General features: G+C 66.1%; 52 protein-coding genes and 1 pseudogene (1 of these 53 running past the window's edge). 30 read left to right on the forward strand and 23 right to left on the reverse strand.

Annotated features, from left to right (window positions below; genetic code table 11):
* Positions 1-432: single-stranded DNA-binding protein (ssb, locus tag ACK5JE_RS06710; RefSeq protein ID WP_416800924.1), on the forward strand; the 432-nt coding region annotated here is incomplete at its 5' end.
* Positions 433-465: 33 nt separating this feature from the next.
* On the forward strand, positions 466-1,440 hold the full coding sequence (locus tag ACK5JE_RS06715) for a patatin-like phospholipase family protein (RefSeq protein ID WP_416801072.1): 975 nt from the start codon (positions 466-468) through the stop codon (positions 1,438-1,440).
* A gap of 64 nt (positions 1,441-1,504) precedes the next feature.
* Here ACK5JE_RS06715 and ACK5JE_RS06720 read toward each other — a convergent pair whose 3' ends face one another.
* The 6 genes from ACK5JE_RS06720 to ACK5JE_RS06745 form a co-directional block, all read right to left on the reverse strand.
* The gene (locus tag ACK5JE_RS06720; RefSeq protein ID WP_416800925.1) at positions 1,505-2,662 is read right to left on the reverse strand and encodes an ABC transporter substrate-binding protein; all 1,158 of its coding nucleotides are present in this window, start codon (positions 2,660-2,662) and stop codon (positions 1,505-1,507) included.
* Positions 2,659-3,108 (reverse strand): MaoC family dehydratase, encoded by a 450-nt coding sequence (locus ACK5JE_RS06725; RefSeq protein ID WP_416800926.1) that lies wholly within the window; start codon positions 3,106-3,108, stop codon positions 2,659-2,661. The genes ACK5JE_RS06720 and ACK5JE_RS06725 overlap by 4 nt, the downstream gene beginning before the upstream one ends.
* Positions 3,105-4,289, reverse strand: a complete 1,185-nt coding sequence (locus tag ACK5JE_RS06730; protein WP_416800927.1) for a CaiB/BaiF CoA transferase family protein — start codon at positions 4,287-4,289, stop codon at positions 3,105-3,107. Before ACK5JE_RS06730 ends, ACK5JE_RS06725 begins: the two co-directional genes overlap by 4 nt.
* A 23-nt stretch (positions 4,290-4,312) precedes the next feature.
* The gene (locus tag ACK5JE_RS06735; protein WP_416800928.1) at positions 4,313-5,596 is read right to left on the reverse strand and encodes a TRAP transporter large permease; all 1,284 of its coding nucleotides are present in this window, start codon (positions 5,594-5,596) and stop codon (positions 4,313-4,315) included.
* Positions 5,593-6,129 (reverse strand): TRAP transporter small permease, encoded by a 537-nt coding sequence (locus tag ACK5JE_RS06740; RefSeq protein WP_416800929.1) that lies wholly within the window; start codon positions 6,127-6,129, stop codon positions 5,593-5,595. The genes ACK5JE_RS06735 and ACK5JE_RS06740 overlap by 4 nt, the downstream gene beginning before the upstream one ends.
* Positions 6,130-6,246: 117 nt before the next feature.
* On the reverse strand, positions 6,247-7,233 hold the full coding sequence (locus tag ACK5JE_RS06745; RefSeq protein ID WP_416800930.1) for a C4-dicarboxylate TRAP transporter substrate-binding protein: 987 nt from the start codon (positions 7,231-7,233) through the stop codon (positions 6,247-6,249).
* A gap of 158 nt (positions 7,234-7,391) precedes the next feature.
* On the opposite strand from ACK5JE_RS06745, the gene ACK5JE_RS06750 reads away from it, so the two are divergent.
* Both ACK5JE_RS06750 and ACK5JE_RS06755 read left to right on the forward strand, forming a co-directional pair.
* The gene (locus tag ACK5JE_RS06750) at positions 7,392-8,183 is read left to right on the forward strand and encodes an IclR family transcriptional regulator (RefSeq protein WP_416800931.1); all 792 of its coding nucleotides are present in this window, start codon (positions 7,392-7,394) and stop codon (positions 8,181-8,183) included.
* A 48-nt stretch (positions 8,184-8,231) separates the two neighbouring features.
* On the forward strand, positions 8,232-9,353 hold the full coding sequence (locus ACK5JE_RS06755) for a hypothetical protein (protein WP_416800932.1): 1,122 nt from the start codon (positions 8,232-8,234) through the stop codon (positions 9,351-9,353).
* 43 nt (positions 9,354-9,396) lie between these two features.
* On the opposite strand, the gene ACK5JE_RS06760 is transcribed toward ACK5JE_RS06755, so the two are convergent.
* Both ACK5JE_RS06760 and ACK5JE_RS06765 read right to left on the reverse strand, forming a co-directional pair.
* A complete protein-coding gene (locus ACK5JE_RS06760; protein WP_416800933.1) occupies positions 9,397-9,930 on the reverse strand; it encodes a DUF1854 domain-containing protein in 534 nt (177 codons plus the stop codon).
* The gene (locus tag ACK5JE_RS06765; RefSeq protein WP_416800934.1) at positions 9,920-12,172 is read right to left on the reverse strand and encodes an ABC transporter ATP-binding protein; all 2,253 of its coding nucleotides are present in this window, start codon (positions 12,170-12,172) and stop codon (positions 9,920-9,922) included. Before ACK5JE_RS06765 ends, ACK5JE_RS06760 begins: the two co-directional genes overlap by 11 nt.
* Positions 12,173-12,406: 234 nt before the next feature.
* On the opposite strand from ACK5JE_RS06765, the pseudogene cphA (ACK5JE_RS06770) reads away from it, so the two are divergent.
* The 13 genes and pseudogenes from cphA (ACK5JE_RS06770) to ACK5JE_RS06830 form a co-directional block, all read left to right on the forward strand.
* Positions 12,407-14,572 (forward strand): annotated as a pseudogene (cphA, locus tag ACK5JE_RS06770) (cyanophycin synthetase); the annotation flags it as partial.
* Between the two features lie 102 nt (positions 14,573-14,674).
* Positions 14,675-17,302 carry a cyanophycin synthetase gene (cphA, locus tag ACK5JE_RS06775; protein ID WP_416800935.1) on the forward strand — a complete coding sequence of 876 codons (2,628 nt, stop codon included), beginning with the start codon at positions 14,675-14,677 and terminating at the stop codon, positions 17,300-17,302.
* A 270-nt stretch (positions 17,303-17,572) separates the two neighbouring features.
* On the forward strand, positions 17,573-18,322 hold the full coding sequence (locus tag ACK5JE_RS06780) for a peptidoglycan DD-metalloendopeptidase family protein (RefSeq protein ID WP_416801073.1): 750 nt from the start codon (positions 17,573-17,575) through the stop codon (positions 18,320-18,322).
* Positions 18,323-18,560: 238 nt separating this feature from the next.
* Positions 18,561-19,769, forward strand: coding sequence for a PLP-dependent aminotransferase family protein (locus ACK5JE_RS06785; RefSeq protein WP_416800936.1), 1,209 nt, complete (start codon positions 18,561-18,563; stop codon positions 19,767-19,769).
* 53 nt (positions 19,770-19,822) lie between these two features.
* Positions 19,823-20,719, forward strand: coding sequence for a 4-hydroxybenzoate octaprenyltransferase (ubiA, locus tag ACK5JE_RS06790; protein WP_416800937.1), 897 nt, complete (start codon positions 19,823-19,825; stop codon positions 20,717-20,719).
* Positions 20,720-20,944: 225 nt separating this feature from the next.
* Positions 20,945-22,558: a GMC family oxidoreductase gene (locus ACK5JE_RS06795; RefSeq protein WP_416801074.1), complete on the forward strand. Its 1,614-nt coding sequence runs from the start codon at positions 20,945-20,947 to the stop codon at positions 22,556-22,558.
* Positions 22,559-22,593: 35 nt separating this feature from the next.
* A complete protein-coding gene (locus tag ACK5JE_RS06800; RefSeq protein ID WP_416800938.1) occupies positions 22,594-23,889 on the forward strand; it encodes a putative Na+/H+ antiporter in 1,296 nt (431 codons plus the stop codon).
* Positions 23,890-23,938: 49 nt separating this feature from the next.
* On the forward strand, positions 23,939-24,307 hold the full coding sequence (locus ACK5JE_RS06805) for an FmdB family zinc ribbon protein (RefSeq protein ID WP_416800939.1): 369 nt from the start codon (positions 23,939-23,941) through the stop codon (positions 24,305-24,307).
* 12 nt (positions 24,308-24,319) lie between these two features.
* Entirely contained in the window at positions 24,320-24,970 is a 651-nt protein-coding gene (locus ACK5JE_RS06810) for a DUF502 domain-containing protein (protein WP_416800940.1), read from the forward strand.
* Positions 24,971-25,019: 49 nt separating this feature from the next.
* Positions 25,020-26,813 (forward strand): aspartate--tRNA ligase, encoded by a 1,794-nt coding sequence (aspS, locus tag ACK5JE_RS06815; RefSeq protein ID WP_416800941.1) that lies wholly within the window; start codon positions 25,020-25,022, stop codon positions 26,811-26,813.
* Positions 26,814-26,829: 16 nt separating this feature from the next.
* Positions 26,830-27,681, forward strand: a complete 852-nt coding sequence (locus ACK5JE_RS06820; protein WP_416800942.1) for an endonuclease/exonuclease/phosphatase family protein — start codon at positions 26,830-26,832, stop codon at positions 27,679-27,681.
* A gap of 110 nt (positions 27,682-27,791) precedes the next feature.
* Positions 27,792-28,697: an RNA polymerase sigma factor RpoH gene (rpoH, locus tag ACK5JE_RS06825; protein ID WP_416800943.1), complete on the forward strand. Its 906-nt coding sequence runs from the start codon at positions 27,792-27,794 to the stop codon at positions 28,695-28,697.
* Between the two features lie 275 nt (positions 28,698-28,972).
* Positions 28,973-31,681: a cation:proton antiporter gene (locus ACK5JE_RS06830; RefSeq protein WP_416800944.1), complete on the forward strand. Its 2,709-nt coding sequence runs from the start codon at positions 28,973-28,975 to the stop codon at positions 31,679-31,681.
* A 20-nt stretch (positions 31,682-31,701) separates the two neighbouring features.
* Here ACK5JE_RS06830 and ACK5JE_RS06835 read toward each other — a convergent pair whose 3' ends face one another.
* From ACK5JE_RS06835 to ACK5JE_RS06855, 5 genes are read right to left on the reverse strand one after another with little or no spacing between them, the layout of a single operon-like run.
* The gene (locus ACK5JE_RS06835; RefSeq protein ID WP_416800945.1) at positions 31,702-32,310 is read right to left on the reverse strand and encodes an SCO family protein; all 609 of its coding nucleotides are present in this window, start codon (positions 32,308-32,310) and stop codon (positions 31,702-31,704) included.
* Between the two features lie 55 nt (positions 32,311-32,365).
* A complete protein-coding gene (gene cyoE / locus ACK5JE_RS06840; protein ID WP_416800946.1) occupies positions 32,366-33,274 on the reverse strand; it encodes a heme o synthase in 909 nt (302 codons plus the stop codon).
* Between the two features lie 34 nt (positions 33,275-33,308).
* Positions 33,309-34,400: a COX15/CtaA family protein gene (locus ACK5JE_RS06845; RefSeq protein WP_416800947.1), complete on the reverse strand. Its 1,092-nt coding sequence runs from the start codon at positions 34,398-34,400 to the stop codon at positions 33,309-33,311.
* Entirely contained in the window at positions 34,400-35,011 is a 612-nt protein-coding gene (locus ACK5JE_RS06850; protein ID WP_416800948.1) for an SCO family protein, read from the reverse strand. Before ACK5JE_RS06850 ends, ACK5JE_RS06845 begins: the two co-directional genes overlap by 1 nt.
* Positions 35,008-35,787, reverse strand: coding sequence for an SURF1 family protein (locus ACK5JE_RS06855; RefSeq protein ID WP_416800949.1), 780 nt, complete (start codon positions 35,785-35,787; stop codon positions 35,008-35,010). Before ACK5JE_RS06855 ends, ACK5JE_RS06850 begins: the two co-directional genes overlap by 4 nt.
* A gap of 35 nt (positions 35,788-35,822) precedes the next feature.
* Between ACK5JE_RS06855 and ACK5JE_RS06860 the strand changes: the two genes are divergently transcribed.
* The gene (locus ACK5JE_RS06860) at positions 35,823-36,041 is read left to right on the forward strand and encodes a twin transmembrane helix small protein (RefSeq protein WP_416800950.1); all 219 of its coding nucleotides are present in this window, start codon (positions 35,823-35,825) and stop codon (positions 36,039-36,041) included.
* A gap of 144 nt (positions 36,042-36,185) precedes the next feature.
* Here the strand turns inward: ACK5JE_RS06860 and ACK5JE_RS06865 are convergent, their stop codons facing one another.
* From ACK5JE_RS06865 to coxB, 5 genes are all read right to left on the reverse strand, one after another.
* Entirely contained in the window at positions 36,186-37,061 is an 876-nt protein-coding gene (locus ACK5JE_RS06865) for a cytochrome c oxidase subunit 3 (protein ID WP_416800951.1), read from the reverse strand.
* A 28-nt stretch (positions 37,062-37,089) separates the two neighbouring features.
* A complete protein-coding gene (locus ACK5JE_RS06870; protein ID WP_416800952.1) occupies positions 37,090-37,287 on the reverse strand; it encodes a DUF2970 domain-containing protein in 198 nt (65 codons plus the stop codon).
* Entirely contained in the window at positions 37,284-37,400 is a 117-nt protein-coding gene (locus ACK5JE_RS06875; protein ID WP_325123879.1) for a cytochrome oxidase small assembly protein, read from the reverse strand. Before ACK5JE_RS06875 ends, ACK5JE_RS06870 begins: the two co-directional genes overlap by 4 nt.
* Before the next feature lie 10 nt (positions 37,401-37,410).
* Complete coding sequence (gene ctaD, locus ACK5JE_RS06880; protein WP_416800953.1) at positions 37,411-39,021, reverse strand: cytochrome c oxidase subunit I; 1,611 nt, start codon at positions 39,019-39,021, stop codon at positions 37,411-37,413.
* An 84-nt stretch (positions 39,022-39,105) separates the two neighbouring features.
* Positions 39,106-40,266: a cytochrome c oxidase subunit II gene (gene coxB, locus ACK5JE_RS06885; protein WP_416800954.1), complete on the reverse strand. Its 1,161-nt coding sequence runs from the start codon at positions 40,264-40,266 to the stop codon at positions 39,106-39,108.
* Positions 40,267-40,641: 375 nt separating this feature from the next.
* Between coxB and ACK5JE_RS06890 the strand changes: the two genes are divergently transcribed.
* The 4 genes from ACK5JE_RS06890 to ACK5JE_RS06905 all read left to right on the forward strand — a co-directional run bounded on the left by ACK5JE_RS06890 (position 40,642) and on the right by ACK5JE_RS06905 (position 44,712).
* Complete coding sequence (locus ACK5JE_RS06890) at positions 40,642-41,460, forward strand: DUF4743 domain-containing protein (protein ID WP_416800955.1); 819 nt, start codon at positions 40,642-40,644, stop codon at positions 41,458-41,460.
* 92 nt (positions 41,461-41,552) lie between these two features.
* Positions 41,553-42,149 (forward strand): PhaM family polyhydroxyalkanoate granule multifunctional regulatory protein, encoded by a 597-nt coding sequence (locus tag ACK5JE_RS06895; RefSeq protein ID WP_416800956.1) that lies wholly within the window; start codon positions 41,553-41,555, stop codon positions 42,147-42,149.
* 57 nt (positions 42,150-42,206) lie between these two features.
* Positions 42,207-43,574, forward strand: coding sequence for a bifunctional UDP-N-acetylglucosamine diphosphorylase/glucosamine-1-phosphate N-acetyltransferase GlmU (gene glmU / locus ACK5JE_RS06900; protein ID WP_416800957.1), 1,368 nt, complete (start codon positions 42,207-42,209; stop codon positions 43,572-43,574).
* 82 nt (positions 43,575-43,656) lie between these two features.
* Positions 43,657-44,712: a glycosyltransferase family 4 protein gene (locus ACK5JE_RS06905; protein WP_416800958.1), complete on the forward strand. Its 1,056-nt coding sequence runs from the start codon at positions 43,657-43,659 to the stop codon at positions 44,710-44,712.
* On the opposite strand, the gene ACK5JE_RS06910 is transcribed toward ACK5JE_RS06905, so the two are convergent.
* A complete protein-coding gene (locus tag ACK5JE_RS06910) occupies positions 44,698-45,219 on the reverse strand; it encodes a gamma carbonic anhydrase family protein (RefSeq protein ID WP_416800959.1) in 522 nt (173 codons plus the stop codon). The two genes, ACK5JE_RS06905 and ACK5JE_RS06910, sit on opposite strands and share 15 nt — an antisense overlap.
* A 130-nt stretch (positions 45,220-45,349) precedes the next feature.
* On the opposite strand from ACK5JE_RS06910, the gene waaC reads away from it, so the two are divergent.
* Complete coding sequence (waaC, locus tag ACK5JE_RS06915) at positions 45,350-46,354, forward strand: lipopolysaccharide heptosyltransferase I (protein ID WP_416800960.1); 1,005 nt, start codon at positions 45,350-45,352, stop codon at positions 46,352-46,354.
* 45 nt (positions 46,355-46,399) lie between these two features.
* Positions 46,400-47,746 carry a 3-deoxy-D-manno-octulosonic acid transferase gene (locus ACK5JE_RS06920; protein ID WP_416800961.1) on the forward strand — a complete coding sequence of 449 codons (1,347 nt, stop codon included), beginning with the start codon at positions 46,400-46,402 and terminating at the stop codon, positions 47,744-47,746.
* Positions 47,747-47,773: 27 nt separating this feature from the next.
* Here ACK5JE_RS06920 and galU read toward each other — a convergent pair whose 3' ends face one another.
* From galU to ACK5JE_RS06940, 4 genes are read right to left on the reverse strand one after another with little or no spacing between them, the layout of a single operon-like run.
* A complete protein-coding gene (galU, locus tag ACK5JE_RS06925; RefSeq protein WP_416800962.1) occupies positions 47,774-48,613 on the reverse strand; it encodes a UTP--glucose-1-phosphate uridylyltransferase GalU in 840 nt (279 codons plus the stop codon).
* Complete coding sequence (locus ACK5JE_RS06930; RefSeq protein WP_416800963.1) at positions 48,613-48,786, reverse strand: hypothetical protein; 174 nt, start codon at positions 48,784-48,786, stop codon at positions 48,613-48,615. The genes galU and ACK5JE_RS06930 overlap by 1 nt, the downstream gene beginning before the upstream one ends.
* Before the next feature lie 39 nt (positions 48,787-48,825).
* Positions 48,826-49,647, reverse strand: a complete 822-nt coding sequence (locus ACK5JE_RS06935) for a type III pantothenate kinase (RefSeq protein WP_416800964.1) — start codon at positions 49,645-49,647, stop codon at positions 48,826-48,828.
* A complete protein-coding gene (locus ACK5JE_RS06940) occupies positions 49,644-50,465 on the reverse strand; it encodes a biotin--[acetyl-CoA-carboxylase] ligase (RefSeq protein ID WP_416800965.1) in 822 nt (273 codons plus the stop codon). The genes ACK5JE_RS06935 and ACK5JE_RS06940 overlap by 4 nt, the downstream gene beginning before the upstream one ends.
* Positions 50,466-50,561: 96 nt before the next feature.
* Here ACK5JE_RS06940 and ACK5JE_RS06945 point away from each other — a divergent pair, with 96 nt between their 5' ends.
* From ACK5JE_RS06945 to ACK5JE_RS06970, 6 genes are all read left to right on the forward strand, one after another.
* Positions 50,562-51,206, forward strand: a complete 645-nt coding sequence (locus ACK5JE_RS06945; protein ID WP_416800966.1) for an alpha/beta hydrolase — start codon at positions 50,562-50,564, stop codon at positions 51,204-51,206.
* Positions 51,207-51,358: 152 nt separating this feature from the next.
* Entirely contained in the window at positions 51,359-52,597 is a 1,239-nt protein-coding gene (locus tag ACK5JE_RS06950) for a D-alanyl-D-alanine carboxypeptidase family protein (RefSeq protein ID WP_416800967.1), read from the forward strand.
* Positions 52,598-52,604: 7 nt separating this feature from the next.
* The gene (locus tag ACK5JE_RS06955) at positions 52,605-52,880 is read left to right on the forward strand and encodes a DUF493 family protein (protein ID WP_416800968.1); all 276 of its coding nucleotides are present in this window, start codon (positions 52,605-52,607) and stop codon (positions 52,878-52,880) included.
* Complete coding sequence (gene lipB / locus ACK5JE_RS06960) at positions 52,880-53,584, forward strand: lipoyl(octanoyl) transferase LipB (RefSeq protein ID WP_416800969.1); 705 nt, start codon at positions 52,880-52,882, stop codon at positions 53,582-53,584. Before ACK5JE_RS06955 ends, lipB begins: the two co-directional genes overlap by 1 nt.
* Positions 53,550-54,341: an enoyl-CoA hydratase gene (locus tag ACK5JE_RS06965; RefSeq protein WP_416800970.1), complete on the forward strand. Its 792-nt coding sequence runs from the start codon at positions 53,550-53,552 to the stop codon at positions 54,339-54,341. Before lipB ends, ACK5JE_RS06965 begins: the two co-directional genes overlap by 35 nt.
* 94 nt (positions 54,342-54,435) lie before the next feature.
* Positions 54,436-55,256, forward strand: partial view of a formylglycine-generating enzyme family protein gene (locus ACK5JE_RS06970; RefSeq protein ID WP_416800971.1) — the 5' portion only. It continues 34 nt past the right edge of the window; the window shows 821 of its 855 coding nt (coding positions 1-821); the start codon lies at positions 54,436-54,438; the stop codon falls past the right edge of the window.

The following is a 55,256-nucleotide window of genomic DNA, read 5'->3' on the forward strand; positions in this document are numbered from 1 at the left end:
CGCTACAGCCCGGACGGCGCCGCCATCTGCAACGTCTCCATCGCCACCACGTCCCAATGGAAGGACAAGGCCACCGGTGACCGCCGGGAGGAAACCGAGTGGCATCGCGTCGTGTTCTACAACCGCCTGGCCGAGATCGCCGGCGAGTACCTGAAAAAAGGCCGCTCGGTCTACGTCGAGGGACGCCTCAAGACCCGCAAATGGCAGGACAAGGAAACCGGCGCCGACCGCTACAGCACCGAGATCGTCGCCGACCAAATGCAGATGCTGGGCGGGCGTGACAGCGGCGGCGACGCGGGCGGCGATTCGGGCGGCTTCTCCCAGCCGCCGGCCCGCCGCGCGCCGCAGCAGCAACAGCAGCCCCGTCCAGCCGCGCCTGCGGCGGCCCCGGCCAGCAATCTGGCGGATATGGACGACGATATTCCGTTCTGACGCGGATCATGCCGGGCGCGGCCCGGCAAGGACATTTCCATGCATGCATCCCGGCCCCGGATCGGGCTGGCCCTGGGCAGTGGTTCGGCGCGCGGCTGGTCGCACATCGGCGTCATCCGCATCCTCGAAGAGGCCGGCATCGTGCCGGACATCGTCTGCGGCACCTCGATCGGCGCGCTGGTCGGCGCGGCCTATGCCGACGGACAACTGGAAAAATTCGAGGCCTGGGTCCGCGGCCTGACCTGGCAGGGCGTGGTGGGCCTGCTGGATTTCACCGTCAGCGGCGGCCTGATTCACGGCGAAAAACTGTTTTCCTTCCTGCGCTCGCACCTGAACGACCAGACGATCGGCGATCTGCCCAAAGCCTATGGGGCCGTCGCCACCGAGCTGGCCACAGGCCGGGAGATCTGGTTGCGCGAAGGCTCCGTGATCGATGCCGTGCGCGCTTCCGCCGCCTTGCCGGGATTGTTCAAGCCCGCCTTGCGCAATGAGGGCCTGCTGGTCGATGGCGCGCTGGTCAATCCGGTGCCTGTGTCGCTGTGTCGCGCCATGGGGGCGGACATCGTCATCGCCGTCGACCTGAATTCGGATCTGATCGGGCGGCATTTCTCGCTCGACGAGCCCCCCGAGGTGCCCCAGTCGGCGGCGCCCGGCGCCCTGGTCTCGGTGCTGAGCCGGCTGCCGCTGGGACCGTGGGCGAACAAGGGCGAAAAGCCCGAGGCGCCGGAGCCGCCGGACATGCCGTCGATCTTTGATGTCCTGGGCATGAGCCTGAACATCATGCAGGTGCGCATCACGCGCAGCCGCCTCGCGGGAGAGCCGGCGGATGTGCTGATCCGCCCCCGGCTGGCGGATTTTGCCTTGATGGACTATCACCGCGCCGCGCAGGCCATCGAGGAAGGCGAACAGGCGGCACGGCGGATGTTGCCGGAGCTGCGGGACATGATCGGCCTGTCCCGGGGGCGTGACAGGGACCGTGACCGGGACATGGACCGGGACGAGGTGTGAGCGGGTTTGCCCGCAGCGGCGTCCCCGGCGGGCCTGCCGCTGTCCGGGACGTCGCGTTCGGGCGTCAGGCCCGATGGGCCTGGGCCAGGCCCATCAGCGTGCGTCGGGCCGCGTCGACGGTGTCGTGCTGGCGCAGCGCCTGCGCCATGGCCAGACCGCCCTCCCGCTGAAAGGCCACGAACCCGGAGAAGCGCGGGCGAACCCAGCTTTGCTCCATGGAGGCGCGGACCGCAGAATAAAACCCGTTGAAGCGCTGGTCGTTGGCCGTGTTTTCCCATCCGCCCAGCGTGGCGGGCTGCCCGAAATGGGCGCCGACCAGGGTGGTCTGGACGGATTCGCTGATCATGTGGGCGATGAAGGCCAGCGCCAGCTCCGTGTGCGGGCTGTGGCGAGACAGGCCCAGGGCGGTGCCGCCGATGGTCGATCCCGCGGCATATGGCGCCTGGAGACCGGCAAAATCCGCGAAAGCCAGCGGCACGCGCTGGTCGGATTCGCCGTAAGTGGCATAGCCATAGACAGCGGGCGAATACACGATGTCATCCCGGGCGACCATGGCTTCATGCAGATCGATGCTGTTCCAGTGCGCGGCTTCCGGCGCGCACAGCGTCAGAAGTCGCGCCAGCGATTCGTAGGCCTGGGTGAAGCTCCCGGCGGGGATGTCCTGGATTCCATGGGCGTCGGCCACGATCGGCTGGCCGAGGTTGGCCATGTAGGAAAAGATCGACATGAGCGCATGGGGCGTCTCGATGGCCGTGCCCAGATACAGGCCTGCCTGGCGCGCCTTTTGGCCCAGGGCCAGCACGTGTGCGTGGGATTGCGGCACGGCGGCGCCGAGGCGGTCCAGCAGGTCCTGGCGGTAGATCGCGTTCTGGGTCGCGCCATCGATGGGCGCGCCCCAGACATGGCCTTCGTAGCGATAGCTCGCCAGGCTCGGGCCGATATAGCGCGGCCCGCTTTCGGGGCCCAGCAGATCGGGCAGGTGCGGATCGAGCGGCATGAAGCAGCCCGACTCGGCGATTCTGCCGGAAAAGGGATGGTCGTAGACGATCAGGTCGTGGCGCCTGGCGATGACCTCGATATCCTGATGCTCGAAGTCGCTCAACGGCCGGATGACCTGGTGGATTTCGCAGTCTTTGTGGATCTGGGTGAACGTCGCGATGGCGGCCGCCATGGGTTGCGTGGCGCGCCGGTTCTGCCAGTTCAGTACGGTGATGGTTTTCATGATTGTCGCGGTCTGCGGGTGACGATGTGGATGTGCTGGCAGATCAGCGCGAGCGAGTCGTCCTGCTTGAGCACCTCGATCTGCTCGATGACGAGTCCCTGATCCGGGCGCTTGTGATCACGTTTTTCGGCGATGGTGCTGCGCACCCGGATCGTGTCCCCGATGAAAACCGGATTGATGAAGCGCAGCCGGTCATAGCCGTAGGACATGCTGTGCGGGTTGATGACATCGGCCGCCATGCCGATGCCGACGCTGAACACCAGGGTGCCGTGAGCGATCCGCTGCTTGAACGGCTGTGTCGCGCACCAGGCCGCATCCATGTGATGGGGATAGAAATCGCCGGTCTGCCCCGCATGCAGCACGATGTCCGCTTCGGTGATCGTGCGTCCGGTGCTCATCCGGGTCTCGCCCGGTTCGTAGTCTTCGAAATAGCGTTCGGTCGTCATGAGTGAGGATGCTCCGTCAACAGTTCCTGCAGGATGCGGTCGGTGTCTTCACCCACCTTGGGCGCGCCTTTCGCGGATTTCAGGACGCGTCCATCGATCCGGATCGGGCAGCGTGTCGTGGTGACGCGGGCCCCGCTGGCGGTGGCGACGTCCTGGATCATGTCCAGCGCCTTGAAGCCCTCGTGCGCCACGAGGGTCGGCCAGTCCATGACTTCCGCGCACCAGATGTCGGCTGGCGTGAGGATGTCCAGCCAGACGCGGGTCGTGCGCGTGGACAGGGTGTCGCGCAGGATGGCCTTGATCTCGTCGCGCGATTCGAACCAGCTGTCAGGAGATGAATAGGGCTCGAGCGCCGGGATTTCCAGCAGCCGGGCCAGTTCGCCGATCGGATTCATGGCGAGGGCCAGGAAACCGTCCCGGGTCGGATAGATGCCGTAGGGCGCGCTCAGGTAGGCGCTGGCGCTGCAGACCCGGCCGCGGACGGGCGCCTCGCCGGATCCGTTCAGGAATGTCGTGAAGAACTCGAACTGCAGGTCCATGATCGATTCGAGCAGGCTGACGTCCACGCGCGACCCGGTGCCGCGCCCGCCCCGGCGGATCAATGCGGCCAGGATGCCTTGAGCCAGATGCGTGCCGGTGATCATGTCGGCGACTGCCACGCCGGCCGCGACGGGCGGGGCATCGGCATCGCCGTTGAGCCATGCCAGGCCGGACATGGCCTGCACCAGCAGATCCTGTCCCGGCTTGTCGCGCCAGGGGCCGGTATCGCCATACCCCGACACGGAGGCATAGACGATGCGGGGATTGATCTTGCGGATGTCCTCATAGCCCAGCCCCAGCCGTTCGATGATGCCGGGGCGGAAGTTCTGGATCATGACATCCGCGCTGGCGATCAGGCCGCGCACCCGTTCGAGGTCCTCCGGGTTCTTCAGGTCGGCCGCAAAGCTGGCCTTGTTGCGGTTGATCGTGTGAAAGAGTGTGCTGTCGCCGTCCACCTGGAGATCGCTCACGTAGAGCTGGCGACACAGGTCGCCGCTGCCCGGGCGCTCGATCTTGATGACGCGCGCGCCCAGATCGGCCAGTCGCAGGGAAGCGGAGGGGCCCGCCAGGAACTGGCTGAAGTCCAGCACCACCAGGCCGGCCAGGGGCAGATCGTCGTGATCGGAGTCGATGTTCATCATGTTTTCTGGAGCTCGTATCGGAATCAGTGCATGAGCAAGGTGGGCAGGAACAGCGAGGCTTGCGGCATCAGCGTCACGAGCGCCAGGACCAGGATCATGGCCAGCACGATGGGCAGGGATTCCCGGAAGGTCTCGGTTGACGGGATGCGCAGCACGCTGCTGGCGGTGAACGACAGCGTGCCCACCGGCGGCGAGACGCCGCCGATCGTCAGGTTCAGGACCATGATCACGCCGAAGTGGACGGGGTCGATGCCCAGGGCGGTCGTCACGGGCACGAGGATTGGCGTCAGCAAGATGATGGCTGCCGTGCCTTCGATGAACATGCCCACGATGAGCAGGAACACGTTGATGAGCAGCAGCAGGAGCAGAGGATCCTTGGTGACAGTCGTCAGCGTATTGGCGATCTGTGTCGGCACGCTTTCCCAGACCATGTAGTAGCCGAATGTCGTCGCGGCGCAGATGATCAGCATGACGATGCAGATGGCGGCCACGGCGTCACGGATGATCTCGGGGATGTGCGAGAAGCGCAGTTCCTTGTAGCAGACCGTGCCGACGAAGATGGCGTAGAGCACGCAGATGGCGCCGGCCTCCGTGGGTGTGAAGATGCCGTAGCGCAGGCCGACAACGATAAAGACCGGCACGGTCAGCGCCCAGACGGCATCCAGGAACGACCTGCCCAACTCAGGCAGGCTCACCATCTTTGTGCGCACCGCTTTGAATCCCCGCTTGCGGGCGATGAGGTAGATGGTGATCATGATGCCCGCGGCGATGAGGAATCCGGGCACGATGCCGGCGATGAAAAGCTCACCGACGGAGACGTTGGCCATGAAGGCGTAGACGATCAGGCCGATGCCGGGCGGGATCATGGCCACAATGGTCGATGAGCAGGCCACGACGGCGGCGGCGAATCCGCGGGGATAGCCTCGCTCGATCATGGAGGGGCCGAGCATCTTGGCGAGCATGGCTGCGTCGGCCGTGGCCGAGGCCGTCAGGCCGCCCATCATGGTGGCGAGGATCACGCTGACCTGCGCCAGACCGCCGACGAAATGGCCGACAAAGGCATCGGCCAGCGCCAGCAGGCGTCGCGTGATGCCCGCGGCGTTCATGATGCATCCCGCCAGCACGAAGAAGGGCAGGGCCAGCAGCGGGAAGGAGTCGGTGCTCGACACCATTTTCTGGGCGAAGATGTCGATCGGCAGATCGGCGCCCAGGTAGAAATAAAGCAGGCTGGGCGCGAGCAGCGACAGCGCCACGGGGACGCTCGCCGCCAGCAGCACGAGCATGAGAAGCATGGGCCAGAGGGTCATGATGCGGCTCCTTCGCCTGGCTGGTGTGCGTTGCGGGGCAGGCCGAAGATCATGAACTGCAGATGGCGCAGGGTCATGAGCGCAAAGCCGGTGGCCGCGCCGGCGTACACCACGGACTGGGGCAGGCGCAGCACGGTCGTGAGGGCGTCGTACGTCGTGATGGCAAAACGGGTCGAAATCACCGTCATCGCGATCAGGACCAGCAGTACGATCACCCGGGAGAGCTGCGACAGGATGGTGGCCAGTCGCGGGGGCAGCGCGTTGAGCAGGACGTCGATGATGATGTGCTCGGCGCGGCGAAAGCCGGCGGCCGAGCCCAGGAACACGGTCCAGGCGAAGGCGATGCTGGCGACCTCCCCGGTCCAGATCGAGGGTGTGTGCGAGACGTAGCGGGTCACGACACCCCAGGTGACCGAGGCGACGACAAAAACGAGGGCGACGGCCGTCAGGATTTCCTCGAAATACAGATCGGAAAGTCGGAGTCTCCCTGCGGATGGGAGCCCCGGAGGGCTGGCGGGACTTGGACTGTTCATGATGGTGGGCGTGAAATGAAGGTGTTGCGGCGGCCCGGGCATGACATGTGGCCCGGGCGGGAGCGGATCAGGCGTATCGGCCGGGCCGCGGCGGTCATGCTGTGGCATCCGGACAGGTCACTTCTTGAGAATGGCCTGGATCTGCGCGTAGGAACCGGGCGTCCACTCCGGGAATTCGTCGTAGATCTTGGCCGTGGCCGCGCGGTACGAGGCGATGTCCACATCGCTCACGACGGTGACGCCCTGTTTCTGGAGCTCGGCCAGGAGTTTCTTGTCGTTGACCAGCGTCATCTCCGTCATATGGTCACCGGCCTTGACCGCCTCTTCGACCAGGATCTGCTGCAGGTCGGGTTCCAGCGAGTAGAAGATCTTTTCGTTCATCGCCAGCCCCACGAAGGCCGTGAAGTGGCCGGTCAGCGTCAGCGTCTTGCGCTGCTCCTGGAGCTTTGCCCCCATGAGTGAGCCGAGGGGCGCTTCGACGACGTCGACGACGTTCTGGGCCAGTGCGCTGTAGACCTCCACCCAGGGCAGGGCCACGCCACGTGCGCCCAGGGCGCCAAAGGTCTTGACGCTGATGGGGTTGGGCTGGATGCGCATGGTCACGCCCTGCATCGATGCCGCGTCGGGGTGCGGTTTGTTGCCCAGCATGTGGCGCTTGCCGAAGAAGTAGTTGAATGCCAGCGGATGGAAGCCTTTGGCGTCCGCCTTCTTGACCAGTTGGGCGTACCAGTCACTGCTCAGGATTTTCTTGAAGTCGTACGGGTCGTCGATCAGGTAGGGGCCGTTGAGGATGCCGAAATCCGGGATGTAGTCCGACAGGTAGCCGGGATCCACCACCTGGATGATCGGAGCGCCTTGCCGGACCTGTTCGTAGGTCTCGCGGTTGGAGCCGAGCTGGCTGGACGGAAAGACGGTGATGTTCAGGCGGCCGTTGCTGCGTTTGTTGACGGCTTCGGCGAACTCGGTCACGGCGAGGTGAATGGGCTCGGTGGGCGCCAGTTCATGGGCGACGCGCAGCTTGACCGTCTTGGCCGAGGTCAGGGCGGGAGTGATCGAAAGCGTGATCGCGCAAGCGGCGATGGCGGCTTTGATGAGGGTACGCATGGTTTGTCTCCATTGGGTGGGCATGTTTTGAATTTCATATTGGTTATATAGATTCTGTATATGATATTAGAAGCTGTCAAGAACTTCTTGTCAGGTCAGGGCGGATGTGCTTCGATACGATTCCGTGACGGATGGCAAGGGTTTGAGAAATCGAGGACATGATGACGGGCGAAAAGGAAAAGAAAGAAAAGAGCCGCGTGCCGGCCTTGGGCAAGGGGCTGGACATCCTGGAAGCCCTGGCCAGCGAACAGCAGGGTCTGAATCAGAAGGAAGTGGCCGAGCGTGTCGGCCGGACGGTCAGCGAGGTGTTCCGCGTCCTGGGCGAACTCGAAAACCGGGGCTACATTGCGCGGGATCCTGAAACCGGCCTGTACACGCTGACACTGCGTCTGTTCGAGCTGGCTCATCTGCATCCGCCGACGCACCGGCTGATCAGCGTGGCCATGGGCAAGATGCAGCTCTTGTCCAATGACATCGGGGTGTCCTGCCATCTCGTGGTTCATCAGCGCGACACACTCATGGTCATTGCCCAGGCGCTGCCCGATAACGTGCTCATGGGCTGGAGCGTCAAGGTTGGCGCCGTTTTTCCGTTTGTGCATACTTATGCGTCGGCGCGCACGATCGCCGCGCATCAGCCGTCGGAATATGTGCCCGACAGGGTGGCCGAACTGACGCGCAACGAGCCGGCGGCCGTGGCGAAACGCCTGTCCGCCCGGCTGTCGACGATCCGCCGCCAGGGGTATGAGATTTCCCGCAGCACGGTGGCTCCGGGGGTGACTGACGTCAGTTGTCCGATCCTCAACCATCTCGGGATCGCGGTGGCCGCGCTGACGATTCCCACGATCGATACTCTGGTGTCGAACGACATGCTGGAAACCCGGATCGCACCCGGGGTCCGGGCCGTCGCGGCGGAAATTTCCCGCGGGATCGGTGGCCTGCCCTCGGCCTGACGCCGCCTCCCCGGACCCGTCCCCCCCATTCAAGCAAAGGCGACAGCCATGAATGCGATCACCGGTATCCGCATCCGTGCGCCCCGGGCAGAGGCGGGCGCCGCTGATCTGTCGGTCTGGCGGTCCGATGTCCGTTGGGCCGGGGCGGTCGAGGAAAGATGCGGGACCGATGCGCAAGGGGCCTACCTCGATCTGCGCCTGCGCGAGGACGCGGCGGCGCGATGGGCGCCAGCGGGCGATACGACAGCGCTGGCGGAGACGCTGGACCTGTCTCCGGACGTGCGGGACGCAGATCTGGAAAAAGAGATTTTCGTCGCCTTGCTGCTGTCCCCCGTGCACTTCGAGTTCCCCTGCGCGGCGGAACTGGCGGCGGCCGTGCGGGTGCGCCGCCGTATCGTTCGGATTGCCCGGCGCACGGTGCTGGCGTTCGACACGGAACAGGCCGAGCGTCCCGAATGCTGGTCGTGGAGCGAGGCAACCGGCTTCATCCTGAAGCCGGGCTATGCGTTGATTCCTTCACTCGAGCGTACGCTCTGGCCGGACCTTTCGGGCCGGCTCTTTTCCTTTTCCTGCTACCGGGCGACGGAATATGTGCTCTTGCTGGCGCTGGCCCGGGAACTGGCCGCGAGCCATCCGGCCGCGCTGGCGCTGCTGGAGCGCCAATGGCGGACGCAGGCGATCCTGTCGAGCGCCTTTCATGACACATTTCTGCGCGAATACGGATCGCTGCAGGCGCCGCTGCCGCCGCGCTGGTATGTGCCGGGCGACCGGCTGTGGTTCCGCAATCCCGACGCGGCATCGGCCGAAGTCGAAGGCTATGAAGGATCCTGGGTGTTTTACCTGGGTTCGGGGCAGTTCACGAATTTCTGGAAACCGGGCCAGCCCTATACGCTGGTGTCGAAGTGCGTGGAACTCTACCACTGGCGCGACGGCCTGCGTCAGGACGGGCCCCGGCGGTGGATGGATGAATCCATCGTCGAGGCCCGCGCGGCGGCCTCCCTGGCTGATCCGGTGGCGACATCCCGCATTCTGGCGCGCATGATGCGCCTGCGCGATCCTGGCGGCGTGTATGCCGAGGGCGGTTGTATCGATGCTTCGCGCGAAGCGCTGCGCTGCCTGTTGCCCGGGACCTGGGATCTGGGGCTGCGCGATCTGGCGGCGCCGGTCTGACCGTTCGCGGCGGCGCAGTGGCCCTGCGAGGGGGACGCTTTGTCTACAGGAAATGATCCAGGATGCGGCGGCTGGCCTTGTCCAGCGCCGCCATGTCGCGCACCAGATACTGCACGCCATGGGCGTCGGCGATCAGCAGGGACGTCGCCGACAGACGACGAATGTCTTCTTCGGCCTTCAGGGTCAGGCGGGTCGGGCCCCGGTCCGTCTCCACGTCCCAGTGGCTGGGGGTCGCCCAGGTCGAGGCGTGACGGATGCGCAGGATCTCCGGCCTGAACTCGCGCTGGGCCAGGTCTTCTTCCACCAGCCGCCGCGCGTCGGTCGGCAGCGCCCGCAGATGCTCGATCGACGCCAGCTCCTGGCCCTGGACGCCGACCAGGGCGATGTGCTCGTCGGGCGCAGTGATGGGAAAGCTGCGGATCGGCGTCACCGGAATATCGGGCTGCGGGGGATGGCTCAGAACCAGCCGGCCGAATGCGTTGCGGGACAATGACCAGCCGGGGAGGCCGGGCACCGGTCCGGCCACGTGCGAAGAGGGGGATGAGATGGCATCGGTCGGCCGCGTGTCAGGGCGCATGCAGAGCCTCGTCGGTGTCGTCATCGGCCTCAGGCCAGCGGACGGGAGGAGGCGCTGACTGGCCTTGCAACTGCGCCTGGTGGAGCCGGGCATAGGCGCCGTCGCGGGCCAGCAGCGCTTCGTGATGGCCGATCTCCACAATCCGTCCGCCCTCCATGACCACCAGGCGGTCGGCCTCGCGCAGCGTGCTGAGACGGTGCGCGATGGAAATCGTCGTGCGGCCGCGCACCAGATTGTCCAGCGCATTCTGGATTTCGTTTTCCGTAGTGGTGTCGACGGACGAAGTGGCCTCGTCCAGGATCAGGATGGGCGGGTCGATGAGCAGGGCGCGGGCGATGGAAATACGCTGGCGCTCTCCGCCGGACAGCGCCTGGCCGCGTTCACCGACCAGGGCGTCGTAGCCGTGCGGCAGGCGCAGGATGAATTCGTGGGCATGGGCGGCGCGGGCCGCAGCGACGATCTCCGCGCGGCAGGCGTCCGGGCGACCATAGGCGATGTTTTCGGCGATCGTGCCATAGAACAGAAAGGGCTCCTGCAACACCAGGCCAATGCGGCGGCGATAGTCGGCGATGGCGTAACGGCGGATGTCCGTGCCGTCCAGCCGGATGGCCCCGCTGGAGACGTCATAGAAGCGGCAGATCAGGTTGACCAGCGTACTTTTGCCCGAGCCGCTGTGGCCGACCAGCCCGATCATCTCGCCCGGCGCGATATCCAGGCTCAGATCGTGGATCACGGTGCGGCTGCCATAGCGGAAGCTGACGTGACTGAGCTCGATGCGGCCCTGGATCCGCTCGGTGCGATGCGGGGTGGCGGGTTCCGGCACGCTGGAGACGTGATCGAGGATATCGAAGATGCGCTTGGCGCCGGCCGCGGCCCGCTGCGTGGTCGAGACGATGCGGCTCATGGAGTCGAGGCGCACATAGAAGCGGCTGATGTAGGCCAGGAACGCCGTCAGCACGCCGACGGTGATCGAACCGCGGGCGACCAGCCAGATGCCGAAGACCCATACCACCAGCAGGCCCAGTTCGGTCAACAGCGTGATCGTGGGTGTGAACAGGGACCAGAGGGCATTGACCCGGTCGTTGATGGCCAGGTTGCGGTTGTTGGCTTCGCGAAAGCGCGCGACTTCGCGGCGTTCCTGCGCGAAGGCCTTGACCACGCGAATGCCGGGGATGGTGTCGGCCAGCACGTTGGTGATGTCCGACCAGACGCGGTCGGCCTTCTCGAAACCGTGGCGCAGGTGGTCGCGCACCCAGTGGATCATCCACAGGATCAGCGGCAGCGGCGCCAGGGTAGCCAGCGCCAGCAGCGGGTTGATGGCCAGCAGGATGGCCGCCGTCATCACGATCATCAGCACGTCGGTGACGAAGTCCAGCAGGTGCAACGACAGAAACAGGCAGATGCGGTCGGATTCGGAGCCGATGCGGGCGATCAGGTCGCCGGTGCGCTTGCCGCCGAAGTACTGCAGGGACAGTTGCTGCAGGTGCTGGTAGGTGGCGGTGCGCAGGTCGGCGCCGATGCGTTCGCTGACCCAGGCCAGGATGGCACTGCGTGCCCAGCCCAGCCCCCAGGCGAGCACCGAGGAGGCCAGCAGGCCGCCCAGGTAGAGCGCTACCAAAGGATAGTCGATCGGGACGCCGTTCTGGAAGGGAATCAGCACGTCGTCCATCAGCGGCATGGTCAGGTAGGGAGGGACCAGCGACGCCGCCGTGGCTGCCAGGGTCAGGATCAGGCCCGCAGCCAGTTGCCGGCCATACGGGCGGGCAAAGCGCCACAGGCGGAACAGCGAACTGGCATCCGGGGCCGTCGGCGGCGCATCGGCCGCCGGCGCGGCGGCGCTGGTCTCGGGCTGGGCCGGTTCTCTCAGGGCCCGCCAGGCGGCCATCAGACGCTGGGCCTCGGGTTGTCGTTCCAGGGTATAGCGCCAGCGAGCCAGGCGGGCGTGGTCATCGGTCAGTTCAAGACTGCCCACCCCGGCGTGGTCCTGCAGGCGTGCGTCCAGGTCGGGGCGCAGCGGCCACGAGCGGCTGGCCTGCGCGTCCGCGGCGCACGCCAGCCATCGGCGGTCGGTCAGGACGATCAGTCCGTCGCTGTAATGCAGGTGCGCGTTCAGATCGATGCGCAGCCAGCCCAGGACCCGCTCATCGGCGGCCAGTTGGGCGGCCAGGATGGCGCGCCACGGTTCGGGCAGGTCCGTCGGGCACAGGCCGGCTGGCGAGGAATCGGAGGAGAGACCTTGCATGAACGAGGAGGGCGAGGGTCGCGGATCGGGGCGCGGGGATCGGACGGATGGGAAGCCTGGAAATCCTGAGCAAGGCGGGCAAAACAGCCACTGTGGCGTTTGCGACACAATTCTCAACTCTTTTTTCGCATTGCGCAACATGGACAAGATTAATATGTGTGCCGATATTTCACAGCAGCCACGAGCACGGATGGCTGCGTTCGCCGTCCCCGGCATCCGACGCATGGTTCGATCATGAGCGAGAAGACGATTGAGTTTCTCAATATGGTGCATCTGAGGGGGCCGAACATCTGGACCTATCGGCCCGTCATCGAGGCGCTGGTGGATATCCATGACCTCGAGGACTGGCCCTCCAATCTGATTCCCGGTTTCTATGAGCGCCTGAGCGCATGGCTGCCGTCCCTGATCGAGCACCGTTGCAGCGTGGGTGAGCGGGGCGGATTTCTCAAGCGGGTGCGCGAAGGCACCTGGCCGGCGCACATCCTGGAGCATGTCACGCTGGAACTGCAGAGCCTGGCCGGCATGCCGGGCGGGCTGGGGCGCGCGCGGGAAACCCCGTTGCGAGGGGTCTACAAGGTCATCGTGCGCGCCTGGCATGAACCGCTGACACGAAAGGCGCTGCATGTCGCCCGCGACCTCGTGATGGCCGCCATCGAGGATCGCTCCTTCGATGTGGCTGGCGCGGTCCGGGAGCTGAAAGTACTGGCCGATGCGTTGAGCCTCGGTCCCAGCACCGCATGCATCGTGGATGCGGCCGACGACCGCGACATCCCGGCGATCCGCCTGAGCGATGCCAACCTGTTGCAACTGGGCTACGGCGTTCGCCAGCGACGAATCTGGACGGCGGAGACCAGCCGGACCAGCGCCATTGCGGAAAGCATCTCGCGCGACAAGGATCTGACCCGCCGGCTGTTGCAGGCCTGTGGGGTACCGGTGCCCGAGGGGCGCCTGGTGGACAGCATCGCCGAAGCCTGGGGTGTGGCTCAGGAACTGGGACTGCCGGTGGTGGTCAAGCCTTCGGACGGCAACCATGGGCGTGGTGTCTTCACTTGCCTGAGTACGCGCGAACAGATTGAGGCGGCCTATGCGGTGGCGGTCGATGAAGGCAGCGGAGTCATGGTCGAACGATTCATCCAGGGTGATGAGCACCGCCTGCTGGTGGTGGGCGGGCGCGTGGTGGCCGCCGCGCGTGGCGAGGCCGCGATGGTGGTGGGTGACGGAACAGCGACCGTGAGCCAGCTGATCGAGAGCCAGATCAATTCCGATCCGCGCCGTGGACGCGACGAGGATCATCCGTTGAATTTCATCCGCCTCGATTCGGCGGTCCGCCTGGAATTGAAGCGTCAGGGCCTGCACGGTGAGGCCGTCCCCGAACGTGGCCGTGCGGTGCTGATTCAGCGCAGCGGCAACGTGTCCATCGATGTCACCGACGCGGTGCATCCCGATGTGGCGGAGCAGGCGGTGCTGGCGGCGCGTGTGATCGGCCTGGATATCGCCGGGGTCGATCTGGTGGCGCGCGATATTTCACAGCCTCCGGGCGCGCAGCAGGCCGCCATCGTCGAGGTCAACGCGGGTCCCGGCCTGCTGATGCACCTGAAGCCCGCCGTGGGGACGCCCCGGCCAGTTGGTCAGGCAATCATCGACGACCTGTTTCCCGCCCCCGAGGACGGCCGCATCCCGGTCATCGGCATCAGCGGCAGCCGGCACACGGCACCGGTCGCCCATCTGGTCGCTCATCTGTTGCGTCTGGCCGGCCATGAGGTGGGCCTGGCCTCGTCCGAGGGGTTGTTCATGGGGACGGCGCGGGTGACATCGCAGGATTCCGCGCATTGGGAGGCGGCGCGCCGCGTGCTGCTGAACCGGATCGTCGAGTACGCCGTGATCGAGAACGGCGGTCGCGTCATTCTGGGCGAGGGGCTGGCGTATGACCGTTGTCAGGTCGGCGTGGTCACCGGCATCGATCCGGCTGTGACCTGGCCGGCGTTCTACATGGAGACGCCCGAACATCTGGCGCGTGTCTTCCGTACGCAGGTGGACGTCGTTCTGCCGGGCGGGGTGGGGGTACTGAACGCGGATGATCCGCTGACGGTGGAACTGGCGCCGCTGTGCGACGGGGCTGTACTGTTCTATGGCCGGGATCCGGAAGGGCTGGCCCTGCGTACGCATCTGGAAAGCGGTGGTCGCGCGGTCTCGGTTCATGGCGGAATGGCGGTGCTGGCCGAAGGCGGCCTCCAGATTCCCGTGATCGGCCTGGATGAGATCGGACATGCCATCGCCCTCGCGGGTCCTGGCGCGTCCGCCGAACCCGAGGGCCTTTCCGCCGTGCTGGCTGCGCTGGCCGCGGTCTGGGCACTGGGGCTGGATGTCGAGCACATGCGCATCGGCCTGCGCACCTGGAACACGCGCCCCCTGTCCGACGAGCCGCCCCTCGCGGCCTGACGATTTCTTCCTGGTCCGGCGGGAGGACTGCCGGATCCTCACCTCCCGAGGATATTGGTCATCATGGAAGTCTCCCGAGTCCGGGCCCTGCGCGGGCCGAATCTGTGGTCGCGTCAGACGGCGATCGAAGCCATCGTCGCCTGCTCCGAGAGTGAGCGCGCGATCGACGACATGGGGGCGTTCGAGACGCGTCTGCGCACGCGCTTTCCGGATATCGACCTGCCGCGCCCCTCAGGCCTGGAAGGGACTCACTCCCTGGCGCACATCCTGGCGATCACGGCCTTGCGGCTGCAGACGCAGGCGGGCAGTCCGGTGGCCTTCTGTCGGGCGGCGCGTACACTGGAACCGGGCATCTACCAAGTGGTGATCGAGTACGTCGAGGAGGCTGTCGGCCGTCTGGCGTTCGATCAGGCGTTGGCGTTGTGCCTGGCGACGCTGCGTGATGAGCCTTTCGATTCTGGGGTGGTGATTGCCGGGTTGAAATCGCTGTGTGAGGACGTGCGCCTGGGGCCCAGCACCGGCGCCATCGTCCAGGCAGCTGTTCGTCGGGGCATTCCGTACCGGCGATTGACCGAGGGCAGTCTGGTGCAGTTTGGCTGGGGACGTCGCCAGCGCCGCATCCAGGCGGCCGAGACCGACGCCAGTGGCGCCATCGCCGAGGCCATCGCCCAGGACAAGGCGCTGACCAAATCGTTGCTCGCTGCGGCCGGCGTCTCCGTTCCCGAGGGCCGTTGCGTGGCGGATGCCGAGGATGCCTGGGTGGCGGCCCAGGAGATCGGCGGGCCGGTGGTGATCAAACCGCTAGACGGCAATCAGGGCAAGGGTGTCGCGGTGAATGTGCTGGGCAGGGAGCCCGTGATGGCCGCCTACGCCGTGGCCCGTTCCCACGGTTCTGGAGTGCTGGTGGAGCGCTATTTTCCCGGCCATGATTTTCGCCTGCTGGTGGTGGGGGACCGGCTGGTCGCGGCGGCGCGGCGCGATCCGCCGCAGGTCGTGGGGGATGGCCAGCACAGCATCGCGGAGCTGGTCGAGCAGATCAATCAGGACCCGTTGCGTGGCGAGGGCCACGGCACGTCCCTGACACGCATCCGGCTCGACGAGATTGCGTTGAGCACCATGGCCGTCCAGGGTTGCGGCCCGGACTCGGTGCCGCAGCCCGGCGCCTGTGTGGTGTTGCGCAACAATGCCAACCTGAGCACGGGCGGGACGGCCACGGATGTGACCGATCATGTGCATCCGGATCTGGCGGCCAGCGCCGTCACGGCGGCGCGCATGGTGGGCCTGGATGTCTGTGGCATCGATCTGGTCAGTCGGGACGTCTACCGACCGTTGACGGCGCAGACCGGCTGTTTCGTCGAGGTCAACGCGGCGCCCGGCCTGCGCATGCACCTGAGTCCGTCCTTTGGCACGGGGCGCGATGTCGGCGCAGCCATCATCGACATGATGTATCCCCCCGGAGACACGGGCCGGGTGCCGGTGGCGGCGGTGACGGGCACCAATGGCAAGACCACGACCGTGCGGCTGCTTGCGCATCTGTGCGCCCAGTCGGGAGCTTGCGTGGGCATGACCAATTCCGATGGCGTCTATGTGGGCGCCCGGCGCATCGACACGGGCGACTGCAGCGGGCCGCGCAGTGCGCGCAACGTGCTGCTGCATCCGGACGTGGACATGGCGGTGTTCGAGACGGCGCGCGGCGGCATTCTGCGCGAGGGGCTGGGTTTCGACTGCTGCGATGTGGCCGTGGTGACCAACATCGGGATCGGCGACCACCTGGGGCTGAACTACATCAGCACCGTCGAGGATCTTGCGGTCGTCAAGCGCGTCATCGTCGAGAATGTCGCGCCGACGGGGATGGCCGTGCTCAATGCCCAGGATCCCATCGTTGCGCAGATGGCGTCCAGCTGCCCCGGGCAGGTCACTTTCTTCGCGCGCGACAGCCGCCATCCGGTGATCGAGACTCATCGGGCGCAGGGCGGCCGGGTGGTGTATGCGGATCAGGGGGATCTGGTGTTCGCGCGCACCGGCACCGAGACGCGGATCGAGCTGGCCGCCGTGCCGCTGACCCGCGCCGGGCGCATCGGTTTTCAGGTCGAGAACGCCATGGCGGCGGCAGCGGCTGCCTGGGCGCTGGGGGTGGACTGGGTGCATATCCAGGCGGGTCTGGCCTCGTTCGTCGGCAATGCGGCCACCGTGCCGGGGCGTTTCAATGTGTTCGAGCATGGCGGGGCTACGCTGATCGCGGACTATGGTCACAATCCGGATGCGATGCTGGCCCTGGTGGAAGCCGTCGAGTCCATGCCCGCGCGACGCCGGATCGTGGTGATCAGTGGCGCGGGCGACCGGCGCGATGAAGATATCCGCCGTCAGACGGAAATCCTGGGGGATGTGTTCGATACGGTCATCCTGTACCAGGATCGGTGCCAGCGTGGCCGCGGCGATGGCGAAGTGCTGATCCTGCTGCGCGAGGGGCTGGGACAGGCCCGGCGCATGAGCCGGCTCGAGGAGATCCATGGCGAGTTTCTGGCCATCGACACAGCGCTGGACGCCCTGGCGCCTGGCGACCTGTGTCTGGTGCTGATCGATCAGGTCGAGGAGGCCCTGGCCTATATTTCCCGACGAGTCGGCGCCGGCGAGGATCGCGGGCGTGGGATTTCCATCCAGGCAGGTGCATCGCAGGCGCAGACGAGGTAATCTGCCCGTGTGCGAAAACGCCTTTCGTAGCGCGACGACCCGCCGCTCTGTGCCGTTTCTGTCGGACTCTCTATGAAATCCTCCGCCCTTGTCTCTGGAATGCCCGCGCCCGCGGGCTGTCCTCCCATTCGCCTCCGCCGGTCGGCCTCGCCGGCCGGCGCGCGGGTCCGCGGCTGGTGGACGCGTCTGATCGGCGGCCTGGTGCTGCTGGGGGCTGCGCTGGGCTGCACGTCCGCGCTTGCTCAAGGCTATATCAGCCGCAAGCTCGACATGCCTGTGCCGGGCGGTGTGGCGGTGGTGCCCCTGGGAACCGCCAGCCAGGCGCCGCAGGCCACTTATGGGGATCAGCGGGTCATGGTGATCCAGGACAGCGATGGCCAATGGATCGCCGTGGTGGGCATCCCGCTGGGTACGGCCCCGGGCCGCCAGTCCCTGCTGGTGCAGGGCGGGACGGCCGCCACGTTCCAGGTTCGCGCCAAGGAATACGCGGCGCAACACATCAAGCTGAAGAACCGTCGCCAGGTCTCGCCCGATCCCGAGGATCTCAAGCGGATCAAGCGCGAACTCGATCTGCAACTGGCGGCCTATCGCACCTATCGGGACGGTGTCGTGCCCAGCAACGTCATGCTGGACCGCCCGGTGGACGGGCGGCTGTCGAGCCCGTTCGGGCTGCGCCGTTTCTTCAATGGCGAGGAACGCAATCCGCATTCCGGGCTGGACTTTGCCGTGCCCTCTGGCACGCCCGTCAAGGCGCCGGCCGCCGGCCGCGTGGTGTTGGTGGGGGATTATTTCTTCAATGGCAAGACGGTGTTCGTCGACCATGGGCAGGGCTTCATCAGCATGTTCTGTCATCTGTCGGCCATCGATGTCAAACCCGGCGATGAGGTCGCGCGGGGCGCCGTCGTGGGCAAGGTGGGCGCCACGGGGCGCGCCACGGGGCCGCATCTGCATTGGAACATCAGCCTGAACGCGGTCCGGGTGGATCCGGCCATTTTCATCGGGGCAGCCCGCCGGCCTTAGCGAGATGACGCGCGCTATCGAGCCGGATATTTCCAGTCTGCCATTGAACCGGACATTTCTGGTTGCGCAGACCGGGCATGTGCACGTGGCGCAGCCATCGACGTGCGCATGAGGTGTCTCGCGCGGGCGATTGATTTAATATATGAAGCTTCACCTGCGCCGGTCGCCCGCGGATCCGGGCCGGCCGGTCCTTTCCAGTCGACCGGCCCACAAGGCAGGTTCCTATTCGGAATCAATCATGGACACGTCCGTTTCCCGCCCGCTTTTTTCTGAACGCGCCAACCAGCTCACCAGCTCGGCCATCCGCGAAATCCTCAAGATCACCGAACGGCCCGAGGTCATCTCGTTCGCCGGCGGCCTGCCTTCGCCCGAGGGCTTTCCGATTGCCGAGCTGCGGGCCGCCTTCGACCAGGTGCTGGCGACCCAGGGCGCCACTGCGTTGCAGTACGGCCGCACCGAGGGCTATACGCCGTTGCGCGAGTGGGTCGCTCAGGATCTGTCGCGTCCCGGGTTGACGATCGATCCTGAGGAAGTCCTGATCGTGTCCGGATCGCAGCAGGCGCTGGACATGCTCGGCAAACTGTTCATCGATCAGGGGGCGCGCGTGTTGGTCGAGGCGCCCAGCTATCTCGGGGCGCTGCAGTCGTTTTCCCAGTTCCAGCCGCACTACCAGTCCGTCCCCACCGATGAGCGAGGCCTTGTGCCCGAAGCCCTGGACGACGATCTCGCCCTGGGCGCGCGCTTCATCTACGTGCTGCCCAATTTCCAGAACCCCACCGGTCTTACGCTGGATCGCGAGCGCCGCCAGGCCCTGGTCGAGCGCTGCGCCCGCCTGGGGCTGCCCATCATCGAGGACGATCCCTACGGCGAACTGCGCTATGCGGGCGAACCGCAGCCCGGCCTGCTCGAACTGGGCCGTCCGGTGGGTGCGACCGTGATCCGTCTGGGCACCTTTTCCAAGGTGCTGGCGCCCGGCATGCGCCTGGGCTACGTCGTGGCGCCGCGCAACATCATCTCCAAGCTCGTGCAGATCAAACAGGCCACCGACCTGCATACCGCGACAGTCACCCAGATGGCGGTGTACGAGGCCGTGCGCCGCGGTTTTCTGCGCGCCCATCTGCCCAAAGTCCGTGAGCTCTACCGCCGCCAATGCGGGTACATGCTCGATGCCCTGCAGGCGCATTTCCCTTCCGATGCGCGCTGGACGCGCCCTGAAGGCGGCATGTTCATCTGGGTCACGCTGCGCGAGTCCATCGACACGGCGCAATTGCTGCAGGCGGCAATCCAGCGCAACGTGGCGTTCGTGCCGGGCGCGCCGTTCTATGCCGGCGTCGAGGCGCCCGCCAATACGCTGCGCCTGAGTTTCGTCACCGTGCCTGAGGATCGCATCCGCATCGGCGTGCAGACCCTGGCCGAACTCATCGGTCCGGCGCCCGCGCGCGGATGACGGCCGGCGGGACCCCCGCAGGTCCGGGGCGCAACGGCTCCGACCTGTCTGACATGCGTTTCGATGACTGGGTGGCCCGTTGGCTGCCCGCGTCCTGGGGACCCTACGCGCGCCTGTGCCGGCTGGACCGGCCCGTTGGCACCTGGCTGACCCTGCTGCCCGCGTTGGCGGCGCTGGTTCAGGCGGCCGATGGCTGGCCGACACTGTGGCGTCTGGTGGTGTTCTCCCTGGGCGCGCTGCTGATGCGTGGCGTCGGCTGCACCTTCAACGACATCTTCGACCGGGATTTCGATCACCGTGTCGAGCGGACACGCTTTCGTCCGCTGACCAGCGGCCAGCTCACGCTGCGGGCGGCGTTGTGGTTCGCCGTCGCGCAGTTGCTGGTCAGCGCGACGCTGCTGTTCGCCATCAATGCCTACAGCCGCTGGCTGGCGCTGGCGCTGTTGCCGCTGGTGGTGATCTATCCGCTGTGCAAACGCTATACCTACTGGCCGCAGGCCGTGCTGGGGGCGGCGTTCAACTGGGGCATGTTGATGGCCTGGTCCGATACCCGCGATGCGGTGCCCTGGTATGCGGTCGCCATGTGGCTGGGCGCTGTGCTGTGGCAGATCGGCTATGACGCCATCTACGCCTACATCGATCTGCGCGATGATCGCATGCTGGGCCTGAAATCGGTCGCCATGCGTTTCGGCGACCAGGGACGGGCCTGGATCGGCGGCATGTATGCCGCCACGGCGGTACTGTGGATCGCGTCCGGCTGGGGGATGGACATGGATTGGCCCTATTACCTGGTCATGGCCATCATCGCGGGGCATTTCGTCTGGCAGGTGCGCGTCTTCGACGTGCGTCATCCGGAACGCGGCCTGCGGTTGTTCCGCTCCAACATGCTGGTGGGGGTGCTGATGATCGTGGCCTCGCTGGCTGGCACGGTCCTGCGTCCCTGGCTGTAAGCCAGGACGGCTCGCGGGGCGCGGCTTCGCGCATGCGCATGCGGGCACATCTCTCTGCAAGGTACGGACGGCGTTCTCTGAGCAGCCAGCGCTGTTTTGCGTGTGCGCATGCGAGTGTATGGGCCTCGCGGGCGATCCCGTCTGGCGCAGGCCCGGCGTTGCGGCTAGACTGATTCCATCAAGAATGACGGCGCCGCCCGACGGTGCCACAGGAGACCGCACGTGATGACCGCAGACTCGCCGGAGACCGCGGCGCTGGAATTCGATTACGTCATCGTGGGCGCCGGCTCGGCCGGCTGCCTGCTGGCCAATCGCCTGTCGCGCCAATACCGCGTGCTGCTTCTCGAGGCGGGTGGCGCCGATGACTGGCGCTGGATCCACATCCCGGTCGGCTACCTGTATTGCATCGGCAATCCGCGCACGGACTGGTGCTATCACACGCAGCCGGATCCTGGCCTGAATTACCGCTCCCTGGGCTATCCGCGCGGCCGGGTGCTGGGCGGTTCATCCTCGATCAACGGCATGCTCTACCTGCGCGGCCAGGCTGCCGATTATGACGGCTGGGCGGCGCTCGGCAATCCGGGCTGGGCCTGGTCCGATGTGCTGCCGCTGTTCCGTGACGTCGAGGATCATCATGCGGGGGCCAGCGAATTCCATGGGGCTTCGGGCACCTGGCGGGTCGAACGCCAGCGCCTGCGCTGGGAGGTGCTCGATGCTTTTCGCGATGCGGCGGCCCAGGCGGGCATCGTGCGCACCGACGATTTCAACCGTGGCGACAATGCCGGCTGCGATTATTTCGAGGTCAATCAACGCCGGGGCGTGCGCTGGAATGCGGCCAAGGCCTTCCTGCGCCCCGTCATGGATCGGGACGCCCTGCGGGTGATGACCGGCGTGCGGGTCGAACGGATCACCTTCTCGGGCCGCCGCGCGACCGGGGTCGATTGTGTGGCGAACGGCGGGCGCGTGCATGCCGTGGCGCGCCGGGAGCTCATCCTGGCGGCCGGCGCGATCGGATCGCCCCAGCTGCTTCAGGTCTCGGGCATCGGTCCCGCCGAACGCCTGCGCAGGCTCGGCATCCCGATCGTGCTGGACCTGCCCGGCGTGGGCGAGAATCTCCAGGATCACCTGCAACTGCGCATGATCTACCGCCTGCAAGGCGCGCACACGCTGAACACCCTGGCGAATGCCTGGTGGGGCAAGGCCTGGATGGGCCTGCAGTACGCCCTGTTCCGCAGCGGGCCATTGTCGATGGCGCCCTCGCAGCTGGGCGCTTTCGCGCGTTCGGACCCGGCGCGTCCCCGCCCCAACCTGGAATACCATGTCCAACCCCTGTCGCTGGACAAGTTCGGTGATCCGCTGCATGACTTCCCGGCCATGACCGCCTCGGTCTGCAATCTGCAGCCTGGCAGCCGGGGCCACGTGCGCATCGTCTCGCCCAACGCCGCCGATGCGCCGGAGATCCTCTGCAATTATCTGCAGACGCCGCAAGACCGTACCGTGGCGGCCGATGCCTTGCGCCTGACGCGGCGCATCATGGCCCAGCCTGCACTGGCGCGCTACCAGCCCAGAGAATACTTGCCGGGTGAGGCGATCCAGACCCAGGAGGCCCTGGAAGCAGCCGCCGGCGACATCGGCACCACCATTTTCCATCCGGTGGGGACATGTAAAATGGGGGTCGATCCGTTGGCCGTGGTGGATCCGGAGCTGCGTGTCCGGGGGCTTGAAAGCCTGCGGGTGATCGATGCCTCGATCATGCCGGTCATTACTTCGGGCAACACCAATTCGCCGACGATCATGATTGCCGAAAAGGGCGCGCGCCTGATTCTGGGCGAGGCCTGAATCCCTCTATTCCGCCTTTCACACAGGACCTGGACATGGTCAGTCATACCGAGGTCGTGGCAACTGCGCTGTTCGCCATCGCCATCATCCATACCTTCTCCGTCCCCGTTTTCGCCCGTCTGGCCAATCGTGGCGGACCGCATGCCGGTCTGTGGCACCTGCTGTCCGAGGTCGAGGCCGTTTTCGGGATCTGGGCCTGTGTGCTGTTTGCGTGGATGGGATTGACACTGGGCATGAAGGGGGCCATCGAATACCTGGATACACGCAATTTCACCGAGCCGGCTTTCGTCTTTGTGATCATGGTGGTGGCGGCCAGCCGGCCCATCATCGAACTGGTTCGTCTGCTGGTCGATTTCGTGTCCCGCCTGCTGCCGATGGCCCGCGAGGTCTCGCGCTTTTTCGTCATCATGACCCTGGTGCCGCTGGCGGGCTCGCTGATCACGGAGCCGGCCGCCATGACCCTGGCGGCCCTGTTGCTGCGCCAGGCCTATTTCCGCCGGCCCGGCCAGGACGGGTTCAAGTACCTGACGGTCGGCGTGTTGTTCGTCAATGTGTCCATCGGCGGGGTGCTGACGGCCTATGCGGCGCCGCCGGTGCTGATGGTGGCCCAGACCTTTGGATGGGATACGACCTTCATGGCCACGCATTTTGGCTGGCGCGCGGTGACCGCCGTGCTGATCAATGGCTTGATCCTGTCGATGATCTGCCGGCCCTTCCTGCTCAATGGCAGCCTTGGCGTGCAGGAGGGTGAGGACGGAGAGGAAAACGAGAGCAAAAAGCGCTCGCCGTCGCCGCCCGCCGTGATGGCTGTGCACGTGCTGTTCCTGATGGGGATCGTACTGGCTTCGCATCACATGCACATCTTCATGGCGCTGCTGGTGCTGTTCATTGGCTATACCCAGGCCTACAAACGCCACCAGTCGCCGCTGCTGTTGCGCGAAGGGCTGATGGTCGGTTTCTTCCTGGCGGGGCTGGTGGTGCTGGGCGGTCTGCAGCAATGGTGGCTTCAGGATCTGCTCGGCGGGCTGTCGCCTTACGTCCTGTATTTCGGCGCCACGGCGCTGACGGCGGTCACCGATAATGCGGCGCTGACCTACCTGGGCTCGCTGGTCGAGGGTACGGGCGATCTCTGGCGCTATATGCTGGTGGCGGGCGCCGTCACGGGGGGCGGCCTGACCGTGATCGCCAATGCGCCGAATCCGGCCGGATTTTCCATCCTCAAAGGCTGCTTCGGTGATGGCACGATCTCGCCGCTGCGGCTGCTGGCCTCGGCGGCCGTGCCGACGATGGTGGCGGTCGTGATGTTCCTGCTGCCCAATTCTTTCAGCTGAGGTCGCGGCGTCGCGCGCAGGGCATCGACAGCCCAAACCCGCGCGACGAATGGGGATTCCCGCAAAAGGATTAAAATCCAAGCCGTCGATTATTTCGGAATCACATGCTGTGCCTATCTATGCCTATCGTTGCAGCCACTGCGGCCATGAGCAGGACGTGTTGCAGAAAATCTCGGATCCGCGGCTGACGACCTGTCCGGCCTGCGGTCAGGATACTTACGAAAAACAGGTGACGGCGGCCGGTTTCCGCTTAAAGGGCGGCGGCTGGTACGAAACCGACTTTCGCGGAGGAGGAAAATCCGCCCCGAAATCCGCCGATACGGCGGGCGGCGCATCGTCCGGCTCCGCCTCTGGTGGCGGCGCGTCCGGCTCCGCCTCTGGCGGCGGTTCCTCTCCTCCCGCTTCGACGTCGGGCTGATTCCCTGAACCCATGCGCTTCCTCAAACGCTACTTCATCACCGGCCTGCTGATCTGGCTCCCGCTGGTGGCCACGGTCTGGGTGCTGACCGTTCTGGCCAACACGCTCGGTTCCATGGTGCCATCGTTCCTGTCGCCCGAGGCGTTGTTCGGGGTGGCGATTCCGGGGTTCGAGCTGGTCCTGGTCCTGCTGATCATTCTCATCACGGGGCTGTTCTGCGCCAATTTCATCGGCCGTGCCATCCTGTCACGCTGGGAATCCCTGCTGGGACGCATTCCTCTGGTGCGCTCCATTTATAATTCGGTCAAGCAGGTCAGCGACACCGTGTTCGCGCCCAACGGCCAGGCCTTCCGCGAAGCGGTGCTGGTGCAGTATCCGCGCCAGGGCGCCTGGACCATCGGTTTTCTGACCGGCGCGCCCAGTACCGAAATCGCCGCGTTGCTGGAGGGCGATTTCGTCAGCGTCTATGTGCCCACGACGCCCAACCCGACGTCGGGTTTCTTCCTGATGATGCCGCGCACCGATGTCCAGGTGCTCGACATGTCGGTGGAAACCGCCCTGAAATACATCGTGTCCATGGGGGTGGTGGCGCCGTCCGCGTCGTCGTCCCAGATACAGATGGACCTGCCGGCCGTGGCGCCCCCCGACAGGCAGTCTCATTGAATCCGGACAATTCTTTCAAATTCAAACAATTCCTCTGACGGAGCCATTCTTGAACCGCACTTGCTACACCGGCGAGGTATCCAAAGTCCACCTCGACCAGACCGTGACCCTGTTCGGCTGGGTGCATCGTCGCCGCGACCATGGCGGCGTGATCTTCATCGACCTGCGCGACCGCGCGGGCCTGGCCCAGGTGGTGGTGGATCCGGACAACAAGGCCGCGTTCGAGACCGCCGAGAGGATCCGCAACGAATACTGCTTGCGGATCACCGGCCTGGTGCGCCTGCGTCCCGAAGGCACCACCAATCCCGATCTGCTCTCGGGTGAAATCGAGATCCTCTGCCGCGAGATCGAGATCCTGAATACATCGGTCACGCCGCCGTTCCAGCTCGACGACGACAACCTGTCCGAGACCACGCGCCTGACGCACCGGGTGCTGGATCTGCGCCGTCCGCAGATGCAGCGCAACCTGATGTTGCGCTATCGCGTGTCCATGGTGGCGCGCAACTACCTCGATGCCCTGGGGTTCGTCGACATCGAAACCCCGATGCTCACCCGCAGCACGCCCGAAGGCGCGCGCGATTATCTCGTGCCCTCGCGCGTCAATCCGGGAGAGTTCTTCGCGCTGCCCCAGTCGCCGCAGCTGTTCAAGCAGATGCTGATGGTGTCCGGGTTCGATCGCTACTACCAGATCACCAAGTGCTTCCGCGACGAGGATCTGCGCGCGGACCGCCAGCCGGAATTCACCCAGATCGATTGCGAGACCTCCTTCCTGGACGAAGTCCAGATCCGCGAGATCTTCGAGGGCATGGTGCGCGAGGTCTACCGCCAGGTGCTGGACGTGGCGCTGCCCGATCCTTTCCCCACCATGAGCTGGGAAGAGGCCATGCGCCGCTTCGGTTCGGACAAGCCGGACCTGCGCGTCAAGCTGGAATTCATCGACGTCGCCGATCTGATGCGCGGTGTGGACTTCAAGGTCTTCGCCGGTCCTGCCAATGACCCGGCCAGCCGCGTGGTGGCGCTGCGCGTGCCCGGCGGCGGCAGCCTGCCGCGCAGCGAGATCGACGCGTATACCCAGTTCGTCGGGATCTATGGCGCGCGCGGTCTGGCGTATATCAAGGTCAACGACGCCAGCGCGATCCCCGAAGGCCTGCAGTCGCCCGTCGTCAAGAACATCCATGCGGACGCATTGCGCGCCCTGATCGAGCGGACCGGCGCACAGAATGGCGATCTGATCTTCTTTGGCGCCGATCGCGCCAAGGTGGTCGCCGACGCCATCGGCGCACTGCGCGTGAAAATCGGCCAGAGCGAATTCGGCCGCGCCAACGGGCTGTTCGAGCCGGGCTGGAAGCCGCTGTGGGTGGTGGATTTCCCCATGTTCGAGTACGACGAGGGCGAGGGCCGCTACACGGCGGCGCACCATCCCTTCACCTGCCCCAAGCCGGGCCACGAGGACCTGCTGGAGACCGATCCGGGCAAGGCCCTGGCGCGCGCCTACGACATGGTCATCAACGGCTGGGAAGTCGGCGGCGGCTCCGAGCGTATCCACCGCGCCGATATCCAGCGCAAGGTCTTCAAGGCGCTCAAGATCGACGACGAGGAAGCCCGCCTCAAATTCGGTTTCCTGCTTGATGCGCTGCAGTATGGCGCGCCGCCGCACGGCGGTCTGGCCTTCGGCCTGGATCGACTGGTGACGCTGATGGCGGGTGCGGAATCCATCCGCGACGTGATCGCCTTCCCCAAGACGCAACGCGCCCAGTGCCTGCTGACCCAGGCGCCGTCTGCTGTGGACGAGAAACAACTGCGCGAACTGCATATCCGCCTGCGTCAGACGGAAGCCAGATAGGGCGGGGAGACCGGCCATGCCCGTCCTGCGGGTCGTCAGCTACAACATCCACAAGGGCCGCTCGGCCACGGGTGGACGGGAATCGCTGGCCGACCTGCGCCTGGGGCTGTATGGGTTGCGGCCCGACCTCCTGTTCCTGCAGGAGGTCCAGGGCCGCAACCAGATGCGCAGCAGCCTGGATGCGCAGCACGAATCTCTCGCGGCGGCCTTGCGCATGCAGGCCGCTTACGGCTGCAACGCCGTCCGCCAGACGACCGACCACGGCAATGCGCTGCTGTCGCGCTATCCCATTCTGTATTACGAGAACCAGGATGTCTCGGACCACCGCCTGGAGCAGCGCGGCCTGCTGCACGGCGTGGTGCGGGTCGGCGATGTGCCGGTGCATTGTCTGGTCGTGCATCTGGGTCTGCTGGCGGGCGGCCGCTCGCGTCAGGTGCAGGCGCTGGCCGATCGCATCCAGCGGCTGGTGCCTGCGCACGAACCGCTGCTGATCGCCGGAGACTTCAACGACTGGACCAATCGCCTGGCGCCCCTGTTTGTCGAGCAGTTGGGCCTGGTCGAGGTGTTTGCCGCCGCCCCGCAGGGGTCGGACGAGATCTACCGGTTGCGCCGCACCGTGTCGCGTCTGCGCGAGCGGCTGGCCTGGTTGCCGGGCCAGGCCTTGCGCCAGCGGCCCGAGCTGTCCATGGACGGTCAGGCGCGCCTGACGCCGCCGCCCCGGACTTTTCCCGCCGTGTTCCCCTGGCTGAGGCTGGACCGCATCTATCAGCGCGGTTTTGCCGTGCGCCGGGCCCGCGTGCTGCATGGCGCGCCCTGGAAAAAGCTGTCGGATCATGCGCCGCTGGTGGCGGATCTGGAATTGCCCTGAGGCGAGGAACTTTTTCGCGATTCGACGGCCTAACTCCCGTTACGTTGAAATTGGCACTCTTCCATATGGAGTGCTAACATCTTGATATTCCGTGTGAGGCTCTTGCCACGATGACCACCCCTTCGTCCGCCTTGTCGCTCGCGCCGTCGCAGCTCTCGCTGGCGATCGCCAACCCCGGCGCGCTCGGCACCATCGATGCCTACATCGGCGCCGTCAACCGGCTGCCGATGCTGACCGCCGACCAGGAGGCCGACCTGGGGCGGCGCCTGCGCGATCATAACGATCTGGACGCCGCGCGCGACCTGATCCTGTCGCATCTGCGACTGGTGGTTTCCATTGCCCGGCAGTACCTGGGCTATGGGCTGGCGCACGCGGACCTGATCCAGGAGGGCAATATCGGCCTGATGAAAGCCGTGCGCCGCTTCGATCCCGACCGCGGGGTCCGGCTGGTGTCTTTCGCCGTGCACTGGATCCGCGCCGAGATTCATGAATACGTGGTGCGTAACTGGCGCCTGGTCAAGATCGCCACCACCAAGGCCCAGCGCAAGCTGTTCTTCAATCTGCGCCGCATGCGGCCTGACGGCCATAGCCTGGCACCGGACCAGGTCGCCGATATCGCCCAGGAGCTCGATGTGCGCCCGGAGGACGTCGCCGAGATGGAGGTCCGACTCTCGGGCGGCGACTTCGCTCTGGATGCGCCGGCCGGCGACGAGGACCGCTACGCGCCTGCCGACTGGCTGTCCGACAAGGCCCAGGAGCCGGCCCAGGTCCTGGCGCGTCGCAACATGGACGCGCTGCAGGGCGAGGGGCTGGAACATGCCCTGGCAATGCTGGATGCGCGTTCGCAGCATATTGTGCGCGCGCGCTGGCTGGTCGATGACGGGGGCGCCACGCTGCACGAGCTGGCTGCCGAATACGGCATTTCCGCCGAGCGGGTGCGCCAGATCGAGTCCGCGGCGCTTAAAAAACTGCGTGTCGCCCTGAGCGATCGGCGGGATGAGTTCGAGGCCGGCTGAGCCGATTTCCGGACGGTCATATTTTTTTGCATCTTCCCGCCTCCGAGCGTGAACTTTTGATGCGGGCGAGGGACAAACCCACCATGAGCGCGCGCCGGCCTCGTCGGCACTCACGTTCTGTCGTCCGCTTCTGCTTCTCCTCTTCCCCTCCCTATCGAAGCGGATGTTCACGGGATGCCCTTTGGCATCCCCTTTTTTTTGCCGGTTGCCTGAAAAAAGGCAGAACCTGACTCGGTAACATAGAATATTCAATAATCGGGTTCCTTTCTGCGCATATGAAAATCGGCCTCTTGGTGTTCGGCCTGGCCGGCTTGCTGGCTCTGGTGTCCTTCATGCCCCCGTTGGCGGGGCGTCTGCGCCTGCCCTATTCGGTGCTGCTGGCCATCGTGGGTTTTGTCCTGGGCGTGATCATCCACGTGCATGGCTGGGCCCCGGGGGTGGTGGCGGATTTTCTGGACACGCTGCAGCGGTTCGAGATTTCCTCGGAGACCTTCCTGTTCGTGTTCCTGCCCATTCTGCTGTTCGAGACGGCGCTGGCGACGAACGTGAGGCGGCTGCTCGACGACATCAGTCCGATCCTGGTGATGGCCATCGTCGCCGTCGTGGTCTGTACCGTGGCGGTGGGTTTTTCGCTGGCAGCGATCTCCACCTACGGCCTGGTGGTCTGTCTGATGCTGGGCGCCATCGTGGCCACCACGGATCCGGTGGCGGTCGTGGGTATTTTTCGCGAGGTCGGCGCGCCGCGCCGCCTGACGAATCTGGTCGAGGGCGAGTCGCTGTTCAATGACGCAGCCTCGATCGCCCTGTACGCGGTGCTGCTCAATGTGCTGTTCGGCGGTACGGCATCGGCGATGACGGAAATCGTCCGCAGTTTCGTCATCGGGTTCCTGGGTGGCGGCCTGGCTGGTCTGATCATGGGGTGGGTGGCCATCGAGCTGTTCCGCTGGTTGCGCGGCTGGCCGACGGCCGAAATCACGCTGACCGTCGCGCTGGCCTACCTGACTTTTTTCATCGGAGAGCACTATCTGGGAGTCTCGGGGGTGGTGGCCACCGTGATCGCCGGCCTGGTGGTGGGGTCCAGCGGCCGGACGCGCATGTCGCCGACGACCTTCGAGCAGCTCGAGGGCGCCTGGGCGCAATTCGGGTTCTGGGCCAATTCACTGATCTTCCTGTTCGCCGCCATGCTGATCCCGCGCATGATGGCGGAAATCACCTGGATGGAAGTCCTGCTGATCCTGGTGGTGTTCATCGTCACGCTGTGCGCGCGCGGAGTGATCGTCTATGGCCTGCTGCCGTTGTTGGGCCGGCTGCGACTGAGCACCGAGGTCAGCCCGTCCTACCGGGCCGTGATGCTGCTGGGCGGTCTGCGCGGAGCCGTGTCGCTGGCCCTGGCGCTGGCTGTCACGGAACAGCCCGCGGTGCCCCACGAGGCGCGGCAGTTCATCGCCGTGGTCACGACCGGGTTCGTGCTCATGACCCTGTTCATCAATGGCCTGACGCTACGCCCGCTGATCCACCGGCTGGGACTGAATCAGCTCTCTCCGGTGGACCGCTCCTTGCGCGACCAGGCGCAGATCGTGGAGCTCGAGGCATTGCGTCTGAAGATCGACGATATCGCCCACAACGAGCACATCGGCAGCGAGGTGCTGGAACGCCTGCATGCCGTGTTCGACGCCAGCCAGGCCAGCGTGGATGCGTCACAAGTCCTCCAGCTGTCGCTGGACCAGAAGGTCACGGTCGGCATGGGGATGCTGGCGGGACGCGAGGAGGAAATGTTCTTCGAGACGCTCAAGGCACAGGTCGTGGACTGGCGCACCGCCGAGTCCCTGCTGGCGCGCGCCGAGCGGCTGGGCGATGCTGTGCACTCGCGCGGCCTGCGTGGATTCGAAGCCGCGCTCGAAAACGATCTGCGGTATTCGTGGTCTCTGCGGATGGCGTTGCGGGTGCATTACCTGACCGGTTGGGAGGGCTGGCTTGTGCGCGAGCTGGCGCAGCGGTTCACGAACCTGATGTGCAAGTGGTCCGTGGCGCGGCGCCTGATCAAGTTCGCCCGCAGCGATGTGCAGCCGATGCTGGGCGAGGAGGTCACGGACATCATCGTGGCGGCACACCAGCGCCGCCTGACGCTGCTGGAGGGCGCGCTGCAGGCGCTGGCGCTGCAGTACCCCAATTACGCCCAGTACCTCCAGGTCGCCTATCTGGCGCGCATGGCGCGCGCCATGGAACGCATCCGATACCGCGACATGTTGGCGCACAACCTCATCAGCGGGGAAACCTATGCCGACCTGATCGAGCAAACCGAGACCCGCTGGGGAGCGCTGGAAGAAAGCGGTGTGCTGGACATCACCATGAGCGCGGGCGCGCTGGTGCAACGGGTCTCGATGTTCGAGGGCATGGACGAGCGCACCATGGCCGCCATCCGCAGGGTGCTCAAGCCCCGCCTGGTGATGCCGGGCCAGGCCATTCCCACCCGGTTCGGGCGCAGTCGCGCCATGTATTTCGTCGCCTCCGGCGCGGTGGTCCTGGACCTGCCGGACGGCACCACCGCCGAATTGGGCAGTGGCCAGATTTTTGGCGAAATGGCGCTGGCCATGGGAAATGATTTCCAGGCCCGCGCACGGTCGTTGGGCTACAGCCGTCTGCTGATGCTGCTGGAGCGCGATTTCAAGCGCCTGCAGGAGCAGTATCCGATGCTGCGCGAAAAGATCGATCTGGTCGTGCGCCAGCGGCTGAAGGCGATCGAGGTCTGGCAGCAGTTCGAGTCCGGCGAGCGCCAGCACGAGCCCCTGCCCGATTTCGACCGGATTGCGGCGGCTGAGGATCAGGGCGCTGCGGTGGCATTCGCCGACGTCGAAGAGGCGGTCGAAATCGTCGCGTCACCCGAAGCCAAGGTGCCGCCCGAAGCCGACGCATCATCCGAAGTCGAGACGTTGCTCGAATCCGGGACGCCACCCGGATCCGAAGCGTCACCCGAGAAAAAATAGCAGGGTCGGACCGCCAGGCGCTAGAGCAGCAGCTTGATGTCGTGAGCCATGTTCTCGGGCGTCAGTGCCGGCCCGAGCAAGGCGCGGGCCTCGCCTTCGCGGTCCATCAGATAGAAGGCCGACGAGTGGTTCATGGCGTAGCGGTCAGGCGTCGGGCCCGCCTCTTTGGCGTAGAAGGCCTTGAAGGACTTTGCCGTCTTGTCCAGTTGTTCCGGTGTCCCCGTCAGGCCGATGAAGGCCGGATCGAAGGCCTGCACGTAGCTGCCCAGGATCTCGGGCGTGTCGCGCGCGGGATCCACCGAGATCATGATGACGCGCACGTCACGCGCCTGATCTCCCAGCACCTGCAGGGCCTGGGCCGCCTGTGCCATTGCGGTGGGGCAGACATCCGGGCATTGCGTGTAGCCGAAGAACACCAGCAAGACTTTGCCTTTGAAGTCCGCCAGCGTACGTCGCTGGCCCGTGGTGTCGATCATGTCCAGATCCCGCCCCAGGCGGGTACCGGTGATGTCGTTGCCCTCGAAGGGCAGAGGTTCGGCTTTGGAGGTGCAGCCCGGCAGGGCCAGGGTCAGAGGCAGGGTAGCGAGAGCGCCAGCCAGGAGCCGGCGGCGCGATATTGAAAACGGCATGTCCATCATCCAGGTCGGTGAGTCGGTCGGGGCGCCGCCATGGCGCGCGCCCGGGTCAGGCCGGGACGAGGACCAGACCGACCCAGTGATCCAGCAGCAGCGCGGCGAACAGCAGCGCCAGATACAGGATCGAATAATGGAACAGTTTACGCGCCCTGGCATCCGAATAGGTTCGATAAAGCGCAAGAGATTGCCAGACGAAGCGGCCGCTGAGCAGGCAGGCGGCGATCAGATAGGCGAGGCCGCTCATGCGCACGACGTAGGGCATGACGGATGCCGCGAACAAGGCGATGCTGTAGAGCAGGATGTGCAGCTGGGTGAAATTCTGGCCATGCGTGACCGGCAGCATGGGCAGGCCGGATTTCTCGTAGTCGTGGTGGCGGTACAGGGCCAGCGCCCAGAAATGAGGCGGGGTCCAGATGAAGATGATCAGCACCAGCAGCCAGGCCTCGGCCGGGACGGCATCGGCCATGGCCGCCCAGCCCAGCGCCGGCGGCATGGCGCCCGAGAGACCGCCGATGACGATGTTCTGCGGGGTCAGGGGCTTGAGGATGGCGGTATAGATCAGGGCATAGCCGACGAAGCTGGCGAACGTCAGCCACATCGTCAGCGCATTGACCTGGGTATACAGGATCCACATGCCGGCGCCCCCCAGGGCCGCGGCCATCAGCAATACCTGATGGCTGCCGATCTGGCCAGAGGCGGTGCCCCGGCGGGCCGTGCGCAGCATGCGCGCGTCAGTCTCGCGTTCGACCAGACAGTTGATGGAAAAGGCGGCGGCCGACAGCAGCCAGATGCCCACCGTGGCGGTCAGCACGCGCCAGGGGTCGGGCAGGCCCGGGGTGGCCAGGAACATGCCGATCACGGCGCAGAAGACAGCCAGTTGCGTGACGCGCGGCTTGGTCAGCGCCAGATACTGGCGCAGCAAGGACGGGGATCGGCGATGGGCGGCGGCGATGGTCATAGGAATATTCTAGGCGCTTGCGGTCATGCCGCGGCTAGTGGGTTTCCCTGCCCGGGCGGGCAGATTTGCCGGGCCGGGACAGACGCCACAGCAGTGTGACGCTCACCAGGACGAGGCCGGCGGCGCCGCCGTTATGCATCACGGCGATCAGCAGCGGCCATTGGAAAAAGATCGTCGTCAGGCCAGTCAGCAGTTGCAGCGCCAGCAGGGCCAGCAGCAGGTGTGCCGGACCCGCCAGGCCGGGTGTGCGGTGCCAGCGCCAGGCCAGGAGGCCCAGCAGGGCGATGACGAAGAAGGCGAAGTTGCGGTGCGTCCAGTGGATCGCGGTGAGCGCGTCCTGCGAAATGATTTCCCCGGACGCGCGCTGCCCCAGGCCGCGCAGCAGAGCGTAGCCCTCGCGGAAATCCATGGCGGGCAGCCAGGCCCCGTGACAGGTGGGGAAATCCATGCAGGCCAGTGCCGCATAGTTGGTGCTGACCCAGCCGCCCAGCGCGACTTGCAGGAACAGCACGGCGAACCCCAGGATCATCCAGGCGCGTTCCGCCCCCGGGGCATCGGGAACGGGCGCGTGGGCCTTTTCCCGGGCCGCCAGCCAAGTCATCAGGGCGAGCAGACCCATGCCCAGCATCAGGTGCGTGGTGACCACCAGCGGCATCAGCCGGTGGGTGACGGTCCAGGCGCCGAAAGCGCCCTGGATGCACACCATGATCAATACGCAGCCAGCCAGTGCCGGACTGCGCCGGGGCAGGTGGCGCAGTCGCCAGGCGCACCAGGTGATGGCGATGATCAGCATGCCGAGAAAGGCGCCGGCGTAACGGTGGATCATCTCGATCCAGGCCTTGAAGGCGCTGACCGGGCCGTAGGGCATGGCCTCCAGTGCGTCGCGGATGTGCTGGCCGGCGCCCAGCGGGCTGAGGTAACCGTAGCAACCCGGCCAGTCGGGGCAGCCCAGGCCGGAATCGGTCAGGCGCACGAAGGCGCCGAACATGATCAGGTCCAGCGTCAGGAACCAGGTCAGGAACACCAGCTTGCGATAGCGCGACAGCAGCCTGGACGGCCGGTCCGGTCCGGCGGTCTGCCGGGCGGTGGCGCGTGTGGCGGCGGGTGCGTCGGCCGTGCGGTTCATCAGCCGATCCGGGAATTCTTCAGCAGTGTGCGGATGTCGTCGCGCACGCCCTCGGGCTGCCGGGTATCGGGGAACCGCATCATCAGATTGCCCAGGGGATCGACGATCCACAATCCTTGCGCCAGGGCGGCGGCGGGATCGGCGGCCTCGGGGGCCAGCCAGGCCGCCAGCCGGGCCGGGTCGGCCCGCAGCACGTGTGTGCCCGCATAGGCCTGCTCGACCACGGGCGCGGCGGGTGCGTCATCGGTGACGAACCAGATCCGTTCCAGGCGATCGACCTCTTTGCCCTGGCTGGCATGGGAATTGCGCAGGACGAACAGGCCGCGCACGCAGGACTCCGGGCAGGCGCCTGGACCCGCGCTGATCAGCAGCCATTGACCCTTGAGCTGGTTCAGATCGTAGGGCTGACCCTGTTCATCGCGCAGGGCCAGATTGACGGGAATCGGGCGCTGAGGTTCGATCAGCACGCCATAGCTCGTGCGGGTGTCGGGACGCAGCCCCAGGGCCGGCACGTAGTAGGCCAGCAGGGCGAACACCACGGGTGCGAGACAGATCAGCAGAATGGCGATGAGGGGGCGGATGGAGCGGGAGGCGGCGGGTGCGGTCGTCATGCGGTCGAGGAGGATGAGGCGCGGCGCAGGATGCGCCAGGCGGTGATGCCGGCCGCGATCCAGGCGATCGCGGCGAAGCTGAACCATTGCAGGGCGTAGTTGTAGTTCTGGCTGGCGTTGGTCGATGGGCCGGGCCAGTCTTGAATCAGGGCGGCGTCCTCGGTGGGGGCCTGCTGCAGCACGACCGGCAGCAGATCCAGACCGGTGGCGGCCGCCAGTGCCGCCAGCGGCAGATTCTGCATGCGGGGAGGCTGACCGTCTGCCGTGGGAAAAGGCGTGGGCAGTGCCGTGTCCGGCTGGCCGGTCAGGCTGCCCAGATCGAACATGCGGGGGACCCGGTGCAGCAAGGTGCCATGGACCTGCATCACCCCCGAGGCGGCACGCAGATCCGGCAGGGTGGCGGGTGGCAGCGGCCGGGCGATCCAGCCGCGCAGCACCAGCACGGCTGTTCCGGGGCTGTCCTGCAGCGCGAGCGGGGTCGCCACCCACAAGCCAGGCTTTCCTTTGAGGTTACGATTATCAAGGAGTACAGTAAATGGGTTCAGCCAGTGCCCCCGGGTGCTGGCCGGATGCCAGTCGGGGCCGTCGCGGTGTTGCGCATCCAGCACCTGGGCCGGCGCACGGCGACCCGTCTCGATGGCGGCCAGCAATGCTTCGCGTTCATGGGCGCGGCGCAGTTGCCACTGGCCGGCGCCGATGCAGATCGCGCCCAGCAGAACCAGCAGAACCAGGGCCACGATGGCCTTCATGCGGGGTGCGGGTTGCTGCGGGGTCATACCGTACTTACATCCTGGTGTTGCGGGGAATACCCATGAAAATTCTGATTGTCGTGCTGTTTCTGGGCGTGCTTGCCAGCCTGGGGTCGGCCATGAAGTATCTCATGCAGGACCGGGGCCGCACCGACCGGATGGCCTGGGCTCTGACATGGCGGGTGGGGTTGTCGATCCTGCTGTTCCTGTTCCTGCTGCTGTCGCATGCGCTGGGCTGGATCGACGCCACGGGCCTGCAGGTGGGCACGACGGGCGGGTAAGCCGGGATCCGTGATCGGCCCGGCGGGCGATGACGGGCCTGGTGGGACCGGACCGCACGCGCGCGATCAGGCCCGCGCGGTTCCGGGACGCGGCGCGGCGGCTTTCCCTCGACGAGATCGGCTGCTGCCGGCCCGCGAGCCGCATCAGAACCAGTAGACGAAGATATACAGGCCAAGCCAGACCACGTCCACGAAGTGCCAGTACCAGGCGGCGCCTTCGAAACCGAAGTGATGATCGGCGGTGAAATGCCCGCGGACCAGCCGCAGCCAGATCACAGTCAGCATGGTGGCGCCCAGGATCACGTGAAAGCCGTGAAAGCCGGTCAGCATGTAGAACAGCGCACCGTAGGCCCCCGAGGTGAAGCGCAGATTCAGTTCGGTGTAGGCGTGGTGGTATTCGTAGGCCTGGCAGGCCACGAAGGCGAAGCCCAGGATCACCGTCAGCGCCAGCCAGAAGATGGCTTTGGAGCGGTGCGCCGCGCGCAGGGCGTGGTGTGCGATGGTCAGGGTGACGCCGGAGGACAGCAGCAGCGCCGTATTGATGGTGGGCAGCCAGAATGGTCCCACGGTCTCGAAGGGGGCGATCGTGCCCGCGGGCCCCTGGTTCGGCCAGGTGCCGCTGAAACCAGGCCACAGCAGGGTCTGGGTGTCCAGGCTGCTCAGCCACGGCGTGGTGACCTCGCGGGTGTACCACAGCGCGCCGAAGAAGGCCGAGAAGAACATGACCTCGGAGAAGATGAACCAGGCCATGCTCCAGCGGTAGGAATGGTCAATGCGCTGGCTGTTCATGCCGCGCTCGGATTCACGGATGGCATCGCCGAACCAGCCGTAGAGCACGACGAACATGCACAGGATCCCGGCCAGACAGAGCCAGGGGCCGAGCGCGTAGCTGTTGACCCACAAGGCCGCGCCGATCAGTGTGGCCAGCATGCACAGGCTGGCCCGGATCGGGTGGACTGAGTCTGGCGGGACGTAATAGTAGGGGGCCTCGCCGGTATGGGCCATCTGGGCTGTCGTCATTGTTGTTTCTCCTCTTGTCCTCTGTCTTCTAGGCCGTTGCCACGCGCACGGCCAGTATCAGCAGCAATACGAACGCCACCCCGCTGATCAGGCCCGCCACGATCAGGTGCGAGGGACGCAGATGCGACAGGTCCTCGTCATGGCCGGAGCGCTTGCGCAGTCCCAGGAATGCCCAGGCGACTGTGCGCATCGAGCGCAGGAAGGTGTTGTGGTGTTGTTCCGTCATGACACGACCCCGTACAGATTCGCGCGCACGAAAGTCCAGACCAGGATGGCCACGGCGAATAGCGCCAGGATCCATCCGGTACGGCGGTTGCGGCGGCGTTGTTCAGGTGTCATGGCACGACCTTCAGCGGCTGGTCTCGAAATCGGGCGGCGTCACGAAGGTGTGGTAGGGCGCGGGCGAGGGCACCGTCCATTCCAGGCCCTCGGCGCCTTCCCAGGGGCTGGCCGGCGCGCGGGCGCCATGGCCCCGGAACGCCTTGATGACGACGTAGGCGAACAGCAGTTGCGACAGGCCGAACCAGAAGGCACCGATGGTGGCAACCTGGTGGAAATCGGTGAACTGCGCGGCGTAGTCCGCATAGCGGCGCGGCATGCCGGCCAGACCGAGGAAGTGCATCGGGAAGAAGGTGATGTTGAACGAGATCATCGTCATCCAGAAGTGCCACTTGCCCAGGCGCTCGTCGTACATATGGCCGCACCATTTGGGCAGCCAGTAGTAGGCGGCGCCGAACAGGGCGAACAGCGAGCCGGCCACCAGTACGTAGTGGAAGTGCGCCACCACGTAATAGGTGTCCTGGAGCTGGACGTCGATCGGCGCGATGGCCACCACCAGGCCGGTGAAGCCGCCGATGACGAACACGAAGATGAAGCCCACGGCCCACAGCATCGGCGTCTCGAAGGTCATGGAGCCACGCCACATGGTTGCCGTCCAGTTGAAGACCTTCACTCCGGTGGGGATGGAAATCAGCATCGTGCCGTACATGAAGAACAGCTGGGCAGTGACCGGCATGCCGGTGGTGAACATGTGGTGCGCCCACACCAGGAACGACAGGATGGCGATGGCGCAGATGGCATACACCATCGAGGCATAGCCGAACAACCGCTTGCGCGCGAAGGTGGGAATGATCTGCGACACGATCCCGAAGGCCGGCAGGATCATGATGTAGACCTCGGGGTGGCCGAAGAACCAGAACACGTGCTGGTACAGGACCGGGTCGCCGCCGCCGGCGGCATTGAAGAAGTGGGTGCCGAAATGGCGGTCGGTCAGCAGCATGGTGACGGCGGCGGCCAGCACCGGCATCACGGCCAGCAGCAGATAGGCGGTCACCAGCCAGGACCAGCAGAACAGCGGCATTTTCATCAGCGTCATGCCCGGGGTGCGCATGTTCAGGATGGTGACGATGATGTTGATCGCGCCCATGATGGACGAGGCGCCCAGGATGTGCACGGCGAAGATCGCGAAATCCATGCCCGGGCCCATCTGCAGCGACAGGGGTGCGTACATGGTCCAGCCCGAGGCGTTGGCGCCGCCCGGCACGAAGAACGACGTCGTCAGCAGGATCGCGCCCACCGGCAGCAGCCAGAAGCTGAAATTGTTCATCCGGGCAAAGGCCATGTCGGACGCACCGATCTGCAGCGGGATCATCCAGTTGGCGAAGCCCACGAATGCCGGCATGATGGCGCCGAAAATCATGATCAGCCCGTGCATGGTGGTGAACTGATTGAACAGCTCGGGCTGGAAGAACTGAATGCCGGGTTCGAACAGCTCCGTGCGCAGCAGCAGGGCGAGCGTGCCTCCCTCCAGCAGCATGCAGAAAGAGAAGATCAGGTACATCGTGCCGATGTCCTTGTGATTCGTGGCGAACAGCCAGCGCCGCCAGCCGCGCGGAGTCGGGTGGGCGTGCTCGTCATGCCCGGTGTGGGGCGGGATGTGATCGACCGTGACGCTGCTCATTGAATGCCTCCTTCCTGGGGTGCGCCGCGTTCCGCGCGGCGCAAGGAATATCGTGTGAATTCGCTATGTGGGTTGGGGCTCGGCTCAGCGCAGGGCCTTGACGTCCGAGGGCTGGACGACAGGGTCGGGGCCTTTGCCTGCATTGTCCCATGCGTTCCGCGTATAGGTAATGACCGAGGCGATCTGCGTGTCGCTCAACTGATCGCGGAAGGCGGCCATCGCGGTTCCCGGATGTCCGTTCAGCACCGTCAGGATCTGCCCTTTCATGGGCGCCAGCACGAATTTGGTATCCCCGTTCAGGGCCGGGAACGTGCCCGGGATGCCCTGGCCGTTGGCCTGGTGGCAGGCCACACAGGTGGTGGAGAACACCTGCTTGCCCTTGGCGACCAGTTCGTCCTTGGACCAGGTCTTGTTCGGATCCTCGGTGGCGGCGGCCATGGCTGTTTTCTGCTGGGCGGCCCACTGGGCGTAGTCTTCCTGGGATTTCACTTCGACCACGATCGGCATGAAGGCATGGTTCTTGCCGCAGAGCTCGGCGCACTGGCCACGGTAGATGCCGGGTTTTTCGGCGCGGAACCAAGTGTCGCGCAGGAACCCGGGGATGGCGTCTTGCTTGACCCCCAGATCGGGCACCATCCAGGAGTGGATCACATCGGCGGCCGTCAGCACGATGCGGACTTTCTGGTTGACCGGCACCACCAGGGGCTGGTCGACCTCCATCAGGTAGGTGTCGGTGATGGCGGCCTTACCGTTGATCTGGTCTTCCGGTGTGGAAAGGTTCGACAGGAAGCGCACGCCGGAGGCCGGGCCGTCGAGGTATTCATACCCCCACTTCCATTGGTAGCCGGTGGCCTTGACGGTAAGGTCGGCGCTGGTGGTGTCCTTCATGGCGAGCACGATGCGGGTGGCCGGGATGGCCATGCCGACGATGATCAGGAAGGGAATCACTGTCCAGGTGAGTTCCAGGCCGAGATGCTCTTCGAACCTGGCGGGCTTGTAGCCTTTGGACTTGCGGTGGTGGATGATGGAATACAGCATCACCCCGAAAACACCGATGAAGATCAGCGTACAGATGATCAGGATCACCCAGTGCAAGGAATAGATTTCCCGCGCGATGGGCGTCACTCCGGTGGGGAGATTCAGCTGGTTGACGCCCGGGCCTCCCGGCATGTCCTGAACCTGTGCCCCGGCAACTGTCGCCCATGACAGCGCGATCATGCCCAATGTCCCTCTGACCATCTTCATGTTGTCCCTTTGGTTGGCGTGTATTTTTCAGGACTGGTTGATCGTCATCAAAGAAAAGCGGGGAAACAACCGGTTCCTGCACACATGGCTGGGTTGTCAGGCCGTAAAATAAATTGCGGTAGCTGTAACCTGAGTATCCTTATAAGCCTGAAGGGATTATAGCCACTGGCCGGGGCTTGTACAGGCGTGCGCGGACTTCGTCCATTCGCTTTCCGGGTTTCCACTAGTCCACATCTGTTGCAGATATCCACGGATCACGTCGCGGCTTGCAGGCCGCTCCGATTCGTCCGGCACAGGCCTGTCCGCAGGGACAGTCCTGTGTCCGGACTCATCCACTACAATGCTTGGATGGATGCTTTTGCAGCGGCTTTTTCCTTGGACGATCTCCAGGCGCGCAATGCGCGCCTGGTGCGCCGTGCCCAGCAATTGCCGCCGGTGGGCGCCCGCCCGGCGACCGTGGCGGGCCGGGTCGGGGGCTGGATCGCGCCTGCGGCGCTGGCCGCCGTCGTCGGCCTGCCGGGCGTTCATGTCGAACCCGAGGCGGTGCATTTCACGGATGCGCCCGCCGAGCGCCTGACGCTGGATGCCGTGTTGCGCGAGGTGGCGCTGGCCTTGCGGAAAGCCGGCTGTATCCGCACCTGGCGCGATGAACTCCTGGACGTCATGGCCGAGGGCCGGCCGCTGGCCAGCATCGAGCGAGGGGCTGTGCGGCCTCTGGGATTGCTCACCCAGGCCGTCCACCTGAATGGCTGGTCGCCGGACGGGCGCTTGTGGGTTGCCCGCCGCGCCCTGGACAAATCGACCGACCCGGGGCTGTGGGACACCCTGTCCGGCGGGCTGGTTGCCGCGGGCGAGGACCCGGAATCGGCGTTGTTGCGCGAAACCCTCGAAGAAGCCGGCCTGCCGGCCGTCGCACTGGCCGCGCATGGCCCGCTGCGCATGGTATTGCGCATGCATCGCCGCCTGGATGACGGTTATCAGGTCGAGAATGTGTTGCTCAGCGACTGCGTGCTCGATGCGGGCACCGCGCCCCGGAACATGGATGGTGAAGTCCTCGAGTTCCGCTGTCTGGCGATGGGCGAACTGTGGGATATGATCACGCATGGCGCCTTCACGCTGGAAGCCGAGCTGGCCATTCTGGATTCGCTGCGGCACCGCCTGCAGGCCGCCAAGTCCGGCGGGGCGACCGCCTAGGGCCTGTCCGGACGCGTCGCGCGGTCTCTTTCTGGGCATGGGCAGGTTCTGATTCAATCATCCCGGCATGGTGCCGGAGGAGGCAATCCATCATGGCGCAAGACTCAAGCAATCCTTTCGTGCTGCCCGGTTTCGGTCAGCAGGGCGATGGCGCCCGCAACCCGTTGTTCGCCGGTCTGGACATGATGCGTCAGGCCTGGCAGAACATGGCAGACGCCGGTGGCCTGGACGCCGCGCAGATGACGCCGATGTCCCTGGAAGATCTCGATCGTCGCATCCGCGAGCTGCAGACCGTGCAGAACTGGCTGCAACTGAACGCTTCGATGCTGGCCAACACCATCCAGGGCATGGAAATCCAGCGCAGCACGCTGAACACGCTCAAGTCCTTTGCAGGCAGCGTGATGCCGGACGCGGCGGCTGCGGCGTCCTCCGCCCAGGCGGATGCGGCCGGGGCGGATTACGCCCGCGCGGCGGGTGACTGGTGGAATCTGGTGCAGCAGCAGTTCGAGCAACTGGCAAGCGCGACCGCAGCGGGTCTGCAAGGCATGGCCGAGACCGCCGAACAGGCGACGGCGCCTGCCGCCAAGCGTGCGGCGCCCCGCAAAAAATCCACCACGGCGGCACGCAAGAAACCGGCAGCCCCGGCCCGCAAATCCCCGGCCAAAAAGACTGCCCGCCGTACCCGCTGAGGCACCGGGCCCGGCCCCTGCGGCCGGGCCTTTCGATTTCAATTCCACGAATCTTTCATGCTGAACATCATCATTTTGGCTGCCGGTCTGGGCAAGCGCATGCAGTCGGATCTGCCCAAGGTCCTGCATCCGATCGCCGGCAAGCCCATGCTGGCCCATGTCCTGGGTTCGGCCCGGGCGCTGTCGCCCGACCGGGTCGTGATCGTCACCGGTCACGGGGCCGACCGCGTCCAGGCGGCTTTCGCGGGGCAGGATCTGTGCTTTGCCTTGCAGCAGCCTCAACTGGGGACCGGACATGCCGTGATGCAGGCGTTGCCTCAGTTGCTGGAGGGTGGTGCGGACGACGTCAGCCTGGTGCTGTATGGCGATGTGCCGCTGGTGCGTGCCCAAACCCTGCGGGCGCTGCTCCAGGCGCGTGGCGATGGTCTGGCGTTGTTGACCGAGACCCTGGCCGATCCCACTGGCTACGGGCGCATCGTGCGCGACGACCAGGGCCGCATCCGCCGCATCGTCGAGCACAAGGATGCCGGTGACGAGGAGCGCGCCATCCGCGAGGTCAATACCGGCATCCTGGCTGCGCCCACGAAGGCATTGCGGGACTGGCTGGGACGGATCGACAACCGCAACGCTCAGGGAGAGTATTATCTGACCGACATCGTTGGTCTGGCCGTTGGCGACGGGGTTAACGTCGCGCATGCCCAGCCCGGCGCAGGCTGGGAGACGCTGGGGGTCAACAGCCGTGTCCAGCAGGCCCAGCTCGAACGTATCTGGCAAGGCGAACAGGCCCGCGTGCTGCTGGAGCGGGGTGTGACCCTGGCGGACCCGGCGCGCTTCGACCTGCGCGGCTCGCTGGTCTGCGGACGGGATGTCTTCATCGATGTGGGTTGCGTTTTCGAGGGTGAGGTCCATCTGGCCGACGGGGTGCGCGTGGGGCCGCATTGCGTCGTTCGCGATGCCCGCATCGGTGCCGGCACTGTGCTGGATGCCTTTACGCACATCGAAGGCGCGCTGGTGGCCGAAACCGCCCGGATCGGTCCCTATGCCCGCCTGCGACCGGGAGCCGACGTTGGTCCGGATGCGCATGTGGGCAATTTCGTCGAGATCAAGAAGACGCGCCTGGGCCGCGGCTCCAAGGCCAATCATCTGGCCTATCTGGGCGACGCCGAGATCGGGGAACGCGTCAATGTCGGCGCGGGCACCATTACCTGCAACTACGATGGCGTCAACAAGTTCCAGACGGTGATCGAGGATGACGCCTTCATCGGTTCCGACACTCAGCTGGTCGCGCCGGTACGCGTGGGCAAGGGCGCGACCCTGGGAGCTGGGACGACATTGACACGGGACGCGCCTGCCGACCAGCTCACGTTGTCGCGGACGCGGCAGCAGTCCATCCCGGGCTGGAAACGACCGACGCGCAAATCGTGATCGCCGGGCGTGCTGTGAGCCTCGTCCGGGGGCGGGCGCGACCCGACCGGTTGCGTGATCCGCGTGGCGGACGAGGACGATCGTGCGCATTCTGCACCTGAATCTGGAAAAAGGCTGGCGGGGCGGTGAGCGCCAGACGCTGCTGACCTTGCGCGGCCTGCGCGCGGGGGGGCATGAGGTCGCCCTGGTCGCACGCGCAGGGGGGCCGTTGGCCAAGCGGGCGCGCGCCGAGGGCATCCCGGTATTCCTCTGCGGCGGCGCCCTGGGCTTGCCGCGCGTGCTGTTGACGACGGGATGGCGCTACGACGTGCTGCATGCCCAGACTGCCCAGGCCATGAGCCTGCTGGCGGCGTTGCGGCCGCTGTTGCGCGCGGCCCTGGTCTTTACGCGTCGCACAGCGTTCGACGCGCCGGGCGCGGCGAACCGCCATCGCTGGAAATGGCGGCGCGCCGACGCGTTGGTGGCGATCAGCGAGGCGGCGGCCGCAGCGCCTCGGGCGCTGGGCCTGCCCGTCACCATCATCCCCAGCGCGGTCGAAGCCGTGCCGCCGGATCCTCAGGGCATGAATGCGTTGAGGACGCGCTTTGGTCTGGAAGGCCGGCGTGTCCTGGTCACAGCGGCCGCGCTCAGTCCCGAAAAGGACCCGCTCACTCTGATCGAGGCGGTCGCGTTGCTGCGTCGCGATCATCCGGGCGTGTTGTGTCTGCACTGCGGCGCGGATGGCACGGCGGCCGACGCGGCGCGTGCGCGGGTCACGGAACTGGGTCTGGAGGATCACTACCGGTTCGCAGGCTTTCAGTCCCGGGTGGCTGATGCGCTGGCGCTGGCCGAGGTCTATGTCAGCAGTTCACGGTTCGAGGCGCTGGGCACCAGCGTGCTGGATGCCTGTCTGACCGGACTGCCGGTGGTGGCCACGGATGTGGGTGGACACCGTGAAATTCTGGCGCCGGACAGGGGGCTGCTGGCGCCGGCGGGAGATCCCGAGACACTGGCGCGTCGCGTGGCCTGGGTGCTGGATCATGCCGAGGCTGCCCGGGCCATGGGAGCGCGGGCGCGGGAGCGGGTGGCGCAGGAGTATGCCGTGCCCACCATGGTGGCGCGTTACGAAAGCCTGTATCGCTGCCTACAGCGGGCGTAGCGAGGTGCGATACCGCTGCGCGCGTTCGGCGTAGTCGCGGGCGCTGGCCTCGAGGTTGGCAACCTCTTCGTCGTTGAGCGTGCGCACGGCCTTGGCCGGCGTGCCCAGGATCAGCGATCGTTCCGGGAAGGTCTTGCCCTCGGTCACTAGGGCACCCGCGCCGACGAGGCTGTGGCGGCCGATCACTGCCCCGTTGAGTACCACGGCCTGGATGCCGATCAGCGCGCCGTCCTCGACGGTGCAGCCATGCAGCATGGCCTGATGGCCCACCGTGACGTTGCGGCCGATATGCAGGGGTTTGCCGGCGTCCACATGCAGCACGGCACCTTCCTGGATGTTGCTGTTCTCACCGATGAAAATGGGCTCGTTGTCGGCACGGATCGCGGCGCCGGGCCAGACGCTGGCGCCTGTCTGCAGCGTCACGGCGCCGATCAGGGTGGCTTCGTTCGACACGAAGGCGGACGGGTCGATGTGCGGGGTCAGGTCCCCCAGGGCATAACAGGTCATCGGGCGATCTCCGGGCAGTCCGCGCGCGGCGCGCGCCCGTGATCGGAGTGACGGCCGGGCGCGTTCGGCGGGGTGTTTTCGATGGTAGCATGCTCGCCCGCGCGGCATGGGCCGGCCCTATAATCGCGCCATGACGACACGCATCCTCATCGTACGCACCTCCTCGCTCGGGGACCTGGTGCACATGCTGCCCGCCATCAGCGATATCGCACGGCATGTGCCCGATGCGTCGATCGATTGGCTGGCCGAGGAATCCTTCGCCGAAATTCCCGCCTGGCATCCGGCCGTGCACGAGGTCATTCCCGTGGCGCACCGGCGCTGGCGCAAGCACTGGTGGGCGGCCGAGATCCGCCGCGAGCGCGCGGCCCTGCGCACCACGCTGGGCGAGCGCCGGTACGACATCATTCTGGACATGCAGGCCCTGATGAAATCGATCTGGCTGGTCCGGCAGACGCGTGGCGTGCGGCATGGGCTGGACTGGAAATCGGCGCGCGAGCCGCTGGCCTCGCTTTTCTACGATGTGCGTCATCGGGTGGAATTCTGGCAGCCAGCGATCATCCGCCAGCGGACCCTGGCGGCGGCCGCCTTCAGTTATACGATCCAAGGCGCGCCGGATTTCGGCCTGCGGGCGCTGACCGACGGGGTCGTGATCGAGCCGGCCGCCCTGATCATGCCCTCGGCCAGCCGTGATGACAAACTCTGGCCGCAGGCCGACTGGCAGCAGGTGTTCGACGACCTGCAGGGCCGCGGCCTGGGCCTGCGGTTGCTGGCCGGCAACGAGGCCGAGCAGGCCCGGGCGCATGAACTGATCCGGGGCCGCGCCGATGCGGTCGTTCTGCCCCGCATGGGGCTGCGGCAGGTGGCGGATCAGCTTGCGCGGGCGCGGATCATGGTGGGGCTGGACAGTGGCCTGACGCATCTGAGCGCCGGGCTGGGCCGCCCGACGATCGGCATCTACAAGGCCTCGACGCCCGTGCGCACACCGCTGCAGGGGCCGGCCTATGCCGCCAGTCTGGGCGAACGCGGGCAGGCGCCCGATGCGGGCTGTGTGCGGGCCGCCATCGCCGAGGCGCTGGATGCGGCCCGCGCCGGCGGGGACCGGGGAGATGCGGCGCCTTTGACGGGCCGCGTCTGAGATGCCGGGCGCAGCAGCGGTGACCCGACTGCGTGGAGGCGCCTGATGCGCGGGCTGTATTCCCTGTTGCTGTGGATGCTGTCGCCTTTGCTGTTGGGGTGGATGGCTTTGCGCGCCCGTCGCGCCGGCGGCCAGTGGTCGGTGCTGGGCGCCGCGCGTTTTGGCCGCTACGGACCGGCCGGGGGCGATGACGGCGCCATCTGGGTTCATGCGGTCAGCCTGGGCGAGACCCGGGCGGCGCATCCGCTGATCCGGGCGCTGCTCGATCGTGGTCATCGGGTGCTGCTGACGCACATGACGGCGACTGGCCAGGCCGAGGGGCACCGTGTGTATGCGGCGGAGCTGGCCTCGGGCCGCATGCGACAGGACTGGCTGCCCTATGATTTTCCAGGGGCGACGCGCCGGTTCATGCGCCATTACCGCCCTTCGGTCGGCGTGCTGATCGAACGCGAGGTGTGGCCCAACCTGGTGCATGCCGCAGTGTGCGCGCGCGTGCCGCTGGTGCTGGCCAGCGCGCGCATGTCGGCAGCGTCGCTGCGCGCCACCTTGCGATTGGGCGCGCTGCTGCGGCCCGCCTATGGCGCGCTGACGCTGACGTATGCGCAGTCGCTGGCCGACGCCCGGCGGCTGGAGCGGGCCGGTGCGCGGCAGGTCGAGATCTCGGGAAATTTCAAGTTCGATCTGCATCTGGATCGGGAACGGATGACCCGGGGGGCGCACTTTTCGGCGCAGCTGGACCGGCGGGTCGTGGTGATCGCCAGTACCCGTGAGGGGGAGGATGCGCCGTTCATCGAGGCCATCCGACAGCAGGTCGGGCAGCGGCGCGCTCGAGGGCATGATTCAGGACCGCCGCTGCTGTTCATGCTGGTGCCGCGGCACCCCGAACGTTTCGATGCCGCCGCCGGGTTGTTGCGGGAGGCCGGACTGGCGCATGTGCGACGCAGCCACCTGCTGACCCTGGGCGACGGCAGCCGTTCCGCCCTCGAGGCGTGCGGGGACGCCGAGGTGATCCTGGGCGACACGCTGGGTGAAATGGCCTGGTATTACGCGTGCGCTCAGGTGGCCATCGTGGGCGGCAGTTTTGCGCCGCTGGGCGGGCAGAATTTCATCGAGGCCAGCGCGCAGGGACGACCGGTGCTGGTGGGGCCGCATACCGCCCATTTCGAGCAGGCGGTCAGTGATGCGCTGAGCGCGGGAGCCATCGCCCGGGCTGCCGATCCGGATCAGGCTGTGCGCCAGGCCTTGCAGTGGCTGGACGATCCGGCCAGCCTGCGGCGCATGGGCGAGGCGGCCCGTGACTGGGTCCGGCAGCATGCCGGAGCCGTGGCGCGTGTGGGCGATGGCATCGAGACGCTGCTGGCGCAGGCTGCGCAACGCCCGCCCGGCGGCTGAGGTCCGGCAGGGCCGTCCGCGTCCGACTCAGGTCGGTGTCAGCCCGTGGTATTTCTTGCCCAGTGCGAGCGTGGCCTGGAAAAAGCCTTCCTTGCTGCCGCAGTCGTAGCGGGTTCCGTCGTAGTGGTGCGCCAGTACACGGCGCTGCTTGAGCAGCGCGGCGATGGCGTCGGTGAGCTGGATTTCACGGCCCACGCCGGCCTGTGTGCGGCGCAAGTGGTCGAAAATCTCGGGTTCCAGGATGTACCGGCCCACGACGGCCTGATTCGACGGCGCGTCCTGTGGTTCGGGTTTTTCCACGATCTGTTCGACGCGGGTGTTGCGCGCGTCGAGCGGCGTGCCGGCGACCATGCCGTATTTTTTTGTGTCGGCGGGATCGATGGTCTGGATGGCGAGAACGCTGCCATCGTGCTGGTGGGCGGCATCCACCAGTTGGCGCGTGACCGAGGTGCGGGCATCCAGCAGGTCGTCGGCCAGCAGCACGGCAAAGGGCTCGTTGCCGACGATGGGTTCGGCGCACAGCACGGCGTGTCCCAGCCCCAGCGGCTGCGCCTGTCGGGTGTAGATGCAGTGGACGTCCGGTGGCAGGGTCGCGCGGATGGTTTCCAGCAGGGCCTGCTTGCCCTTGGATTCGAGTTCCGCCTCGAGCTCGGGCATGCGGTCGAAATGATCCTCGATGGCGCGCTTATGGCGGCCCGTCACGAAGATCAGTTCCGTGATGCCTGCGGCCAGTGCTTCTTCGACGGCGTACTGGATCAGGGGCTTGTCGATGATCGGCAGCATTTCCTTGGGCATGGCTTTGGTGGCCGGCAGGAAACGGGTACCCAGGCCTGCGACGGGGAAGACGGCTTTGCGGATCGGTTTCATCAGGGAGTCGTGGCGGGAGGAAGGGGCGCGCCCAGGGTCAGGGTCTGCTGGTTGCGCTCTGACAAAGGCCGGGGTGTGCGTCCCTGTTCGGCGGGCGGCGGGCCGAAGAAGCCCTGTCCGTAAGCCAGCAGCGCCAGATTGGCGATGAAGGCGAGTGTCAACAGGAATCGCATGCTTCGACCAGGACGGAAGGATGATGTGTAGCTAGTATATCAGCGGGGGTCGGGCTGTCCCAGGCTCGCCAGCCCATCCAGAACAGGGCTGTCCAGCCAGCGCGGCGGCGTTGCAAGGCCGGGAGCCGAGCGTGTCAGTGCCGCCTGCAAGGCCGCTTGAAGATATGGCGCCGCGCCGCCGCTGATGAACAGTTGCGGTGCAGGACCGGGATAGGCATCACAGGCCAGTCGCCACTGGTGCAGCACGGCGCCGGCCTGCGCAGCCGCGATGCCGCTGACGATGGCGCTGTCCGTGTCGGTCGGGAAATCGGCAATATCTCCTTGGGCCAGCGGCAGGCCGGCGGTGCCCTGAGCCAGGCTGCGCGCCATCAGGGCCGCGCCCGGCAGGATCAGTCCGCCGATGAACGCGGCGCGGCGCGCGCCGTCGGCCTGTGCTTGCCAGGCCAGGGTATCGATCGTGGTGGCAGTGCCGAAACTGGCCAGAATGCAGGGCGCCCCCGCCTGCCAGGCCGGATCGTCCTGGATGTGGTCCAGCGCCCCCAGCAGGCCCAGCCAGCGGTCGGCGCCCAGTTGAGCCGGCTGGCGGTAGCCATTGACCAGCCGGTCGTGGCCGTCGCGGGCGTCGTGCCAGAGCACGGGCAGGTTCCAGGCGGTGCGGCAGGCGCGCTCGAGTGTGTCGCGGACGCTGTGGCTGGCGACGTTGGATCCCAGGATGCGGAGCGGCGTGAAACTCAGGCGCGCGGCCAGATCGGACAGTTCCGTGTGCGCCAGAATCAGGGGCGGGGTACGGCGCCGGGATGCGCCCGGTTCCAGCCAGGCGATCTTGGCCCGGGTGTTGCCGATGTCGATCAGCAGGATCATCGTTGCAGCCGCACGGAGATCTCGCCGACCGAGATGGCCTGAACGCCTTCGGCATTGCGCAACAGCAGGCGGCCGTTGACGTCGATGCCGCAGGCCGCGCCCGTGTGCGTCAGGCGACCATCGTCGAGGATGTCCAGCATGCGGCCCGCCAGGCCGTCGATTTCCGCATAGCGGTCGGGCAGATCGGAGAAGCCCCGGGCGGTGGCGTGATTCAGCGCGTCATACCAGGACCGCGCCGCACTGCTGGCCAGCTCGGCCGCCGTGATGCGTGCGGCTGCGGGGTCCTCTCCCGCGACCTCGGCCCAGTCCGCGATGCGTCGGTTCAGTGATCGCGACAGCGCCCGGGCGTCTTCCAGGTTCAGGCCCATGCCGATGATGATGAGGTGATGATCGGCTGCCTGCGCGGTGCCCGAGCGGGTGGATTCGATCAGGATGCCGGCCAGCTTGGCCTGGTCCCAGAGCAGGTCGTTGGGCCATTTCATGGTCAGGCGCGCTCGCTGGTCGGGGTCGATATGCGCGCGCAGGGCATGGCAGGTGGCTATGCCGATCAGAGGCGCGAGCGCGGGCAGCTGACGGGCCGGCAGAAAGACGTCGAAGGCGCAGGAAAACATCAGGTTGGCGCCAATCCGGTTCTGCCAGGTGCGTCCGGCGCGTCCGCGCCCTTGTGATTGCAGGTGGGTGCCCAGCAGCCAGGGGCGGTCCGGCGGGCCTTCGGACCGGCGGGCGTACGTCAGCAGGTCGGCGTTGGTCGAGCCGGTCTGTTCGACCCAGTCCACCTGGCGGAATTGCGGCAGGCTTGCGCGCAGGGCGGTGGCCATGTCTGAAGGAGAGGGCAGGGCGCCGGCGGGAGCGTGGGATGGGCCAGTCATATAGGTAGAATGAGGTCTGGAGCAGACAGGAGAATCCGCGCAGCCATGAGTTTACGCACAGAACAAGCCGCATGCCAGGGTCAGGCTGGTCTGGTCGAGTACACGGTGGATCACCCCGAGGACTCGCCGTCGGGCTGGGCGCTGGTGCTGCATCCGCATCCCCTGCATGGCGGCACCCGTGACAACAAGGTCGTCACCACGGTGTCGCGCGCCTGCGTGCAGCATGGATTGCTGGCGGTTCGGCCCAATTTTCGCGGGGTGGGGGCATCGGCGGGCGTGTTCGATCATGCGGTCGGCGAAACCGCCGATATGGTGGCTGTCGTCGAACATGTCTTTCAGACCCGGCCCGAGGCGGTTTCGGGGCCTTGGGTGCTGGCGGGGTTTTCTTTCGGGTCGGCGGTGGCCGCCCAGTTGTACGCTGAGCTGGCAGACCGGGATCTGCCTTTGCCGGCCCGCCTGATGCTGATCGGCTGCGCGGTCGACCGGTTCAGCCACCGCGCGCTGTCGGTGCCGCCCGACACGCTCGTCATCCACGGAGAGCATGATGATGTCGTGCCGCTGTCCGAAGGCATGGACTTTGCGCGGGCGCATCGGCTGGCTGTCACTGTCGTGCCCGACGCCGGCCATTTCTTTCACGGCAAATTGCTGCTTTTGCGCCAGATCGTTCAGTCCGGAGTGGCGGGGCTGTAGTACCTGGCCCGGTCGTGCGCCACCCGGGGATGTCGTTTCAGTTGCTTGCGTTTTGTCTCGAATTGCGCCGACCGGGCCGGCCTGGCGTTTTTCCGTGCTGCCTATAATGGGCGTTTGTCGTTTCCTTCCCTCTCTTTCCTTTTTTCATGCCCATGAACGTTTTTCAGCCGCTTCCCCGTCGTTCCCGCCTGGCGCCCCTGGCGCTGGCCTGCTCGTTGCTGGTCTCCGGCGCGGCCTGGTCACAGGAATCGTCCGCGCCCGCTCTGGCGGCCGTGTCTGCGGCCGCATCCGCCCCGGCAGGGGTCGCCATGGTCAGCAGTCTGTCCAACATTCCCGCGCCGGTGCTGGGCGCCAAGGCCTGGCTGACGCTGGATGCCACCAGCGGCCAGATCATCTCGGCGCAGAGCCCCCAGGAGGCCGTCGAACCGGCCTCTCTGACCAAGCTGATGGCCTCTTATGTGATTTTCGAGGCGCTGGAAAGCGGTCGGCTCAAACTCGACCAAAAGGTCCGGGTCTCCGAAAAGGCCTGGAAAACCGAAGGCTCACGCATGTTCATCAATCCGAACACCGAAGTATCGGTGGATGAGCTGCTCCAGGGCATGCTGGTGCAATCGGGTAATGACGCGACCGTTGCGCTGGCCGAGGCCGTCGCCGGCAGTGAGTCGGCCTTTGTCGCGCTCATGAACCAGCAGGCCAAGACCCTGGGCATGAACCATACGAATTTCACGAACGCGCCGGGCCTGCCCGATCCCGATCACATGACCACGGTCGAGGACCTGGCGACGCTGGCGCGCGCGCTGGTCCAGCGTTTCCCGCAATACCGGCATTACGACAGCCAGAAAGAATTCACCTACAACAACATCAAGCAGAGCAATCGCAATCGCCTGCTGTGGATGGATTCCACCGTGGATGGCCTCAAGACGGGGCACACGCAGTCGGCAGGGTATTGCCTGGTGGCCACGGCGCTGCGCGATGGCCGGCGCGTCGTCTCGGTCGTGGTGGGGGCGGCCAGCGATGCGGCCCGTACCGAAAGCAGTCTCAAGCTGCTGAACTGGAGTTTCAAGAATTTCGACACCGTCAAACTGCTGGACAAGGACAAGCCGGCCGTGTCGGCGCGCGTCTGGGAAGGCGCCACCGAAAGCGTCCAGCTGGGGTTGTCCGAGCCCCTGTGGGTGACCGTGCCACGCGGACGCGCCAGCGACATCAAGACCGAGGCCCGCTACACGCAGCCGCTGATGGCGCCGCTGGCCCAGGGGGCGCGGGCCGGGACGCTCATGATCAGTCTGGATGGCAAGGAACTGGAGCAGCGGCCGTTGCTGGTGCTGAAATCCGTCGAAGAAGCTGGCTTCTTTGGCCGGATGCTGGACAAGATCCGGTTGTTGTTCGAGTAATGGCGACATGAAAACGATTCCTCCCGAAGAATCCCTGATCGTCTATCCCTGCGATTTTCCGATCAAGGTCATGGGCCGCGCGCATGATGATTTTGCGCGCGCCATGGCCGAGGTGGCGCTTGGCTTCGATCCGACCTTCGATCCGGCCTCCATCGAAATCCGTCCCAGCGCCAGCGGCAATTATCTGGGCCTGACGCTGACGGTGCATGTCACCTCGCGCGAACAGCTCGACAATCTGTACCGCGCCCTGCACGGACACGAGATGGTGTCCGTGGTGCTCTGATGCCGGACCTGCGGACGCGCTGGCTGGATCGCCCGGCCCCTTATCTGCAGGTCTGGCAGGCCATGCAGGATTTCACGGATGCGCGCGACGACGGCACCCCCGATGAGCTCTGGCTGGTGGAACATCCGCCGGTCTATACCCTGGGGCAGGCCGGCAAGCCGGAGCACATCCTCAATCCGCACGGCATTCGGGTAGTGCACAGCAACCGGGGCGGGCAGGTCACCTATCATGGCCCCGGCCAGGTGGTGCTCTACACGCTGGTGGATCTGCGCCGCCGCGGGGTTTTCGTCCGGGAATTCGTCATGCTGCTCGAACAGTCCGTGCTGGATCTGCTGGCGGACCTGGGCGTGGCGGGCGCCTGCCGCAAGCCCGGCGCGCCCGGGATCTATGTGCCCCAGTCGTCGCTGCTCCAGCCGCATGGAGACGCCCTGGCCAAGATCGCCGCGCTCGGGGTCAAGATCCGCAATGGCCGCGCCTATCATGGTGTGGCGTTGAACGTGGACATGGATCTCAGTCCCTTTCTGGGTATCAATCCTTGCGGTTATGAGGGCCTGCAGACAGTCGATCTGAAGGCCTGCGGCATCACGGCCAGTCCGACGTCGGTCGGGGAACGTCTGGCCGGGTTCTTTTCCGCGGCCTGGCAGGCCGCCGGCAATCAAGGAGACTTGCATGCAGCCACCGCTTTCCGATCTGGTCCTGGATGAGCGCCGCGATGGTGTTCTGACGCTGACGCTGAACCGGCCCGACCAGTTCAACGCATTGTCCGAGGAGATGCTGGCGGCGTTGCAGACGCGCTTTGACGCCTGCCGTGACGATGTCGCATTGCGGGTCGTGGTGCTGGCCGCGAATGGCCGCGCCTTTTGCGCCGGCCACGATCTGAAGCAGATGCGCGGCCATGCGGGGGATCGGGATTACTACCGCGATCTGTTCGGCCGCTGCGGTCGGCTGATGCAGTCCATCGTGCGCTGTCCCGTGCCGGTCATCGCACGGGTGCATGGCACGGCGACCGCCGCCGGCTGCCAGCTGGTGGCCAGCTGCGACCTGGCGGTGGCCGCAGAAAGCGCGCGGCTGGCCGTGTCCGGCATCAATGTCGGCCTGTACTGCGCCACCCCGGCCGTGGCGCTGACGCGCAATGTGCCCTTGAAAAGCGCCTTCGAGATGCTGGTGACGGGGCAGTTCATCAGCGCCCGTCAGGCCGTCGGGCGCGGGCTGATCAATCATGCCGTGGCCGATGCCGACCTGGATCAGGCCGTGCGCGGACTGGTCGATGCCGTTCTGTCCAAAAGTCCGGTTGCCGTGCGCGCCGGCAAGGCCATGGTCTACCGGCAACTGGGCCTGCCGTTGGATCAGGCCTATGACTATGCGGCTGACGTCATGGCCGAGAACATGCTGGCCGACGATGTGGGCGAGGGCATTGACGCGTTCATGCAGAAGCGTCCGCCGCAATGGCGGGGCCGCTGAGGTCGCGCAATCCAGCAGCTTGTTGATGCATCACAAGACATCGGGGGCTGTTCCTGCATTCCAATGATGGAGTCGTCTGAAACGGAACTCCGTCATGTCACTGCCCCGATCCGCTCCCGCTGCTTTCCTCAGGTGCCTGGCGCGCGCGGGAGGCGCGGCGCTGTTGCTGGTTCTGGGGATGAGCCTGGCCTCGGCCGCCGTCGCCGCATCCGATGGCGGTGTGTCACCGGATGCCATCGACGTGGTGGCCATTCCAGGGGGCGAGTTCACTTATCAGGCCGCCGGCGAGTTCCTGGATCAGGGGCGGCCCGTGGATGCGCCCCGCGTCCATGGCCGGGTCGAAGACGGTCATTTCATCATGCGCCGCCAGGTCAGCCAGGCGGAATACGCCCGCTGTGTGCGGGCAGGCGCCTGCAAGCGCCTGGACAAGGGCTTCCGCGACCTGGATTCGCCGGACCTGCCCGCAGTGGGGGTCAGCTGGGCCGACGCGACGGCCTATGCCGCCTGGCTGACGCGCAAAACCGGCCAGCACTGGCGCTTGCCTTTCTATACCGAGTGGGTGCGCGCGGCCGCCGATCGCTATCGCGAAGACGACGCCTTGCCGTCGGATCCGGATGATCCGGCCGTGCGCTGGCTGGCCGAGTACGAGCGTGAGATCGTCCGTTCCCGGGGCCGGATCAAGCCCGCGCAGCCATTCGGGCATTTTGGCGTCAATGTGCTGGGTGTGAGCGATATCGGCGGCAATATCTGGGAATGGACCGACACCTGTTTTGCCAGCCACAGCATGGGTGCGTTGCCGCTGGCGCCGCGTGAGAATTGCGGTGTGCGCATCCTGGCAGGCGCGCATATCGCGGCCATGGCCGACTTCATCCGCGACCCTCGCAATGGCGCCTGCTCCATTGGCTTGCCGCCGGC

It is taken from the genome of Castellaniella sp., assembly GCF_047971665.1.
In the GTDB taxonomy this organism is placed as follows: Bacteria; Pseudomonadota; Gammaproteobacteria; order Burkholderiales; family Burkholderiaceae_B; genus Castellaniella.

What these genes read in the sequence shown, in the direction of transcription:
- ACK5JE_RS06720 (WP_416800925.1), bottom strand. Translation starts at nt 2,662, where the DNA reads ATGAAAACCATCACCGTACTGAACTGGCAGAACCGGCGCGCCACGCAA.
- ACK5JE_RS06725 (WP_416800926.1), bottom strand. Translation starts at nt 3,108, where the DNA reads ATGACGACCGAACGCTATTTCGAAGACTACGAACCGGGCGAGACCCGG.
- ACK5JE_RS06730 (WP_416800927.1), bottom strand. Translation starts at nt 4,289, where the DNA reads ATGATGAACATCGACTCCGATCACGACGATCTGCCCCTGGCCGGCCTG.
- ACK5JE_RS06735 (WP_416800928.1), bottom strand. Translation starts at nt 5,596, where the DNA reads ATGACCCTCTGGCCCATGCTTCTCATGCTCGTGCTGCTGGCGGCGAGC.
- ACK5JE_RS06740 (WP_416800929.1), bottom strand. Translation starts at nt 6,129, where the DNA reads ATGAACAGTCCAAGTCCCGCCAGCCCTCCGGGGCTCCCATCCGCAGGG.
- ACK5JE_RS06745 (WP_416800930.1), bottom strand. Translation starts at nt 7,233, where the DNA reads ATGCGTACCCTCATCAAAGCCGCCATCGCCGCTTGCGCGATCACGCTT.
- ACK5JE_RS06750 (WP_416800931.1), top strand. Translation starts at nt 7,392, where the DNA reads ATGATGACGGGCGAAAAGGAAAAGAAAGAAAAGAGCCGCGTGCCGGCC.
- ACK5JE_RS06755 (WP_416800932.1), top strand. Translation starts at nt 8,232, where the DNA reads ATGAATGCGATCACCGGTATCCGCATCCGTGCGCCCCGGGCAGAGGCG.
- ACK5JE_RS06760 (WP_416800933.1), bottom strand. Translation starts at nt 9,930, where the DNA reads ATGCGCCCTGACACGCGGCCGACCGATGCCATCTCATCCCCCTCTTCG.
- ACK5JE_RS06765 (WP_416800934.1), bottom strand. Translation starts at nt 12,172, where the DNA reads ATGCAAGGTCTCTCCTCCGATTCCTCGCCAGCCGGCCTGTGCCCGACG.
- cphA (WP_416800935.1), top strand. Translation starts at nt 14,675, where the DNA reads ATGGAAGTCTCCCGAGTCCGGGCCCTGCGCGGGCCGAATCTGTGGTCG.
- ACK5JE_RS06780 (WP_416801073.1), top strand. Translation starts at nt 17,573, where the DNA reads ATGCCTGTGCCGGGCGGTGTGGCGGTGGTGCCCCTGGGAACCGCCAGC.
- ACK5JE_RS06785 (WP_416800936.1), top strand. Translation starts at nt 18,561, where the DNA reads ATGGACACGTCCGTTTCCCGCCCGCTTTTTTCTGAACGCGCCAACCAG.
- ubiA (WP_416800937.1), top strand. Translation starts at nt 19,823, where the DNA reads ATGCGTTTCGATGACTGGGTGGCCCGTTGGCTGCCCGCGTCCTGGGGA.
- ACK5JE_RS06795 (WP_416801074.1), top strand. Translation starts at nt 20,945, where the DNA reads ATGACCGCAGACTCGCCGGAGACCGCGGCGCTGGAATTCGATTACGTC.
- ACK5JE_RS06800 (WP_416800938.1), top strand. Translation starts at nt 22,594, where the DNA reads ATGGTCAGTCATACCGAGGTCGTGGCAACTGCGCTGTTCGCCATCGCC.
- ACK5JE_RS06805 (WP_416800939.1), top strand. Translation starts at nt 23,939, where the DNA reads ATGGGGATTCCCGCAAAAGGATTAAAATCCAAGCCGTCGATTATTTCG.
- ACK5JE_RS06810 (WP_416800940.1), top strand. Translation starts at nt 24,320, where the DNA reads ATGCGCTTCCTCAAACGCTACTTCATCACCGGCCTGCTGATCTGGCTC.
- ACK5JE_RS06820 (WP_416800942.1), top strand. Translation starts at nt 26,830, where the DNA reads ATGCCCGTCCTGCGGGTCGTCAGCTACAACATCCACAAGGGCCGCTCG.
- rpoH (WP_416800943.1), top strand. Translation starts at nt 27,792, where the DNA reads ATGACCACCCCTTCGTCCGCCTTGTCGCTCGCGCCGTCGCAGCTCTCG.
- ACK5JE_RS06830 (WP_416800944.1), top strand. Translation starts at nt 28,973, where the DNA reads ATGAAAATCGGCCTCTTGGTGTTCGGCCTGGCCGGCTTGCTGGCTCTG.
- ACK5JE_RS06835 (WP_416800945.1), bottom strand. Translation starts at nt 32,310, where the DNA reads ATGCCGTTTTCAATATCGCGCCGCCGGCTCCTGGCTGGCGCTCTCGCT.
- cyoE (WP_416800946.1), bottom strand. Translation starts at nt 33,274, where the DNA reads ATGACCATCGCCGCCGCCCATCGCCGATCCCCGTCCTTGCTGCGCCAG.
- ACK5JE_RS06845 (WP_416800947.1), bottom strand. Translation starts at nt 34,400, where the DNA reads ATGAACCGCACGGCCGACGCACCCGCCGCCACACGCGCCACCGCCCGG.
- ACK5JE_RS06850 (WP_416800948.1), bottom strand. Translation starts at nt 35,011, where the DNA reads ATGACGACCGCACCCGCCGCCTCCCGCTCCATCCGCCCCCTCATCGCC.
- ACK5JE_RS06855 (WP_416800949.1), bottom strand. Translation starts at nt 35,787, where the DNA reads ATGACCCCGCAGCAACCCGCACCCCGCATGAAGGCCATCGTGGCCCTG.
- ACK5JE_RS06860 (WP_416800950.1), top strand. Translation starts at nt 35,823, where the DNA reads ATGAAAATTCTGATTGTCGTGCTGTTTCTGGGCGTGCTTGCCAGCCTG.
- ACK5JE_RS06865 (WP_416800951.1), bottom strand. Translation starts at nt 37,061, where the DNA reads ATGACGACAGCCCAGATGGCCCATACCGGCGAGGCCCCCTACTATTAC.
- ACK5JE_RS06870 (WP_416800952.1), bottom strand. Translation starts at nt 37,287, where the DNA reads ATGACGGAACAACACCACAACACCTTCCTGCGCTCGATGCGCACAGTC.
- ACK5JE_RS06875 (WP_325123879.1), bottom strand. Translation starts at nt 37,400, where the DNA reads ATGACACCTGAACAACGCCGCCGCAACCGCCGTACCGGATGGATCCTG.
- ctaD (WP_416800953.1), bottom strand. Translation starts at nt 39,021, where the DNA reads ATGAGCAGCGTCACGGTCGATCACATCCCGCCCCACACCGGGCATGAC.
- coxB (WP_416800954.1), bottom strand. Translation starts at nt 40,266, where the DNA reads ATGAAGATGGTCAGAGGGACATTGGGCATGATCGCGCTGTCATGGGCG.
- ACK5JE_RS06895 (WP_416800956.1), top strand. Translation starts at nt 41,553, where the DNA reads ATGGCGCAAGACTCAAGCAATCCTTTCGTGCTGCCCGGTTTCGGTCAG.
- glmU (WP_416800957.1), top strand. Translation starts at nt 42,207, where the DNA reads ATGCTGAACATCATCATTTTGGCTGCCGGTCTGGGCAAGCGCATGCAG.
- ACK5JE_RS06910 (WP_416800959.1), bottom strand. Translation starts at nt 45,219, where the DNA reads ATGACCTGTTATGCCCTGGGGGACCTGACCCCGCACATCGACCCGTCC.
- waaC (WP_416800960.1), top strand. Translation starts at nt 45,350, where the DNA reads ATGACGACACGCATCCTCATCGTACGCACCTCCTCGCTCGGGGACCTG.
- ACK5JE_RS06920 (WP_416800961.1), top strand. Translation starts at nt 46,400, where the DNA reads ATGCGCGGGCTGTATTCCCTGTTGCTGTGGATGCTGTCGCCTTTGCTG.
- galU (WP_416800962.1), bottom strand. Translation starts at nt 48,613, where the DNA reads ATGAAACCGATCCGCAAAGCCGTCTTCCCCGTCGCAGGCCTGGGTACC.
- ACK5JE_RS06930 (WP_416800963.1), bottom strand. Translation starts at nt 48,786, where the DNA reads ATGCGATTCCTGTTGACACTCGCCTTCATCGCCAATCTGGCGCTGCTG.
- ACK5JE_RS06935 (WP_416800964.1), bottom strand. Translation starts at nt 49,647, where the DNA reads ATGATCCTGCTGATCGACATCGGCAACACCCGGGCCAAGATCGCCTGG.
- ACK5JE_RS06940 (WP_416800965.1), bottom strand. Translation starts at nt 50,465, where the DNA reads ATGGCCACCGCCCTGCGCGCAAGCCTGCCGCAATTCCGCCAGGTGGAC.
- ACK5JE_RS06945 (WP_416800966.1), top strand. Translation starts at nt 50,562, where the DNA reads ATGAGTTTACGCACAGAACAAGCCGCATGCCAGGGTCAGGCTGGTCTG.
- ACK5JE_RS06950 (WP_416800967.1), top strand. Translation starts at nt 51,359, where the DNA reads ATGAACGTTTTTCAGCCGCTTCCCCGTCGTTCCCGCCTGGCGCCCCTG.
- ACK5JE_RS06955 (WP_416800968.1), top strand. Translation starts at nt 52,605, where the DNA reads ATGAAAACGATTCCTCCCGAAGAATCCCTGATCGTCTATCCCTGCGAT.
- lipB (WP_416800969.1), top strand. Translation starts at nt 52,880, where the DNA reads ATGCCGGACCTGCGGACGCGCTGGCTGGATCGCCCGGCCCCTTATCTG.
- ACK5JE_RS06965 (WP_416800970.1), top strand. Translation starts at nt 53,550, where the DNA reads ATGCAGCCACCGCTTTCCGATCTGGTCCTGGATGAGCGCCGCGATGGT.